Origin of the sequence: Pseudosulfitobacter sp. SM2401 (assembly GCF_042932805.1) — a bacterium.
Taxonomy (GTDB): Bacteria; Pseudomonadota; Alphaproteobacteria; order Rhodobacterales; family Rhodobacteraceae; genus Ascidiaceihabitans.
Window position 1 is genome coordinate 392,598 of record NZ_CP170633.1, and the last position, 56,279, is coordinate 448,876.

Genomic DNA, 56,279 nt, shown 5'->3' on the forward strand with positions numbered 1-56,279 from the left:
CGGAGGTCAGTTTGCCTGCTTCTTCCAGAATGGCGGACGTGAAATCAGCCTCTAGTTCGTCATATCCGGGGATCGTGCTTTCGGTGATTTTCAAAACGTCGTGCAGGACAAATTGAAGGTCTTTTGTGGGGGCTGTGTAACGTGGCATTATGCGATCTCCGGTTTCGTAGTGTCGGTTTCAGGGGCCGTTTATTCGGCGGCTTTTTTTGGCTGACTCATCGAAGCGAGCATTTTTTCGCCCCACTTCATCTGGTTTTTTAGATCGGCGATTGCCTCATCCAGCGCATCGCGCTGACCTTGCATATCGGCCAAACGGTCGCGGGCCACATCATAGGCGCGCGCGAATTGGGTTTGCTGTTGATCCCCAAGATTATAGAGGTCCAGCAACTGGCGAATTTCTTCGAGCGAAAAGCCAAAGCGCTTGCCGCGCAAGATTAGCTTTAGGCGGCCACGGTCACTTTTGGTGAACAGGCGCTTTTGACCCTCGCGGATCGGGAACAGCAATTCTTTTGCTTCATAAAAACGCAAAGTGCGCGGCGTGACGTCATACGCCTCGCACATTTCGCGGATTGTTAAAGTTTTCTCTGTCATCTTCATCACTCACATCTTGGCTTTCATGTTTCTCGCATACCAAGAAACATGGGTGCCTAAAGAGGTGATACAATGCAGTCCTAGGTTTACGTAAGTCGTACGCTACGTCACTTTCAAAGTTGACGTAGGGTTTGGCTGCGTAAAGCTCTGAAAGTGCAGGGAAAATAGCGTTTACCCTGCAAATACGGGGAAAAAACCGTATTTTGCGTCGAATCCGGCGTTTGCCTGTTGAATGGTGCGATGCAGGGCTTTGTGCTGGCTGGCGCGGCCCAGAGGTCGGCTATTTCAGGCCAAGCTCTTTGGCGACATTCGCGCGCAAATCAGTCAGCTCTGTGTAGGCCTCTTCAAGCTGGACGCGCTGTTCAGCGAGTTCCTTGATCTGCCCGTCCGCCATGCCGATCCACGTCTGCATTTGCGCTTCGGTGCCTTCGTTTTCATAGATCAGCAACCATTGGCGAATATCTTCCAGCTGAAAGCCAAACCGGCGCCCACGCATAATCAGTTTCATCCGCGCACGTTCGCGCGCCCCGTAAAAGCGGGATCGACCTTCACGGTCGGGCTGCAACAATTCGATATACTCGTAATAACGTAAGGTCCTCGGGGTGACCTCAAACGCGGCACACATTTCCTTAAAGGACAGACGATCTTCGGTCATGGCATGGCTCCTGAACGGCAGGTTATGCGCGACATGAACGAAGCGCAACCAGTGCTCTTGCCCTTTTCGTGGCTTACTGCTCAATAGACGTTAGGTAGCAAAGAGGGTGACATGGCTGACGAGACTGCAAAGCGCGCCGCCAAACAAGCGCAGATGGCGCGCCAATTCATGGAAGCCATCCCGCATGCACGCGATTTAGGGATGGTGCTGACCGAACTGGACGCCGGTGTTGCAACAATCACAATGCCTTACGATGAACGTCTGATCGGTGACCCTGATACCGGCGTGATGCATGGGGGTGCTGTATCTGCATTGATGGACAGCTGTTGCGGGGCTGCGGTGATGTGTCATCCGTCAAATCCCGGCGGCACTGCGACCATTGATTTGCGCATTGACTACATGCGTGCGGCGACGCCGGGCCAAGGGCTTAGCACCACCGCGACTTGTTATCACATCACGCGATCGGTGGCGTTTGTGCGGGCGACGGCCTGTGACGAAGATACAGGAAATCCGGTTGCGATGGCCACCGGCACATTCACAGTCGAGGGCACAAGATGAGCCGTTCCCGCCCCGAACCCGTTCAAATCGTAAAGCAACGCCGCGATGATGCGCTGGCCGCTTTGGTCGCCCGCGTGCCCTACATTCAATATCTCGGCGTCAGCTTTGATCGACGCGGCGATGAGCTGACTGGCGTTCTCGGGTTCCAGGACAAGCTGATCGGCAATCCGCTGTTGCCCGCGATCCATGGCGGTGTGACGGCGGCGTTTCTAGAAATCACCTCGGTCATCACGCTCAGCTGGACGTCGCAGTGGGACGCGCTGGAGGCCGGTGATCCAGAGGGCGATGCGCCCCAGATGCGGCTGCCTAAGACGATTGATTTTACCGTCGATTACCTGCGCTCTGGCTTGCCGCGCGATGCGTATGCGCGGGCGCGGATCACGCGCGCTGGTCGTCGCTATGCCTCTGTGCACGTCGAGGGCTGGCAAGACAATCGATCGAAACTGTTCGCGCAAGCCACGGGTCATTTTTTGATGCCGCAGCCACGTCGCCCCGATGATCAGTGAAGCCCCACAACCTTTGACCCATCGGCGTGTGCTGAAAATCGCGCTGCCAATCGTCTTGTCCAATGCAACCGTGCCAATCTTGGGCGCGGTCGACGTTGGCGTCGTTGGGCAATTGGGCGAGGCAGCGCCCATCGGTGCCGTGGCAATGGGCGCGATCATCCTGACGACAGTCTACTGGATTTTCGGTTTTCTGCGCATGGGCACCGTCGGTTTGGTTGGGCAGGCGGCAGGGGCGGGCGACACCGCTGAAGTGTCGACGATCCTCACACGCGCCTTGATCATCGGCGGCGTCGCAGGTGTCGCGCTGATCGTATTGCAACCGCTGATCTTTATGGCGGCATTTGCCTTGTCGCCCGCCTCGGACGAAGTTGAGGCGCTCGCGCGCACCTATCTGGCAATCCGTATTTGGACAGCGCCTGCTGCCATCGCGATCTATGCGCTGACCGGCTGGTTGGTCGCGATGGAACGCACGACAGGCGTCTTTTGGGTCCAACTGGTGATGAATGGTGCCAATATCTTGCTGGATTTATGGTTTGTTCTGGGCCTGGGTTGGGGCGTCGAAGGTGTCGCGATTGCCACCGTGATCGCAGAGCTTTTGGGCGCAGCACTCGCGCTGTACCTGTGCCGGGATGCGTTCAAATATCCCGAGTGGCGCAATTGGGTGCGGGTGTTTGATCGGGCCAAACTGATCCGCATGGCGTTGTTGAACACGGATATTCTGATCCGCTCCGCGTTGTTGATGACGATCTTTTCGTCGTTTGTGTTCTTGGGCGCGGGCTTCGGCGATGTGACCTTGGCCGCGAACGAAGTGCTGGTGCAATTCATGTACATCACGGCCTACGCGATGGACGGTTTTGCCTTTTCGGCCGAGACATTGATCGCACGGGCCATGGGGCGCAGCGACCGCGCGCGAGTGCGCCGCTCGGCGATTTTGACATCGGGCTGGGGGCTGGTGATTTGCCTCACCACGGCGTTGGGCTTTGCTATTTTTGGGCCTTGGATCATCGACGTGATGACCAAATCACCCGAGGTCCAAGCCGAAGCACGGTTGTATTTGCCGTGGATGGTTGCCGCGCCACTGGTCGGATGGGCCGCGTGGATGCTTGATGGAATTTTCATCGGCGCAACCCAAGGGCGCGACATGCGCAACATGATGATCGTCAGTTTTGTGATCTATTGGGCCGCTGTTTGGGCCTTGCTGCCAATGTTTGGGAATCACGGTCTATGGATGGCATTGCTGACCTCGTTCATCGCGCGCGGCATCACTTTAGGCCTGCGATACCCGGCACTAGAGGCCGCCGCAGACAAAGCCTAAAGCCAGCGCTGCACGTCGGTTCCAACAGCGTCCTTTACCGACGCAAATCCGTCTTTCCCGAGCAATGCATCAAGATCGCGTGCTATCTGGGCGGCAAGCGACAGGCCACCGTAAACAAGTGCGGTGTACAGTTGCACCGCCGACGCGCCAGCGCGAATTTTTGCATAGGCCTGTTCCGCGTTACTGACGCCGCCGACCCCGATCAGAGGGATGTCGGTCAGCTGGCTCATCTTCGCCAAAATGCGGGTGGATTTTTCAAACAGCGGTTGGCCGGACAGCCCGCCTGCTTCGTTTTTATGGGTGCTTTGCAGGCCATCACGATCAAGCGTTGTGTTGGTTGTGATGATCGCAGAAACGCGCGCGTCATTGGCGACTTTGGCGATGTCGGCAAGGTCTTGATCCGTTAAATCAGGGGCGATTTTCAGGAACACTGGCGTTTGACCACGGACCTGCATGACGCCGTCCAGCAACGCTGCGAGCGCCATTGGCCCCTGCAAATCGCGCAGTTTTTCGGTGTTGGGGGAGGACACGTTGACTGTCGCAAAATCCACATGCGGGCCGCAGATTTTCATCACGGTGGCGAAATCGTCCGCCTTGTTTGTACTGGTCTTGTTTGCGCCCAGATTTAGTCCAACGGGAATGCCCGCGCGTCGGGCCTGCAGTCGGGCCTGCAATCGTTTCGCGATGGCGTCCGCCCCTTGGTTGTTAAAGCCAAAGCGGTTGATTGCGGCGCGGTCTTCGGACAATCGAAACAGGCGCGGTTTAGGGTTACCCGGCTGGGCGATAGGCGTTGCGGCCCCAACTTCGATGAACCCGAAACCCGCGCGCGACAGTGGCGCAATCGTTTCGGCGTTCTTGTCGAAACCTGCGGCCAAGCCGATCGGATTTGGCAGTGAAAGACCGGCGATCGAGGTCTGCAAACGCGTCGATGTCACGGGCCCGGGGGCCGAGCCAAGCCCCATTTTCAAGGCACGAATAGCATGGCCATGTGCCGCTTCGGGATCGATTTTTAGCAGCGCCTTGAGGCCAAGCTGTTCGAGCGTCCGCATCATCCGAATGTCGCCCCTTCGGTGGTGCTGGCGTGGCGGATCAGCCGCGAGGTCAGAACTGCGGCTTGGCGATGCACAACCGCTTTTTGATATTCAGCGTCGGTGACCATCGCAAGAAATGCACCGGAATTCGGGTAGTGCACAATGAAACAGGCATCCCATTTTTCGTCCACAGGGCCGATCAACGTGGTTTCAAATGACCCGCGCCAAATGATCGTACCGCCAACTTTTTCAAGGATAGGGCCCGTCTCTGCGCCGTAATTTTGATACGCCTGTGCCCCGGTCAAACCCTTGCCTGCGTGGCCATGATCGTCTGGATACTCAGCAAGATCACGAAACTGCACGAGGTTCAGCATTTCGATCGGCTGATCACGCGGCAAATCTTTGAAAGCGTCAAACTGGGCGCGGGTTGGGTCGTTGTAGGTGTCGTTCATAACAGGCCTGCGGGGAATTCGTGTTTGCCGTTCACCAATGGCAAGGGTTGTGCCCACGCCACGTCGCTTAGTTTCAGCTGGCGGTAAAGATGGGGAAACAGAGCGTCACCGCGCGAGACTTCCCATTTTATGTCATCCCCCAAGGGATCGGTTTCGACGCCTAACAAGAACAAATCGTCCTGACCTGCAAAGTGTTTATCGGCGGTCTCTTGGGCTTGTTCCGCGGTTGAAAAATGCACATAGCCATCGGCCACATCGATCGGCGCACCAGCGGTTTCGCCGGATTTACGCAGCTCGGCCCATTCTGAGGCCCTAAAAATCTTGAATATCATCATAAGGTGGTGATGCCCTTTGCCTAATGCGTGGTCAAGATGCGCATTGTTACCGCTGCGTCATGTTTGGGGCGTAGTGGAAAGGGTGAAAGTGGCTTTGACTCTGAACAGGGGCGGAGTCACAGTGATTTCATAATTTCACAAAACAGGGGGACGCACGATGTTGATGCGTTTGACACACACAGTGGCGGCGCTGGCTTTGACGGCTGGCACAGCGATGGCGGATTATACGCTGACAATTTTGCACACCAACGATTTCCATGCGCGGTTCGAACCGATCAGCAAATATGATTCCGGTTGCGGCGCAGAAGACAACGCCGAGGGCAAATGTTTTGGCGGATCAGCCCGTTTGGTGACGGCGATTGCCGATGCGCGTGCACGTTCGAACAATTCGATCCTTGTGGATGGTGGCGATCAATTCCAAGGCACATTGTTCTACACTTATTACAAAGGCGCGCTGGCCGCCGAAATGATGAACAAGCTGGGCTATGACGGCATGACCGTGGGCAACCACGAATTTGACGATGGCCCAGAGGTTTTGGCCGGTTTCATGTCTGCTGTGAATTTCCCTGTTCTGATGTCGAACGCGGATGTGTCGGGCGAACCGCTGTTGGCGGATAAGCTTGCAAAATCTGCGGTTATTGAACGCGGCGGTGAAAAGATCGGCTTGATCGGTCTGACACCACAAGACACTGACGAATTGGCGTCACCGGGCGACAAAATCACATTCAGCGCACCAGAAGAGGCGGTCGCCGCTGAAGTTGCCAAACTAGAAGCGGCAGGCGTGAACAAGATCATCGTGCTGAGCCACTCTGGCTACAGCGTTGATCAACGGGTCGCAGCCGCCGTGTCGGGCATTGATGTGATCGTCGGCGGTCACTCGAACTCATTGCTCAGCAACACCAACGAACGCGCCGTGGGTGCATACCCAACAATGGTTGGCGACACCGCAATTGTGCAAGCCTACGCTTACGGCAAATTCCTTGGCGAATTGAACGTGACGTTTAATGACGCGGGTGAAATTGTCACCGCCACGGGCGAGCCAATCGTGATCGACGGCTCTGTTGCCGAAGATGCTGACACCGTTGCGCGCATTGCCGAAGCAGCGGCACCGCTGGATGAAATCCGCAACAAAGTTGTCGCAGAAGCGGCCACTGAAATTGGTGGTGATCGTTCTGTTTGCCGCGCAATGGAATGTTCCATGGGATCGTTGATTGCGGATGCAATGTTGGACCGCGTAAAGGACCAAGGCATTGAAATTGCGATCCAAAACGGTGGCGGTATTCGTGCGTCGATTGATGCAGGACCCATCACCATGGGCGAAGTCCTGACGGTTCTACCGTTCCAGAATACCCTCAGCACGTTTCAAGTTGACGGTAAAACTCTGATTGCGGCATTGGAAAATGGCGTGAGCCAACTGGAAGAGGGCGCAGGTCGTTTCCCGCAAGTTGCTGGCATGACCTACGCGATTGACCCGGCCGCCGCAGCTGGTGCACGCATCAGCGATGTCATGGTGGGCGGTGCCCCGATTGACATGGCCAAGGTCTACGGCGTCGTGTCCAACAACTATGTGCGCAACGGCGGCGATGGCTACAAAATGTTCAAGGGTGCTGCAAACGCTTATGACTTTGGTCCAGATCTGGCTGACGTCACGGCTGAATTTCTGGCCGCCAAAGGTCCGTTCACTCCTTACACGGATGGCCGTATTACAGTGAAATAACGCCACAAGCGTTGTGAAATTGACGCTCCGCTTGGTGACAGGCGGGGCGTTTTTTGTTTATGTGAGGGCAGGGGGGCTGATCATGCTGGCACTTGGTGAAAAGGCCAACTTACGACGATTGCGCCCTGCTGATTTGGTGCCTTTCCAAACGTATCGCGCTGATCCAGACGTCGCCCGTTATCAAGGGTGGACCGCTATGGATGACGCTGAAGCGTGCAATTTTCTGGCCGTAATGCAGCAAATAGATTTGCCCAAGATCGGCGGGTGGTGCCAAATCGGGATTGCAGATGCGGTGAGTGATATCTTGATCGGCGACGTCGGTGTGCACATCGCCCAAGATCAAAGCGAAGCCGAGCTGGGCATCACGATGGCGCGCGCCGCACAGGGTAAATCGCAAGGCTTTGAGGCGGTTGGGCTGATTGTGGATTGGGTGTTTGCCCAATCACGCGCCGCCAAAATCAACGCGATTACAGATGAACGCAATACCGGCGCGCAGGCGCTTTTGATACGTTTGGGCTGGCCATTTGTTACGACATTGGGTCCTGATGTCGAAATCGTTGGTCGAACAGAACACGTGTTTGAATATGCCCGACCAAATGGCCCGTAAATTCTGCACAATTTGCGGGCTTGGCGCCGCGTGCGCATCAGGATTTCATTGATCCATGTGCGGACGATTTTCCATCACCTTGCCCAACGACGCGATGGCGCAACTGTTTGCCGCGCAACCGGGCAATGATTTGCCGGATGTTCCGAATTTTAACGTCTGTCCCACGACACAAGTGCATGTTGTTACCTCGCAAGACGGTGTGCGTCGTCTTGGTGCGATGCGGTGGGGATTTATCCCCAGTTGGTACAAAAAGCCAAACGATGGGCCGCTGCTGATCAATGCGCGTTCTGAAACGATTGCCGAAAAACCGGCCTTTCGCCATGCGTGTCGTGAACGCCGTTGCGTGATGATCGCCAGCGGATTCTACGAGTGGACAAAAGACAGCGAAGGGACGCGCTACCCTTGGTACATCACGCGTCAAGACGGTGCGCCGTTGATTTTTGCGGCGATTTGGCAGCATTGGGATGCAGGCGACGACGCACTGCGCACTTGCGCGTGTGTAACGACGGGGGCCAATGCGGCCATGTCAGCCATCCACCACCGGATGCCGGTGATTCTGGAACCTGATCAGGTCGGTTTGTGGTTGGGTGAACAAGGCAAAGGCGCAGCACCTTTGATGAGGGCCGCCTCTGAGAAGACCCTGCAGTGGCACCGTGTGGACCGCGCGGTGAATTCAAATCGGGCCAGTGGCGCAGAACTGATTACGCCGATGATCGAGCCTCGCGAATGAACCGGAAAAGCCACCCAAACTTAACAGTCTGGGTGGCAAATCTGTCGTGTACGCGCCGTGCGAACACTTACTTCAAAGGTGCGGATCCAAACTTCAAAATACCGGTCACCACAGGATCGCCATTTTCGTCAACGACACCTTCGTGGTAAAATGAGCGGGTCATGTCTTGGGACACGCCGACGCTGGCTTCTTCGAAGACGGCCAGATTGCCCGTGCTCCATCCGCCATCTTCGGAGATGACGGTGATCGACCCTTCGGTTTCATTTACAAACCGCAAAGTATCGCCAGCGGTTACATAAGATGTGTCCGGAAAATATGCGTCAGGCAAAATCAAAATGACGTGTTCCGCCGCATTGACGGGTGTCGAAAGGAAAGAAACCGCTAAAGCGGCCATAAGTGTAGTCTTGCGCAGCATTTCATTGCTCCTGTGTGTCTCGGCCCCACCCGTTAAACATTGAATTGTCGATACTTTGGGATTTGGGCGCAAATGCGGCGGTGTTGCGACGCAGGCTGGGCAATTAACCGGTTTGCGTACCAAGCCAGCTGCGAAATGCCTTGAGGGGCGCGCCTTCGGTACGATCTTGGGGCCAGACCAGATAATAGGTGCCGATGCTGTCGTTGGTGTGGCGTGCCGCGCGGGCAAGCTGGCGGTTGTTCAGATAGGGCTCTGCGACAAATGTCGGCAACAAGGCGACACCCAGACCGTGCATCGCGGCTTGGGCCATGGTTGAAAACTGGTCAAAAATCATCCCCGGAGGCACGTCTTGTGTCACACCGTGGTCCTTGAACCAACGCGCCCAACCGCGCGGACGTGTGTCCAGATGCAAAAGCGGATGATCGAGAATGTCTTTTGCGTCCTGTGCAGGTTCCGGCAACATTTCGGGGGCACACACAGGTACAACGGTTTCTGACATCAATGCCATGTGAAAAGCCCCAACCCAGTCTGTGCGTCCAAAATGGATCGCCGCATCGAACCGCGTGGTGCGGAAATCAAAAGGCGACAGACGTGTCGACAGGTTCACTGTGATCTCTGGATGGGTTGCCGCAAAATCCGACAGGCGCGGTGCCAGCCAATGCATGCCAAAAGCGGGCAAAATAGCGAGGTTCAGCGTGCCGCCTTCGGGGTTGGCGCGGGCATGCACAGAGGCCGAGGCCAATTGCGACAGGATCGTGCGCACCTTGTCGGCGTAGTCTTTGCCAACGGGCGTTAGATACAACAGACGCCCCTCGCGGCGCATCAACTGCACGTCCAACTGTTCTTCAAGGGTTTTGATCTGGCGACTGATGGCGCTTTGGCTCAGCGACAATTCGGCCCCTGCGGCTGTTGCCGTGCCCAAACGCGCGGCCGCTTCGAACGCGATCAGGGCGGACGTCGACGGCAGAAAACGGCGCGGCGCGATCATCGATGCGTTTTCCTCATGCATTACAGGCTAAACCAGCGTTAGAGGTTCAGGATGATTTGTGCAATGTTTGTTGAAATATTGGATTCGCAAAAGGACGCACATCATGAACGCAGAAGCTCCGGTTCTTAAAGCCAAAGATCAACCCGATTTGGGCAGCTTTGAATGGTCCGACCCTTTTCGCCTAAGCGGGCAATTGTCCGAAGATGAACGGATGATCCAATCTTCGGCGGCGGCCTATGCGGCTGAAAAATTGGCCCCTCGTGTGATCAAGGCGTTTGCAGAAGAAGAAACCGATCCATCGATCTTTGCGGAAATGGGCGAAATGGGCCTGTTGGGTGTCACACTGCCCGAAGAATACGGCGGCCTTGGTGGATCTTACGTCAGCTACGGTCTGGTGGCGCGCGAAGTCGAGCGGATCGACAGCGGATACCGGTCGATGATGTCGGTGCAATCGTCCTTGGTGATGTACCCGATCTACGCGTATGGATCCGAAGCTCAGCGTCGCAAATATTTGCCGGGGTTGGCGGCAGGTACATCCATTGGCTGCTTTGGCTTGACCGAACCCGATGCGGGCAGTGACCCTGCGGGAATGAAAACCGTCGCCAAAAAGGTCGATGGCGGGTACGTGATTTCTGGATCCAAAATGTGGATTTCCAACGCGCCGATCGCAGATGTATTCGTGATCTGGGCGAAGTCCGAAGAACACGGCGGCAAAATTCGTGGTTTTGTTTTGGAAAAAGGCATGAAGGGCCTGAGCGCCCCCAAGATCGGCAACAAGCTGTCGTTGCGCGCCTCCATCACCGGCGAAATTGTGATGGAAGGTGTTGAGGTCGGCGAAGACGCGTTGCTGCCAAATGTCCAAGGTCTAAAAGGTCCGTTCGGGTGCCTGAACCGTGCGCGCTACGGGATCGCATGGGGTGCTATGGGGGCCGCAGAGTTCTGCTGGCATGCCGCGCGCCAGTACGGCCTGGATCGCAAACAGTTTAACAAGCCGCTGGCGGGCACGCAGCTGTTTCAAAAGAAATTGGCTGACATGCAAACTGAAATTGCACTCGGCCTACAAGGTGCTTTGCAAGTCGGTCGTTTGCTGGATGCAGCCAATGCAGCGCCTGAGATGATCAGCATCGTAAAGCGTAATAACTGCGGCAAAGCGCTGGATATCGCGCGGATGTCGCGGGATATGCATGGCGGCAACGGTATCAGTGGTGAATTCCAGGTAATGCGTCACATGATGAACTTGGAAACGGTCAACACCTACGAAGGAACGCATGACGTCCACGCCCTGATCTTGGGTCGTGCCCAGACGGGCATCCAAGCATTCTACTGAAAAAGAGGTGCGGGACACCCGCACCTTACCCGCGCCTCTCGATTGTTCTGATTAAAAATACTCAAAGCCCGCCGCAGGCGACTTTCGCTATGATCTTGGTGATCTAACCAATGGCTCGCGCACACCTGCGCGGATCACTTCGGGATCATAGGCTTTGCGTGCAAACACCTCGTGAACCATCGGCGCGAAATTTTCGATCGAGAGTGTGTCGTAGTCAGGATCAAAGCTACTTTGATCCCAACGTTCGCAAAATTGAGCACAATCATCAAAATAGATGTTGCCCGCAAACTTATCCCTTTTGTTCGCGTTTCCGCCAACGTGATGACCGTAATAAATCATCTGGAAATCGCCGTGGGTTTGCACACACCAGCTGCATTGCTCCCTCACAAACGGGCGCAAGATCGCCGCCGCATATTCGTCGTGATTGTACGGGGCGTAGATGTCGCCAATGTCATGCAGCAGGGTGGACACAACCCAGTCAATATCCGCACCATCACGCCATGCGCGTGTGGCGGATTGCAGGGAATGCCCAAGGCGTGTGACTTTGTAGCCAGACAACCCTTCGTCCAGATCAACGAGCGCCGACAACAGTCGGTCTGCCGTGCCTTTGGTAAACGCGACTTCGTGGCGGGTGAGGAATTCGTATTCCTCCTTAGTGCCGTCCTTCATCTGGGTGAATTCGACTTGGTCCATCATGTCTTGTCCTGCTTTTGAAATGACGTTTGGTACGATCAGACTAGCCTGATCTGCGCGGCGGGGTTGGTCAAGTGCGTCGCTGTTTTATCGCGAACCGCCATTTTGCGTCCTAACACCGACATGACGCAGTGTTGTGACGCAAACCCGCTGGACAAGGCCGTTTCGACCGCTAGTGTCCTGATCAATCAATGACCGTCAGAAAGGACATGTTCCATGGATAAATTTGGTAAAAGCCAGTCGGTGAAACGGGTCGAAGATGTCCGCTTTTTGACGGGTGAAGGGCGCTATGTCGATGATATCGCGCCGCAGGCGTCGTTGCACGGGTTTGTCTTCCGCTCTCCTGTTGCGCACGGCATCATTACAAAACTGGATGTGTCTGACGCGCGGCAAGCGGATGGTGTCCTTGCGGTTTTGACCGTGGATGATCTAGAAGCTGCCGGAATGAACATCGCGATGCGCGCCACTGTTGTGGACAACCGTGATGGCACCAAGGGGGCAGCATCCTTCCGTCCGATCTTGGCCAAAGATCGCGTGCGCTTTGTGGGCGAACCGCTGGCATTTGTGGTTGCAGACACGCTGGCACAAGCGTGTGATGCAGCCGAGCTGATCGAGTTTGACTACGATGAATTGCCCGCCAAAATGGATATGATCGCGGGCGGCGAAACCGTCCATCCCGAGGCCCCGAACAATGTCGCGTTTGACTGGGGCATGGGCGATGAGGCCGCGACCAACGCCGCGTTCGAGGCCGCAGCGCATGTAGTGTCGCTGGATGTTGGCGACAACCGCATTATCGTTAATTCGATGGAGCCACGCGGGACCTACGCCTATTGGGAAGCAGGTCGTTTGCATGTTGCCATCAACGGTCAAGGCGTCTGGGCGCATAAGGATCAGATGGTCGCGGCCTTTGGTCTAGAGGCCGAAAATGTGCATGTGACCAACCCCGACACCGGTGGCGGTTTTGGCATGAAATCCATGGGTTATCCCGAACCGTTCTGTGCTGCTTTGGCCGCGAAACTACTGGACCGCCCCGTGCGTTGGATGTCAGAGCGGACCGAAGCGATGCTGTCTGACAATGCGGGCCGTGATCTGACGTCTTTGGCTGAGTTGGCGTTCGACGAAAACCACAAGATCACCGCCTACCGTGTGCATACGGATTGCAATCTGGGTGCGTACAATTCCCAATTCGGACAACCCATCCAGACTTTGCTGTTCAGTCGCGTTTTGATGGGCGTCTATGATGTGCAGACCACGTACCTGCATGTGAATGGCTATTTCACCAACACCACCCAGGTTGATGCCTATCGCGGCGCTGGGCGTCCCGAGGCGATCTATGTGCTGGAACGCGTGATGGATCGTGCGGCCCGTGAATTGGGCGTTGATCCGTGGGAATTGCGCCGCAAGAATTTCATCAAGCCAGAGCAGTTCCCCTACAAGGCGGCGACCGGCGAAACCTATGACGTGGGTGACTTTGATCTGCTGTTGGGCCGCGCTGCTGAAATCATTGATGCGGACGGGTTCAAAGCCCGCCGTGCCGCGGATGAGGCAAAGGGGCTGCTGCGCGGGCAAGGCTTGTGCTACTATATCGAAAGCATCTTGGGTGACCCGTCCGAGACCGCAAAAGTTGTCTTTAACGCGGACGGGACCGTGCACATTCTGGTCGGCACGCAGTCGAACGGGCAGGGGCATGAAACGGTGTACGCCAAGTTCCTTAGCGATCAGACGGGCATTCCGGCGGACAAAATCTTTGTCATCCAAGGCGACAGCGATTTGATCGCCAAAGGCGGCGGCACCGGCGGGTCGCGCTCCGTGACCACGCAAAACAATGCCACGCTTGCGACCGTGACAAAGATGGTCGAGGTGTTCAGCGCCTTCCTTTCCGATGAAATGGGTGTGCCCGCAACAGAGATATCTTTTGACGATGAGCGGTTCCGCGCGGATGGGTCAAACCTGACACCAACAATGCTGGAAGTCGCCGAAATGGCGCGCCAAGCTGGGCGTGACGATTTATTAGTTCACCAAGAAACCGCAACTTTGCCTGCGCGCAGCTTTCCAAATGGTTGTCATGTTACAGAGGTTGTTGTCGATCCGGACACAGGCACGATCACAACGGACCTGTATATCGTAGTAGACGATTTTGGTAATCTTATCAGCCCTGTAATGGCCGAGGGCCAAGTGCATGGCGGCGTCGTTCAAGGCATCGGGCAAGCTATTACAGAGCATGTTGTGTACGATGAAGACGGCCAATTGCTCACGGCATCGTTCATGGACTACGCCTTGCCACGGGCGGACGACGTACCCAATATTAACTTTACCTCGGTACCTGTTCCGTCAACGGCCAACATCATGGGGATGAAAGGCTGTGGCGAGGCAGGCACCGTTGGTGCACTGGCAGCCGTCGCAAATGCGGTGCAAGATGCATTATGGGATCGCGGTGTTCGCCAAGCGGACATGCCATTCACGCCGCACAGAGTATGGGAAATGTTAAAGGATGCCCCTATCGCAGCTGAATAAACGGATTGCCGGATGGCTTCAGAACCGCTTTGGGCGGGATGTTCCTGAGGTTGCGCCGCTAACGCGCGGACCGACAATTCACGTGATCATTTTGGACGGAACAATGTCGGTGCTGTCGCAAGGGTGTGAAACCAATGCGGGTCTGACTTTTAAACTGCTGTCCGAAATGGGCGGCGATGTATCGGTGTATTACGAGGCAGGCCTACAGTGGTCGCATTGGCGCAAGGCCGGCGACGTGTTGATGGGGCGCGGGATCAACCGCCAAATCCGACGTGCTTATGGCTATCTGTCCTCGCGGTACCGCCCCGGGGACAGTGTGTTTTTGATGGGGTATTCGCGTGGAGCTTATGCTGTGCGGTCGTTGGCGGGGATCATTGATCGCGTCGGGTTACTGCGCGCCAGTCACGCGACCGAACGCAATATTCGTGACGTTTACCGCCATTATGAATGTGCCCCTGACGGCGAAATAGCGCAACGCTACGCCGATATTCACTGTCACCGCCGCGTCGAGATCGAAATGATCGGCGTCTGGGATACGGTGAAATCGCTCGGGTTGAACGCGCCGTTTTTATGGCGGTTCAGCGCGCCACGTCACGCGTTTCATGACCATCAACTGGGCAAGTCGGTCAAACACGGCTTTCACGCTTTGGCCCGTCACGAGACCCGCGTCGCCTATTCACCAGTGATGTGGGACAGCAACCCTGAATGGCCGGGCAAGCTGGAACAGATGTGGTTTCGCGGCGCGCACGGCGATGTCGGTGGGCATCTGGGTGACTTTATGCAAGCGCGTCCGTTGTCGAATATTCCGCTGGTCTGGATGCTGGAAAAGGCCGAAGGCTGCGGATTGCCGCTTCCTGACGCGTGGAAAGATCGTTTTCCGCAAGATTCCAAAGCACCGGCAAGCGGAACATGGCGTGGATTCGGCAAATGGTTTATCACCCGAAAGGCGCGCAAAGTCGGGTTGGACCCGTCAGAGCGTATTCATCCGTCGGTACGTGAAGGACTTGGTAATCGCACACCCTGGGCTTGGCCGGGGATGCGCCAGGCACTGCGGCGTTAGCGGATTTTCATGATAATACAGGTGGTCGATCCGGTGGCATACAGCTTGCCATCATCTACGCCACGAATTTCACCGGTGGCCACGCCGGTCGAACGCCCTGCGTGATTCACGTCACCGATGCAGTCAATCATCATACCCAGCGGGATCGAACGCAGGATGTTAATCTTGTATTCCAGCGTCGTGTAGACGGAACCGCGTGGTACTTTGGTCATGACCGCGCAGGCCATCGCGCTGTCCAACAATGTGCCGTACCAACCGCCGTGCACAGTGCCCATCGGGTTGGTGGTTTTGAATTCGGGCGCGCCGCGAAACACTGCACGCCCGTCGGAAATTTCATGCAAAGTATACCCAAGCGTTTCGCCGATTGGCGGGGCAGGATGGCGTCCCTCCAGAATGCCTTGCATGAATTCCAGACCTGACATCGACAGAACGTCATCAGAGGATAAAAGGTCGTCAGCGGATTGGGCGTATCTGGGCATGAAAAAGCCTTGTGAACAGGTTGTTGTCCAAGGCTAGATAGCTGTGTGGATCAGGACAAGCGTTACGCGACGTTGCGGATACTGGCGGTTTGGGTCACGCCCAGTGCATGGCACACATCGCGTGTCAGGTCGGGGCGGTTCAGCGTATAAAAATGCAAATTTTCAACACCTTCACAGACCAACGTGTCACATAGTTCCGTGCAATGGGCGATTGCCAGCAGGTCTTGGCGGTTGTCACGCAGAGCCGTTTCAAACATCTGCGCAACCTCGTCAGGAATGATCGCGCCACATTTTGCAGAAAACGCACGCGCGCTTTTCCAGTTGGTGACAGGCAAAATACCCGGCGTGATTGGCGCTGTGATCCCGGCATCCGCACAGGCATCGCGAAAGCGCAAAAAGGTTTCAGCCTCAAAGAAGAACTGAGTTAACGCTTCGCTTGCGCCGGCGTCTATTTTCGCCTTAAGCCAGTCAACGTTTTGCTGCGTGCTGGTGGCGTCGGGGTGAACATCGGGGTAGGCACCGACGCGGATCGTGAAATTGCCGCGCGCTGCGAGGGCTGAGATTAGCTCGCAACTGTTTTGAAACCCGTCTTTGTGGGCGCTGAACGTTGTTGCGCCGTCGACGGGATCGCCACGCAGCGCAACGATGTCAGTGATGCCAGCCTTTGCAAACCGGTCCGCCGTTTTCATCACCTGCGCCTTGGATGCCCCAACGCAAGTCAGATGCGCTGCAACTTTTAAACCAGAGGTGCGTCGCAACGTTTCGGCCGCATCATGCGTCAAATCCTGAGCCGACCCACCGGCGCCATAAGTCACCGAAAAGAACCGTGGATCCAGAGGGGCCAATGCCTGCGCTGTGTCCCAAAGTCGAAAAGACGCGTCGATAGATTTTGGTGGGAACACTTCGAATGAAACAGCTGGCGTTGTCATGGGTTGATCCTTTTTGGGTTAGCCTCTTGTGACACAGACACGTTCATGAGACAAATTCATAACTTTCAACATAAACATGAGTTCCGTATGCATATCGAATTTCGCCACCTGCGCACGATCAAGGCAATTCACGAAGCAGGTGGGTTGGCCAAGGCGGCGGATCAGTTGCACATCACGCAAAGTGCGCTGAGCCATCAGGTCAAGGGGTTGGAGGATCAGGCGGGGGTCGAATTGTTTGTACGTCGCTCAAAACCGCTGCGATTGTCGGCTGCGGGCTTGCGGTTGCTGCGGCTGGCCAATCAGGTTCTGCCGCAGATCGAGGCAACGCTAAACGAGTTCACCGGCCTGCGTGACGGCAGCTCGGGTCGGATGCACATCGCGATCGAATGTCACGCTTGTTTTGAATGGTTGTTTCCAGTGCTGGAGCGGTTTCGCAAAAACTGGGGTGACGTTGATGTCGATATTCGGCCCGGTCTGGCATTCGATGCATTGCCCGCGCTGATGAAGGAAGATGTCGATCTGGTTGTGTCCTCTGATCCAGAGGAGCTGGCTGGCATCGAATTCATCGAACTCTTTGATTACGCGCCGGTTTTTGTGGCATCCAAGGATCATCCGCTGGCAAACAAGGACTACATTGACGCGACTGACTTTCGCGGCGAAACGCTGATCACCTATCCGGTTGAACGCACCCGTCTGGACGTGTTCAGCGAACTTCTGATCCCTGCCAAAGTCGAACCTGCCGTTGTGCGTCAAGCCGAATTGACGGCCGTCATCCTGCTGCTTGTGGCGTCAAATCGCGGGGTGTCGGTGTTGCCCGATTGGGTCGTGCGCGAGGTCAAATATTCGTCCGATTACATCACGCGCCCGCTGACCAAAGACGGGATCACAAAACGCCTGTATGCAGCGATCCGCAGCGACGAGCGCGACAAACCCTACATGCAGGAATTGATCAAACTAGCGCGGATTGAAGCGCGCAAATTGCAGCAAGCCTAGTCGCCAAGCCCATCAAACAATGGCGTGGACAAATACCGCTCAGCGAAACTGGCAAGGATAACAACGATGTTTTTTCCAGCCATTTCAGGACGCTGACCCAGCTGAATGGCAGCGATCAACGCAGCACCTGATGAAATGCCGACTGGCACGCCTTCAAGCCGGGCAACCTCGCGGGCGGTTGCGAATGCGTCGTCGTTGGTGACGGTGATCACCTCATCGTAGATGCCGGTGTCCAGAATTGCGGGCGCAAAACCCGCACCGATCCCTTGAATTTTATGGGGGCCTGGAGTGCCGCCCGACAAAACGGGGGAATCGCTAGGCTCAACCGCTACGATGTGAATGTCCGGATTTTGGTCTTTCAAATAGCCACCTGCGCCGGTGATCGTGCCACCCGTTCCGATGCCCGAGACAAACACGTCGACCTTGCGGCCGGTGTCATTCCAGATTTCGGGCCCCGTGGTTTTGCGGTGGATCGCCGGATTGGCCGGGTTTTCAAACTGCTGCGGAATGACGGCTCCGTCGATCGATGCGGCCAGTTCTTCGGCCTTGGCAATAGCGCCTTTCATGCCTTTGGCAGTCTCTGTCAGCTCCATTTCTGCCCCGAGGATTGCAAACATTTTGCGCCGCTCGACCGACATGCTTTCGGGCATGGTCAGGATCAATCGATAGCCTTTGGCCGCCGCGGCCAACGCCAGCCCGATGCCGGTGTTGCCTGAGGTCGGCTCGATCAGAGTTGTCTGATCAGGGGTGATTGTGCCGTTCGCCTCCATGGCTTCGACCATGGCGACGCCGATGCGGTCCTTGACCGAGGATGTGGGGTTAAAGAACTCCAACTTGGCGAGCAGGTTCGCGCCAACACCGTGGGCTTTGGCCAGCTTGTCCAACCGCACAAGTGGTGTGTCACCGACAGTTTCAGTGATGTTGCCGTAAATTTTACCGCGTCCGATGTTTGCCATGTCGATGATCCTTTGGTTGCTTGGGGTCAAGTTAGGCAAAATTGGAACGAAATTCCAGCGCGCAGCACATCTGCGCGCTGGAAAAGAACGATTAGATCAATTTGACGATCTGTTTGCCGACATTTTTCCCGGTTAGCAGTCCCATAAAGGCAGATGGTGCGTTTTCGAGACCTTGAGCGATATCTTCGACCACTTTGATGTCGCCGGAAGCAACCTTTGGCCCGATTTCTGCGAGGAATTTTGGAAAATCACCCCAGTGGTTCGAGATGATAAAGCCGTTCACCGACAAAAAGTTCACCAAGATCGGACGCCAGATTTGCGGGGCCGCCATTTGCGCGGCAGCACCCGCACCCAAACCACCAGCATTGTACCAGCTGATCATGCCGCAAACCGGGATGCGGCCGTGTGGCTTCATCAATGGCATCACAGCTTCTAGAACTTTGCCGCCGACGTTTTCAAAATAGATGTCGATGCCACCGCCGCAGGCCTCTTTGAGTGCGGCGCGCAAAGAACGCGCATCCTCATAGGCGCGGTGATCGATGCAGGCGTCAAAGCCAAACACCTCGACGGCCATTTTGCACTTGTCCGCGCCACCCGCGATGCCAACGGTTTTCAGGCCCAGTGATTTGGCGACCTGACCGACCATCGACCCGACAGGGCCGGTGGCAGCGGCCACAACCAGTGTTTCACCAGCTTTTGGGCGGCCGTATTCCATCAGGCCGTACCAGCCGGTGAAACCGGGCATGCCCAAAACGCCCAAAGACGCGGTGATCGGGCCGTTTGCCGGATCAACCTTGCGGCACATCTTTTCGTCGGCAACAGCGTGTGTTGCCCAGCCAAACGGACCAAAGGCAAAATCGCCGGCTTTGAAATGATCGGAATTGGAGGCGATGACTTCGCCAACCGAACCACCCTCCATCGTGCCGCCAATCGGGACGGGGGCGGCATAGCTTTTGCCGTCATCCATACGCCCACGCATGTACGGATCCAGCGACATGTAGTGCACGCGCACTAAAATCTCGCCGGCACCCGGGGTGGGCACGTCTTTGGTTTCCAGTTTGAAATGTTCAGGACCGGGTGCACCCGTTGGGCGGCCCGCAAGCGTGATGTGTTGCATTTGATCTGTCATGATGTTCTCCCTCTTTGCGGGCAGCGTGAAGCCTGCGGGTTTGCGTGACAAGCTGTAACGCCCCGTCACAGCCGGCCTTAAGCGCCAATTCGCCACGTCTTTGCCTGCATCCAGCCCCTTGGCAATTCTGGCAAGGGGGCGTATAGCGCGCATCTGACCCACACTCGGAGAATACGCCATGATCGGCAGCGCAAACCTTAACATCATGATCAAAGCCGCCCGCAAAGCTGGCCGTTCCTTGGTCAAAGACTTTCGCGAAGTCGAGAATTTGCAGGTGTCTTCCAAAGGGGCAGGGGATTTTGTGTCCAAAGCGGACCTCTCGGCTGAGAAAATCCTGAAAGAAGAATTGATGGGCGCGCGCACGACTTATGGCTGGTGCGCCGAGGAAAGCCCTGAAGAAGACGGCGCTGACCCGACCCGCCGCTGGATCGTTGACCCGCTGGATGGCACCACCAACTTTTTGCACGGCCTGCCGCATTGGGCAGTGTCGATTGCGCTGGAACACAAAGGCCAGGTTGTTGCGGGCGTTGTGTTTGACGCGGCCAAGGACGAGATGTTCTTTGCCGAAAAAGGTGCCGGCTCCTGGATGAACGACACACGGATGCGCGTATCCGGTCGTCACAAAATGATTGAATCGATCTTTGCGACAGGCATTCCGTTTGCGGGTCGTTCTGATCTGCCTGCGACGTTGACAGACATCGCGAAACTGGCCCCTGTGTGCGCGGGTATCCGGCGCTGGGGCGCTGCGTCACTTGATTTGGCCTACGTTGCCGCAGGCCGGTACGATGGCTACTGGGAACGCCGTCTGAAATCATGGGACATGGCCGCCGGTGTGATCATCGCGCGCGAAGCCGGTGCTTTGGTTGAACCACTTGCCGCAGGTGGTGATTTGCTGGACGGTGGCGAAGTCCTGTGTGCCAATGAGGCGCTATTCGCGCCGCTTGCAAAAATCCTGCGCTAAACCTGCGTCGCTTAAACCGTCAGATTTCGTCGTCATAGACAGAGGATGCGGCATTGCCGTTCTCGTCTGTCCAGACGCGTTGATCATTGTTGCGCAGTAACTTGCGGTTGCGGCCCGGATAAGTGACCGTATCCTCGGACGTGCGGGTGCCGATCAGCAAATATGACGCATCCTGATCAGAGGTGTTTTCCAGGCAATGCCCCACAGGATCGCCAGCTTTGAAACAGGCGGCATCGCCTTGTGTTAGCTCGGTTTTTTTGTCGCCCTGATGCAAGGTGACTTGTCCGCTAAGCATCAAGATCATTTCGTCCTCGTTCGCATGCCAGTGTAACAACGACGACTTTGACCCCTTTGGAAGCGTTTCTATTAACGCGCCAAACTGGGTTAGATTCCCGGCGTCGCTGATCAGCTCGGCAGTATAGGCGCCCAGCAACGGGTGGCTTTCACCATTTTTGATTTTGGCGGTGCCGGCTTTGATAACGGTCAAGATGAGCCCCACGATTGTGAATGATAGGTTGCCAAGATCATTGATCTGATGGGTGATTGATCCCGTCGCGCCACGGGATGGGTTCGAAATCAGGCGGATGTGCGCCGCTGATGCACCCTAAATTTACACCACACAACAGTGGGTTAGATCGCGTTTGATGATGTGTGTAGATGCCACAGGTTTTGCAAAAATAGTGCTGAGCGGTGTGGGTGCCAAAACTGTAGAGGCTCAGATTTTCGGCCCCTTTGGTCACTTTCAAAGTGGCAGAGGTCACGCCGATATTTGCTGCCTGACGGCGCTTGCAAAACGAACAATTGCAGCGCCCGGCGTCGTCAAATCCGGCAGGGGCGTCGCCAGTTAATTCTACCGCGCCGCAGTGGCAGGTGGCTGTGATTTTCATCGTGTGACCTTTGGGATGCGACTGAGGTCATATTTGGCCTCAGGGTGGGGCGGATGGTAATCGTTCGCACGCCAAAATCGTGTCCCACCGCGCTTTAGCCAAACAGGTACCGCCAAGGCAATCCCTGCGACAAACCCACCGGCATGCGCCCAATACGCGACTCCGCCGGTTTCCGGATCAGCGCCCAAACCTCCAAAGAATTGCATGGCAAACCAGACCATCAGCATGATCCACGCGGGGATCGGGAAGATGCGGAAAAACACGATCAGGATCAGTAGAATGTCGATCTTTGCCTTGGGGTAGAGCAACAAATACCCGCCCATCACGCCCGCAATAGCGCCAGAGGCACCAACGGTCGGCACGCCCGATTGGGTGGCAGACACGTAATGTATCAGCCCCGCTGCGATACCTGAAACGAGGTAAAACAAAAGGTAGGGAATATGCCCCATCTCGTCTTCGATGTTGTCGCCAAATATCCACAAAAACAGTATGTTACCGGCCAAGTGCATCCAGCCGCCGTGCAAAAACATCGACGAGAAAAACGTGTAATACCCCTCGCCAAAAGTGATGCGGGCAGGGATCATCCCCCATTCGAAATAGACCGCATTCACGGTCGAAACATCCGCCATCCCGTAGGACAGAAAGATCAGAATGTTTGCAGCCATAAGCGCATAAGTGACGTATGGCGTGCGTCCGGACGGGTTGTGATCGCGAATTGGTAACATGCCCCTACGCTGTCTGTTTGCGCGGGCATGGTCAAGTGGGGGTTACTGCGATTGCCCCACTTCACCAAGCAATGCAGCGTTCCCGCCTGACGCCGTTGTGTCGATGCAAATGTGACGCTCAGACAGGGCATGACCAGCATCCGGTTGGCCCGTGATCAGGGGTACAATCGCGCCATTGCGTTGCGCCAAAGCCTGATCAATAGCCTGCGCGGTTTGCGCATCCCCCCACCAGATCACACCGCCATAATCGGGTGCGTTGACCAGCGTTGTTGGAGCAATCTGCCCTTTGGCAAGAACCGCGTGGCCGCCCAAGGCCTCGACCGCTTTGGCCTGCGCCGCTGCTGCATCTGCGCCCGGACCCATGCACAAAATCGCATTGCTTTGATGTGTGCTTAGCCGGTTGGATTCGCCCGTCGGACCAGGCAGCGAGATTTCGTGCAGTGTTTTGGTTTCATGCGTCGCATCTGGCAGCGCGTTTTGCGCGTCGTCCCATTTTCCTGCCGCCCCTGCGGATTTCGGCACGCGGAAACGCAGTAAATAGTCCGGCCCACCTGCTTTTGGTCCCGTACCAGATAGCCTATTCCCACCAAACGGTTGACTGCCGACAATCGCGCCAATTTGGTTTCGGTTAACGTAAATGTTGCCAGCGCCAATGCGGTCAGACACATGCTGGACGCGGTCGTCGATGCGGGTGTGTAAACCAAAGGTCAGGCCGTAGCCGGTGGCGTTGATGTCATCGATTACCTGATCCAATTCACCGCTTTTGAAGGTCGCGATGTGCAGGACAGGGCCAAAGATTTCTTCCTTCATTTGTGCAATCCCGTCGACCTGGATCAAGGTTGGCGCGATGAATGTCCCGTCTTTCGGGCTTGGCAATTCGTGCAAAACACGGGCACGGTTTGCGTCGATGTGAGCGGCGATTTTAGCGTGGGCCGCGGCGTCAATAACGGGACCAACGTCGGTTGAAATATCCCAGGGTGCGCCGACCTCCAGCGCGTCCATTGCGCCTTTGAGCATCTCGATAAAGTGGTCTTTGATGTCCTCTTGGACGTACAGGCAACGCAAGGCAGAACACCGCTGACCTGCGGATTGAAACGCGCTCTCGACGATTGCGGCGATGGCCTGTTCGGGCAAGGCCGTGCTGTCGACGATCATGGCGTTCAGGCCGCCGGTTTCTGCGATCAGTGGCGTTGCAGGCGCGTGTGTTGCCAGCGCGCTGCGGATTTTTAACGCGGTGCCTGTCGATCCGGTAAAGGCCACGACATTCAGCGCGTTTTGGGCGGTCAACGCCGCGCCGACGTCGCCGCCGCCGGGCAACAATTGCAACACCTCGCGCGGCACACCGGCCTCGTGCAGCAATTGCACCGCGCGGAATGCCATCAAGGGGGTTTGTTCTGCGGGTTTGGACAGGACCGCGTTGCCCTGCGCCAAAGCGGCGGCCATTTGGCCTGAATAGATTGCCAGCGGAAAGTTCCATGGCGAGATGCACAAGGCAATGCCTGCGGCGGCGTCATCTGTCGCTTGAGCGGCATAGTAGCGCATAAAATCAACGGCTTCACGTAGTTCTGCGACGCAATCAAGTAGGGTTTTACCGGCCTCACGCGTCAGCAAGGCAAAGAGTTCACCATAGTTTTCTTCGTATAAATCCGCGGCCTTGTTCAGAATGCGCGCCCGATCTGATTGCGGAACATCCCAAAGCTTGGCCGCTTTGACCGCGTTTGCGACATCATCCATCGACGCGTTGTGCACCGCGCCAACGGTGTCGCTGTGATCCGCTGGGTTGCGCAGCGTTGTCTTTGGCGACGGGTTTGCCGTTACGGCCAGCAAAGGTGACGCCACCCATTGATGCGTCGCGAACGGCGCGCGGGCTGCGTCAATTGTGGTTAATGTCTGGGCGTGTCCAAGGTCAAATCCCTTGGAATTTGGACGTTCGGGCAAATACAAATCGGTGCCCTTGGCAATCTGTGGGGCAGGATTGGCCAACATCTCGAATGGATCAGCGGCGACAATTTCGGGGGCCACGTCTTCGTCGACGATTTGGTTCACAAAGCTAGAGTTGGCGCCGTTTTCCAACAAACGCCGCACCAGATAGGCCAGCAAATCACGGTGCGCGCCGACAGGCGCATAGATGCGGCAGCGGGTTGTGTTGGCCTTCATGACCATCACGTGCAGCGCCTCGCCCATGCCGTGCAAGCGCTGGAATTCGTAGGGTTGATCATCGGCTATGTGCAGGATCGCAGCAACCGTGTGGGCGTTGTGTGTGGCAAATTGCGGATAAATCCGGTCAGTCATGCCAAGCAGTTTACGAGCGTTGGAAATATAGCTGACATCGGTCTGTGCTTTTTGGGTAAAGACCGGAAATTCGTCCATGCCAAGGGTTTGCGCCAGCTTGATTTCAGTGTCCCAGTAGGCACCTTTGACAAGTCGCACCATGATTTTGCGGTCGTGGGTTTTGGCCATAGCGTAAAGCGTGTCGATGACGGTGCCTGCGCGAGGGCCATAGGCCTGCACAACCACACCAAAACCGTCCCAACCGGCCAGCGCGGGTTCCGACAGGACCTCGTTGATCACGTCCAGCGACAGGGCGAGGCGGTTCGCCTCTTCGGCGTCAACATTCAGGCCCATGCCTGCGGATTTTGCGAGCAACGCAAGCGAGCGCAGGCGCGGCGTCAGGTTGCGAATGACGTCGTCGCGTTTGGCCAATTCGTAGCGGGGGTAGAGGGCGGATAGTTTGACTGAAATGCCCGGATTTTCGCGGACGTCATCAGAATGGCAGGCTGTGGCGATGGCAGAAATCGCGCGCGAATAGCTGAGGTGGTAGCGCTTTGCATCGCGTTCTGTGCGCGCGGCCTCGCCCAGCATGTCGTAGGAATAGGTGAAGCCTTTGGCCTCCATTCCTGCCGCGCGTTTCATGGCACTGTTGATGTCTTCGCCCAGCACGAACTGTCGGCCCATTTCTTTCATGGCGCGACTGACGGCTGCGCGAATGACGGGCTCGCCCACACGTTTTAGCGCACCGTGTAAGTGACGGGCAGGGCCGGGGGCGTCGTCGTCCAGCACGCGGCCTGTCAACATCAACGCCCAGGTCGAGGCATTCACCAAAGAGGACGCGGATTTGCCCAAGTGCTTGCCCCAATCGGAGGGGGCGATCTTGTCTTCGATCAGCGCGTCAATGGTGTCTGCATCGGGTACGCGAAGCAACGCCTCGGCCAGACACATCAGCGCGACGCCTTCGTCGGTGGACAGGCCATATTCGGCAAGGAACACTTCCATCAGGCCAGGTGCGGCCGAGGTGCGAATGCTGTGGACCAGCTCAGCGGCGGCCTTGCTGATTTGGGCGCGGTCATCTGCGGACAAACCAGCCTGGGCCACAAGCTTGGCGATGATGGGCGCGTGATCCGCGTAGGTATCAGCGTCGATTGCGTCGAGGAAAGCGTTTGAAGTGAATTGGGTCATGATCATACCTTTGCGTTTGTTCCAGTATACTGGTAATAGCTCAGGACGTTTCGCTAATTTTTGGTTAAACTGTAGGTCAAAAAGTTATAAAGGTAGCAAATCACATGATTTTTGAACAATCTGGTTTGGATCGTTTTGACGCAGCGATTCTAGAGGTTTTGGCAGAGGATGGGCGGATCAGCGTGACGGATCTGGCGGGGCGCATCGGCCTGTCCAAATCCCCGACCCAAGCGCGGTTGCGACGTTTGGAAAGTTCAGGCGTGATTTTAGGGTACCGCGCAATGCTGGATCCGATCCGGTTGGGGCTGGATCACGTGGCATTCGTCGAAGTCAAATTGAACGACACCCGAGAGGCGGCGTTGCGCGCGTTTAACATCGCCGTGGCCAAGGTGCCGGAAATCGAGCAAGCCCACATGATTGCAAGCAGTTTTGACTATTTGCTAAAGGTGCGCACACGGGACATGGCCCGTTATCGTGCCTTCCTCGGAGAGACGATTTCAACGCTTCCGCACGTTGCCTCGACCTCGACCTATGTCGCGATGGAAGCGGTGAAAGAGACCGTTTTGGCGGAATCTTCTTGACCTAGGGCCGGATCGGGCCAACTTTCGTCTCATGCGTATTTTAATTGCCCTTTCTTTAGTGGCGGGGCCTGCGATGGCCCAAAGCACCACGAACATTTGCCCTGAACCTGCGGATCATTCCGCGGAACTGGACAGCTTGATCAGCGCTGCCCGTGATGCCAAAAACGAAGGCGTTGGCCGCGATGTGTCCGGAAAAATGTGGGAAGTGTGGCTGCGCGCCCCGAATGATCAAGCCCAAGAGGTGCTGGACCGCGGAATGCAACGCCGCAACAGCTATGATTTTGCCGGCGCTTTTAAAGACTTCGATAAATTGGCCGAATATTGCCCGACCTACGCCGAAGGGTTCAATCAACGGGCCTACATCCAGTATCTTCAGGGTAACTACGAGGGGGCATTGGTCGATCTTGACGCCGCTTTGGTGCTGTTGCCCAATCATGTGGCGGCGCAGTCCGGACGTGCGTTAACCTTGATGCAGCTGGGCAATCTGGATGCTGCCCGGGTGCAAATGCTTGAGGCATTGGAAAACAACCCGTGGCTGTCAGAGCGCGCATTGGTCGCAAAAGACGCGCCTTTGGGTCCAAAGGGCGAAGATATCTAACGAACCCTCTTGAGGGTGCCTAGCACTTTGCCTAGACACGTGGCTAAGGCCCCGTGCGGGCGTGATGGAATGGTAGACATACCAGACTTAAAATCTGTTGGGCCTTGTGCCCGTGTGGGTTCGAGTCCCACCGCCCGCACCATTTTTCCAAAACACCACGACTGCGCGCGAAGGCGTGAAAATTCTATCAGAGTATCTGATCATCGCGAGGTTGACCCGACCTGCCCTCAGGTGTCGATCGGCGGATTTTAGACAGGGTTTTGCAGTATTCTGCTGGTTCCAGGTTTCGCCCGAGTTTCGAATTGGTCGCGTGATCCCATTGGTTCGCCAGCCGTCTTGCCACTGTGCCAATATCTCATTCCGCGGATTGTGACATGCGGGTTCAAATCACTGTTTTCGGATCCATCTGCTGGCAATGCTTGCCAGCGGGGTGGTCGAGTTTTGCGAAAGAAAGAAAATACATGGAAGAAGATGACGTAGTCATTTCGGATAACAATGCGTACCTGATGGCGATGAGCGAAGGCAGCCGGATCGAAATCCACGCTGCTGACCGCGAAAAAGAAAGCTGGACCGAGCTGAGTGAAACGGCCGAAGCTGGCAGCAACGCGCTGAAAGTGACCGAGGCGACCGGATGGCAAGTTGGCGATCTAATCGCTATCGCCTCTACATCCGATGAATGGACCGAGTCCGAAGAATTCACCGTTTTGGATATTTCCGATGACGGCATGACCATCACGCTCGACAGCGAATTGACCTACAGCCACCAAGGCGAAACGGTGCTACGAAAACGGCCTGACCGGCGAAGACGCGCTGGAATGGGACGTTGAAATCCGCGCCGAAGTTGCGCTGTTGTCCCGAAATGTGACGATCCAAGGCGACGAAGACAGCGTCGATGCCGGCTATGGCGCACACACAATGGTCATGGACGGGGCCGAGCAATACATTGAAGGTGCTGAATATTACCGCGTCGGCCAAGTCGACGAACTGGGGCGTTACCCCGATCCACTGGCACATGCTGGGCGACGCAGAAGGGCAATACGTAGAAGGCGTGTCGGTCCACGATTCTTACCAAAAAGGTTCGACCATCCACGGGACCTCGAACATCCGCTACGAGGACAACGTCATCTACAACACGTCGGCCACGGCGTGTTTTTTGAGGACGGCAACCAGATTATCAACAACCTTGTGTTCAACACAATGGAATCTGAAACCGGCTTGCCGATTGCAACCGACGCAGAAAATGCCTCCAGCTATTGGATCGAAAACCCCAACAACGTGTTCATCGGTAACCACGCTGCCGGGTCTGAAAGCAACGGGTTCTGGATCATTCCCGCAGAAACGCCGCACGGGGATTCTGCAACCACGGATGTGGGCGATGCGGGCTTGCTCAGTGATCTGATCTTTATCGACAACGTCGGGCATTCGGCAGGCGAAGACGGCGACGAAGGTTCTGGGGGTACCGGCAAAATTTTGGGCATTGATGGTCAGGTGACCGACGATCTGGAATTTCGGCAAACAACCCTCGAGGCGGATTTTGCATCCATTGACGGATTTACGGCCTACGGTGACGAGGTCTGTTCCCTGACCCATGAAATGGTGTTTACGGACCTTGCGGTGATCGACGGTTCCTTTTTCGCAAGGCACGAGAATTACATCAAAAATGCAGTGTTTGATGGTACCACGGTGTCGTTGTATCGAGATGGCGGCAATCAGTATTCGGACGTCTATGCGACTGACGGGACACGGTTGCTTCACGGTGATAGCGACCATTTGAACACGGCAAATGCGTTTGACAACTTTACCATGGATGACGGCAGTTATCTGATCTTTTTCGATGATCTGGATGAGCAACAGGTCACGCTTGATCTGGATGGATCGCTGACCGGAATTGAGGGGCGTTCATCACGCCCGACGGCGAAGGGGCGCTGTTCAAGGCGTCACCTGATGCGGTTCAGATCGACGGAATTGCGGGCTATGTCAGCGAAAATACCATCGGTGCGACCGAAATCACGGCGCTGGACACGACCGGAACCGTCCGCGTTGTCCGCTCTGACGGCGAGGAAATCACCGACCTGCCGACATCGGTAGATCAATGGACTTCGGGCGACGGGCAATCGGACGCAAACTACGAGATTTTCACCTCGACAGGACTGGAACAGGACCTTTCCTATCTTCTCGATTTTGAGGACCTGCCCGAAGAATTGACCCTTAACCTGACCGGTGTTCGGACGGGCGAAAGCGCGGTCTACGAAGTGCCGGGCATTGCTGGCGATTTCACGGCGACGGATGGCGGCACCGAGGTTTTCAGCTATGACGCGTTGCTGAGCAGCGACACGTCGGCCTATTTTGATGACACAGACAGCGGCAGCGGTGTCATCCGTGTGGTCGCGGGCGACGCGGAAATTGACGAAGACCGTCCGGTCACCGATCTGCTGGCCGAGTACCGCGCCAGTGCGTCGATCACGCCGGGGATCACGGGCGACAACAACACCGTCGCCCATGGGTATTGTCTACCGATCTGCTCGACGCTGTAGAGGCCCAACCTGCCGCCACCATCGCGGACGCTGCTGCAGCACTTGAGGCCGAAGATGCTGCTGGCAACAGCGATTACGCGTTGGTGCGCTACGACTCCACGCCCGACACCACCGTGGTGACGGATGCGATGGCGCGGTGGTCTGATGCGTCAACCTGGGACACAGGGGTGCCCGGTGCCGACGACATCATCGTGATTGGCGAAGGCGAAACTGTCGTGTTTGACGAAACCACCACCGTCAAAGGCATCATCGTGAATGGCGGCGAGTTGATCATCGAAGACGGTGTCGACCTTACGCTTGGTTTGTGGTCGGATTACGTGCTGGTGATGAACGGCGGACTGTTTCAGGCTTGCACCGAAGACGATCCGCTGGACATTGATTTCACCCTCACACTTGAGGGGGATGATCCCGATTTCGACCTCGAGGTCAGCAGCATTCTGCGTGGTGAAGTCGACAATACAGTCAACGCCATGTCGACAGCGCTGATTGCTGACAGCGATGCCTCGGAAGAAACGGTTGTGTCTGACGATGTCGTTGCTGAGGAGGTTGCTGCGGTTGCAGAGACATCCAGCGACATCGAGACAACGGCGATTGATGATACGTCGGATGCCGACACGTTCCTGATGTACACTCAAGACAGCGAAACCAGCAGCTTTGATGACGCGGTTGATCAGGTCAAAATCGGCCTGCTGGATGCCTTCCAAAGCGTGGAAGATAACGTCGTTGATCTGGCGGCTTACGTCGCTGAGCTTAGCGGCAACGACTTTTCCGCGAACAGCTTTGTGTCTTAGTCGAAGACGCGTTGTTTGGCTGACTTTTGATGTTTCATCGTTGAAAAATAGGCCTTGGCATTTGGGATCATCCCGGTGCCAAGGCTGATCTTGTAAGTTTGACAAGGCATAGGCGTCTGTCGCCCTTACTCAGCGATGTCTTCGGCCCATAATTCTGGCTTTTCGTCGATAAACCGCTGCATCAATGCGATGCAATCAGCGTCATCGGCAATGATAACTTCGACCCCTTTGGAGCGCAGGAATTCTTCGTTGCCGCCAAAGTTCGTGTTTTCGCCGATCACCACGCGCGGAATGCCGAATTGGATGATCGTGCCGGTGCACATCATGCAAGGGCTGAGTGAGGTGTACAGGGTGGTGTCGCGGTAGGTCTTTTGACGGCCCGCTTTGCGCAATGCATCCATTTCGCCGTGTGCAATCGGATCGCCTTTTTGCACACGTTGGTTGCGTCCTTGCGCCACCACTTGGCCGCCTCGTGCGAGAACGGAACCGATGGGGCAGCCGCCTTCATCAAATCCGGCCTTGGCTTCATCGTAGGCAATGCGCAGCATCGTTGTGTCATCAGTGTTCATGTTTTTGGGTCCTGTAGAATGGGGCGGTCGTAGTACGGTAGCGTTTCAACTGTCGGCTGCCAAATGCCATCGCGTTGCAGGCTGTCCATGTGATCGGCGATGTCATCCAAGGTGGCAAACCAGACGTTCTTGTCCGCCCGCGTCTTGGCGATCCATGCCTCGACCAGTTTCCAGCGTGCAAGCCGGCCTGTCAGGAACGGGTGGATGATCAGCATGAAAAAGCCGCCGGCATCGTATTGCGCCTCGAATTCCTCCCAAAAGCCGGCCAACCCCTGCGAGGGCGAACGCACCGGCATCATGTAGCCGATTTCGTCAAAATGGGCAAAGGGTGGCCAATCGTCCGTGCCCCAATGTACGGGCATTTCATACAGCGATCCGGCGGTGGTTTTTAGCTGATACGGGATGTCATTCGCCATCATCGAACTGTCGTAGCGCATCCCGTGTTCTACCATTAAATCAACGACTTCTTGGGTGATGTTGTAGACCGGCGCGCGGTAGCCACGGGGTTTTTGCCCGCAGATGCGTTGATGGACATCCAAGGTCCGCTCGAACCATTCGCGTTGCTGGCCGCGGGTTTTGATCGGGTCTTCGTGCAGGTAGCCGTGATGGCCAATTTCGTGGCCATCTTTCAGGATTGCCTCAACGACGTTAGGATAGGTTTCCAGACACCAGCCGGGAATGAAAAACGACTGTTTTAATTCCAATCGGCGATAAGTATCGAGGATGCGGGGTAGGGCGACCATTGGCCCGTACCGACCCATTGAAATGGGGTAAAGGCGATCATGGCTGTCTTCGGGTTTGGCAATGTGGATCAGGCTGTCGGCATCCATGTCAAAGGTGATCGCAACTGCGCATTTGGCACCGTTCGGCCATGGAATAGGGTTACGGATCATTGCGTTAGCTTTGATTGAGCACGTGGGCACTTTGCGTGTCCCACGACAGCCAAATCGCGTCGCCACCTTTTAGATCAAAGCTCGAAAGCTCGCGCTCTTGCATTTGCACCTTAAACTCGTGGCCTTGCGCGTCTTCAAGAAACAGCGTGACCATCGATCCGACGAATTCCTCGGAAATCAGTTTGCATTGCACCGTGTTGTCACCGGTTGGCTGGTCCAACGCGATGTGCACCAAATCAGCCGAGATGACAAAACTGGCGTTTTCGCCGTCTTTCAGGGCGACCTCATTTACGGGTACGGTAAAATCGCCAGACGGCGTCGTGATGCGTGCGCTTGTCCTTGAAATCGTGGCAACTGTACCCGACAAGATGTTGTTTCGGCCCACAAATTCCGCAACGAATTGGTTTGCAGGCGCACGGTAAATGTCTTTGGGGGTGCCGATTTGAGCAATCTCGCCTTCGCCCATGATCACGACACGATCGGCCATTGCAAAGGCTTCGGATTGCGAATGGGTGACGTAGACGAACGTAATCCCCAATTCGCGTTGCAGATCGGTCAGGACGGCCTGCATGCGGATCACCAGATGCGCATCAAGCGCTGACAGCGGCTCATCCAGCAGCAAAATTTGCGGCTCCATCACCAAGGATCGCGCCAGCGCGACACGCTGTTTTTGACCACCAGACAGGGTTGAAATATCGCGGTCAGCGAAGTCCAGAATGCCCATCTTGTCCAACCACTTTAACGCGCGTTGTTTGCGTTCGGTTTTGTCGACGCCGCGCATTTTCAAGCCGAATTCGACGTTCTCACGTGCACTTAGAAACGGGAACAAGGCGAGCGATTGCCAAACCAGCGGCGTGTCACGTTCGTGCGGGCGTACGTCGTTCATCACCTGACCGCCGAGGCGAATTTCGCCGCTGGTGGGGGTTTCTAACCCTGCAAGCATGCGCAAAGTTGTGGTTTTACCGCAGCCCGACGGCCCCATGATTGCCAAAAATTCACCTTCGCGAATTTCGAAATCCAGCTCTTTGACGGCGACGAATTTATCGAAGTGTTTTTGAACTTTGTCAAATATTACAAGTGGTTCGCTCATGGTCGGGTACTTTTCATTTGGCGGCTGACAAAGAAGATTTGCGCAAGCACGACGAGGGTCATTGAGATGAGGAACACGAATGTGCCGATGGCGTTGACCTGTGGGTCGATGTTGCCTTGCACGATTTCCAGAATGATCACGGGCAGCGTTTTGTTCAGGCCCGAGACGAACCAGGACACCGCAAATTCATCGAATGATACGGCCGCCGTCAGGAACAGGCCCGAATAGATTGCCGGCATGCAAAACGGGATGATCACATGGCGCATCGTGGCCCATTCAGAGCCACCAAGGTTCCACGCCGCCGCCTCTAGATCGGGATCCATCTGGTTCAGACGCAGACGGATCACGGCCATTGCAAATGGCGCCGTAAGCACAGAGTGGGCGATGATAATCGAATAGATTTGCCCCGACATCCCGATCTTGGAAAACCACGCCAGCATCGCTAAGGCCATGATAATCAAAGGAATGGTTGGCGGCAGCAGGATCAGCGCGAGGTACGGACCTTTGAAACGGAAATTATAGCGATAATCAGAGTAGGCGGTGCAAAACCCCAGGAAGGTCGCGATTACAGCCGTTGATGTCGAAACGATCAGACTGTTTAGCGCAGCCTCCCAAACGTCAGGATCAGCAAAGATTTTAGCGTACCATTGGGTCGTGAAACTGCCCAGCGGGATCGTCGGAAACCGTTGCGAGTTGAACGAGAAAATCAGACTAAAGATGATCGGCGCAAACACAAACGCAAAGATCAGCGCCACATAGATGCCGAGGATCACATTCAGGGTGCGGTTGGCCTTCATTTCGCGCCCTTCCGTTTGCGATAGGCCAGCGCGATGCCACCGAATGCGATCGCAAACAGCGTGCCCATCATCATGATCGCAACCACGGCGGCGCGGGGCCATTGTTGGCCTGACTTTGTGGTGTCCAGGATCAGGATTGGTAGCGTCGGTTCTTGGGATCCGCCCAGATAAAACGGGGCCACAAAATCGCCAAACGACAGGATAAAACAAAAGATCGCAGCGATGATCAGGCCGGTTTTTGACAGCGGGATGATGACTTGCCAAATGGTTGCCAATGGTTTGCAGCCAAGGTTGCGCGCCGCCTCGATCAAGGTCTTGTCGATGTTGGCCATCGTTACCGTTTGCAAAATTACCACCAGCGGCAACGTCAGCGTCATGTACCCGACCAGCGTGCCGAAATTGGTGTTCAGCATCGTGTAAGGGCCAAGCCCAATATTGCCCAACAGCGCGTTCAAAACTCCGCTTTCCGACAGGATCACAAACCATGAAAACGTGCGCACCAGATAGCTGGTGAAGAACGGGATGATCAGCAGGAAGATCGCCCAGCGACGCGTCGCCTCGCTTGCCCGGAAGGCCAGTGCAAAGGCCGCAGGAAAGGCGATGCACATGGCGCAGACCGTAGAGACGGCCGCGATGAAAACCGTGTACCAATAGCTGTCCCAGAAATATCCACGCGACAGCATTTTGGTCCAGTTGACGAACTCGAATGCCTCGGTCATTCGATAGTTTTTAACCAGGAAAAATGACATCGCGACCATGAACAAGACCGGTCCGACAAAGAACACGAATTGCCAGACAATGATCGGCAGGCGCCACGTCAGCGCGTATAAGTTGATGTTTCGGCCAGATTTGTTGGGCATGAAATCGCTGAGGTCCTTTGTGCAAACGGGCGACCAAAAACCGCCCGTTTGGATGTTCTAAACCGATCAGGCGTTTTTGTATTCCGACCAGAAATCGTTCCAGTCTTCTAGCGATTGCTGCTGTGGGATATCGCGGTAATGGATGCGCCCGTCGTTGATCAACGCGATCGGATCGTTGGCCATGCCCTCGATCTGATGCGAACGTTTTGCTTCTTTCGGATCGGCTTCGATCAAGGCAGCACGCCCGCCTTTGGTGACGCAGAACCCCGGATAAGCGGCCATTTGCGCCGATTTCACCTGACCGGCAGGGGACAGCATGTACTGGATAAAGTTCTTTACCAAATCAGCCTTTTCACTGCCTTTGCCGACCGAATAGCTTTCGGTGAACTGGATGCCACCCTCTTTGGGGATGGTCGATGCCACGGGCGCGCCGTCTTTTTCCAGAACGCCGGTGATCCAGTCGCCGATGCCGACCATTGCTTGCATTTCGCCGTTTTTCAGACCGTTGAATGTGCCGCCGTAATCAAAGAATCCACCAACCTGTTTGCGCAGTCCAAGCGTGGTGTCCTGCACCGCGCCCCATTTGTCATCATCGATGTCCCAAAGATTTGCGCCATTGCCGTTGTACAGGCTCATCATGCCCAGCGTCGGCAGGTGCCAATCAAAGTGGCCGACCTTGCCTTCGAGTTCCGGCTTCCAGAAGCAAGAATAGCTTTGCGCCTCTTCTTCGGTGACGGAATTTTTGTTGTAAGACACGCCCAAATGCCCGCCACGCACCATCATCGAATAGAGCTTGCCGTCAGACCAGTGGCCGGGAAACTGCGTGAAATCTTCGTGCAGCATGTCGTCCAGCGGATAATCGGCAGCCTCCAGCGGCTCGATGTAACCGGCAAGGTTCAGTTGCTGCACAAATTCGGCATCCGACAGAATAATGTCGTAGGTGCCGGGGGGGGACTGTGCGATCAGCGCTAGCATGTTGTCGCCGCCAGCGTAATATTTGGGGACGAATTTGACATTGTTGGCGGCCTCGTATTCGGCAACCACGTCGGCCTCGCCGTGACCGTACCACGCCAGCATGTTGATTTCTGTCGTCGCGGCCCACGCACGGCTCACAAAGGGCATAGTAAGTGCCGCGGCACCGCCCACTCTTAACAGATGGCGACGCGTCGGTTTTCCCAGAATGTCTGTATGCGGCGATTTGATCATTTTCATCTCCCAGATGTTGGCCCCTGACTTAAAGGCAGAGCATTTTTTGGCGTTTCTGAATCATTGGTTTCAGCACCTATTAGTTTGAAAGCTATTGCAAGAGGCACCTTATGGGAAATTTATCGTTCGTATGCTTTCATAACGGTTTCTTATGTAAGTGCCTGTTTAAGCGTCGCTTCGATTTCATTCACGATGTGATGCCCGCTCTGATCCAAACGGGTTTGTCGGTAAAACAGACCGATATGGAGGGGGTCTAGTTCGGGCAAACCGGTGTCTGGTGACAGCCTTTGCAGCGCTGACAACATGGTCGGTCCGGTCAGGCACGACACCCCCAATCCGTCCAACACAGCCTGCTGAATACTTGCGATGCCGGGGCTGGAAAATGCAATTCGCCAACGCCGCTTTGCGTGCTTTAGCGCCTCGGTCATCCGGTCCCGATAGATGCACCCGTAGGGGTGGGCGATAAGCGGCAATTCTTCTGCGTCCCGAAAGGTCAGGCCTTTTGCCGCCACCCAAACCGGTTTTTCCAGCCAGCTTCGGTGCAAGAATTGCTGATCCCCACCGGGATACAAACCGACAGCAATATCAAGTTCGTCTTTGCGCAAAGCGTCAATTAAATTCCGTGACAGGTCGCAGCGGATTTCCGTTTTGATGTTCGGATTTTGCTGCACAATCCCCGTCAAACAAGTCTGCAACATGCGCACGCCGTAATCGACAGGTAGCCCGATCCGCAGGGTGCTGTCCTTGGTGTCGCGATCAAATTGACTGACCGCGAGATCATTCAGGCGCAGGATCTGGCGCGCATGGCCGATCAAGGTCTCGCCCCGTTCCGTCAGCGAAACGCCGCGCCCTTTTCGCAAGACCAAAGGTTGCCCGACCAAGTCCTCGAGGCGTTTCATTTGCAGGCTGATGGCGGGCTGTGTGCGCCCCAGCAACATGGCGGCATGGGTGTAACTTTCGACTTCGATCACGGTGACGAAGGTGCGCAAAAGCTCTGTCGGTAAATTTAGCTGGACCACATTGCTTCCATTATCATTCCATATCTCTTCATTAGGAGTATAAATTTTTGTTATCTGAAAATCTAACCTAATCTGCAGTCATGAACAGAAATGACTTCCACAAATTGTTTAAGACGCCCGGGCCTGTCGTGTTGCCGGTCATTCATGTGCTCGACAGCGCGCGGACTCGCCAAAATGTCGAAACCTTGCTTGAGGCAGGTGCACAGGGGTGTTTCCTGATCAACCACGACTTTGCGCCAGAGCAGTTTCTGCCGATCATTCGTGACACGCGGGCCGCATTCCCATCGCTTTGGATGGCGGTGAACTTTCTGGCGGTCACGGGAAAGGACGCGTTTCCTATTCTTGGCCAGCTGCAATCCGAGGGCTGTCAGGTCGATGCCTACTGGGCCGATGACGCATGCATCGACGAGGACGGCGCGAACAGTGAGGCCAAGGCCATCGCGCAGGCCCGCATCGACACCGGCTGGGACGGGCTGTATTTTGGCGGAACCGCATTCAAAAAACAGCGCGAAGTTGACCCAAGCCGCTACGGCGATGCGGCCCGCGAATCCTGCCCGTTCATGGACGTGATCACCACATCCGGCGTTGCAACGGGCCAGGAAGCCGACCTTGGAAAAATCGAAACATTTCGCGCGGCCATCGGGGATCGCCCCATGGCGCTTGCCTCGGGGATTTCGCCGGAAAACGCGCAGGCCTACGCGGATGTCGACTGTTTCATGGTCGCAACCGGTATCAATAAACCGGATAACTTTTACGACATTGATGCGGGTCGCTTGGCCGAATTGATGTCTATCACACGCACTTTAGCCAAAGGAATTCCATCATGACCACAGCAAACAAAGGCCCGCGCGATGATCGTTGGTACCTGAACATTATGGCTCCGAACACGAAGGGCGATAAATTTGCATGGCTTGATCCGACGTCCATCTACATCAACGCCGAGGCGTTTAACGACTTGCTGGATGATCTGCTGGAGGATTTGAAAGACGTCGAATGTGACGTCGTCGCGGGGCTTGATGCGATGGGTTTTGTTTTGGGTGCGGCCATCGCGGCGCGTTGCGGAGTTGGTTTCTTGCCGATCCGCAAGGCCGGTAAACTGTGTGTTGATACGGATAAAGTGTCGTTTGGAAACTATTCGGGTCGCACGCAGGACATGGAAATGCGTCTGCCTGCGTTTGCCCCGGGCACGCGTGTTTTGCTGGTTGATCAATGGGTTGAAACGGGCGGTACGATGGATGGCTCAGTTCGTCTGGTCGAACGTCAAAAAGGTGTCGTCGCCGGCATGGTTGCTGTCGCCATCGAAGAAAACGAACGCACCAACGGGTACCGCGCGACCTATCCTTGCGTGTCGGCCGTTGTTCCAGGATCGCGTTGGCAAACCGAATGCAACAGCCAGACTTTGTCCAGCTTTGATACCTACAATCCAGAGTCTGCATTTCCGCAAACCAAACGATAGCCGCAATCCTAAGGTGCAGGCGCTCTGGGCTTTAATGTCTTTCCAGGATCGCGCGTCTGCACACTTTTGGTCGTTTTTTGTGCCAAATTAGCTGCTCTGCTCGTGCCTAGATGGCAGGCGGCCCTGCTGGGCAGTCAATGAAATACCCCCAACCGCCATTCGCCAGTTTCTTGGCAACTTCGGTTGATTGCCCTTGGGCCATGACATTGCCGCCTGCATCCTTAATGCTCCAGTTGGCTTGCAACAGGGCTGTGTCGCCGTTGATCGTTTCGCTGGTCACGCTCGATTCCAAAATCGGGCGCAAAGGAATGAAATCCTGAAAGGCAGCCCGCGCGCCATCGAGACCCAAAGCAGGGGGCGCACCGGCAGGGAAAAAGATCTGACATTCAGGGTGAAACATCGACACGACCCCCTCAAGATCCCCATCCCTCAGGTACCCGGCAACACAGGTCGCGATGTCGCTTGGCTTTGCGGCGATTTTCATGCTCATTCGTTCATTCCTTTGACCAAGCGTTGTTGTCCATGTCGATGACCATTTTCCATGACCCATCCGCGTGGCGACGGTAGCCTAGCAGCAAACGACCTGAACCGCCGCTCTTTTGGCCGTCCTTTTTTGACGTCACTTCGACGGTGAAATGGCCCATAACGACGGCAAAATCGCCATAGATTGCCAAATGCTCTGTGGTGAAGCCCGATTTGAACGTCGCGGCAGCAATGCGCGGCGCGTATTTGTCGCGGATGTGGTCCGGTCCGATCGCGGTGGGCGTCTTTTCGTTGGCGGTGATACACTCGGGGTCGCACGTGTCGAGCATGCCTTGCAAATCACCTGCATCGAGGCTGGTAAGCCATTTTTCGACAACGGCTTGGACGTCAATTTTGTCTTGGTCAGTCATGGTACAACCTTTCAGAGGTGGTGTTGATTTGAATGCGGCGTGGGGCTGTGCGGGGATGCATCGTGAAAGATCCAACGCAGGGTTGTGGCTTGTGGCGTGAACCGCACTTGCGTCACGTCGATCTGTAGAAGGCGAAGCGCCTTTGGGTATTTTGCGATCTCAACCGGATCGTCGATCAGACGCGTAATACCGTTCAGATGCGTTGTGTCGCCGGTTTGAAAATCGATGAACAGCAGTGCGGCGGTAGGGTTCAGTTGCAGATTGCCAAACGTATTGAACAGGTTGTTGCCGAAATAATCCGGCAAGGTCAGCGTGTTGCCATCAACCTTTACAAAACCAGGCAGACCACTGCGCGTTGACATGTCTGCGCCGTCGTATTGGGCACCAGTGCCGCCATCGAAAAAGCTCGCGATCAGGAACATGTCGGCCGCGCGGACCGTTTTGCGGTTTTGATCGCTCAGGGCGTTTCGGGTTTGCGGCGGTGCTGGGTTCAAGTGCGAATAGGGCTGGGTAAGGGTCCTGACATTTGTGTATTTCGGGCAATTTCCATAACTTTGCGTGACGCGAATATCGATGTGATCCGATGTCACCGACGCGATGCGTCCATGCATCCGGTTGCGCCTGCGATTTGACATATCAATGCCAACAACACCGATCATGGCTCCGGGTTTCAAGTCGCCCAAATGCGCCAAAACATCCGAAGAAATCGCGCCGATGCGCAGGGTTTGCGTGTCCGGTGTGTTTAGGAACCCCTTCGCGCCAGAGATCATCGTGGCCCGCAACGTTCCGGCGGGATCAACGGCGCTGACAAACAGATATTCCAAACCAGCGTAGAATTCCCGGTGCTGGTCAATCAGATGATCTTTCATCAAAACCTTGCTGAACTGCTCTGTGCGTTCACGGCTGCCGACCTGCTGCTGAAGCCGGGCCTCGCCGGTGTGGTAAAATTCTGACTGTAGGTCGGTCATTGGAACGCTCCTAAGGCATCATTGTCCGTCCTCTTTAACTAGGTGAAGTTGTTCGTTAGGATTACCCGTGAATGGGCGAACACTTTGATCGGAAAACCGTACAATGCAGCGCAACCAACTCAGCGACATGTCAATCTTTGTCGAGGTCGCGCGGGCCAACGGATTTCGCGCAGCGGCAGACAATCTGAAACTGGGGGCAGGGTCGGTAAGTGAGGCCGTACAACGGTTCGAAGACCGATTGGGTGTGCGATTGTTCGACCGCACCACGCGCAAGATTGCCCTGACGGCGATTGGTCAAAAACTGTACGACCGCAGCCTGCCAGCGATCCAAGATCTTGAAAATGCCGTGCGTGATCTAAACGAAACCCGAGGCACGATCAGCGGCACGCTAAAGCTAAGCGCCCCGCGCAGCAGCGGTCCGTTTTTTCTGGACAAGCTGCTGTGTGAATACGCCGCCAAATACCCCGCTGTCGAAATCGAGATTATTTACGATGACCGCAAAGTTGATCTGGTGACCTCTGGTGTTGACGCTGCTGTTCGCTTTGAGCACCTGTTGGAAAAAGACACTCATGCAGCGCCTATCGGGCCGGATCAAAAGATCTGCATTGTCGCGGCCCCTACGTACCTAGAGCGCAAAGGCGTGCCGCAATCCCCGGATGAATTGGTGAATTACGACGGCATATTTTTTGCCTTTGGTGATGCCAGTCAGGTGGTGCCCTGGAGCTTTCAGGGAGCAGAAGGCCCATATTCAGTCAGACCGATACGCCGGATTGTGGTCAACGACATCAACGCCATGTTGCAATATGCGCGGGCAGGGATGGGCCTGGCCTACACGTATGCTGAATCAGCAGAACCGTTTACGAAAGTCGGCGACCTGATAACTGTTCTGGACGGACAAATCCCAAACCAGCCGCGCCATACGATCAATTACCTAAGCAAACGGCACATGCCGCCGCGGCTGCGTGCGTTTATCGATCTGGCAAAGCGGATGACTTAGGAGATCTTCTGGCCAGCAATCTTGCGACTGACGTTGAATACGGAATGCGACATTTATTGCGCAATCGAATTGGCTACTGCTCTGGCATGACTTGCCATCCGCGACCCGCTGCGATCTGCAACGTGATCCACGTATTGGCTAAATCTTGGACCGAGGCGGCAAGCGACAATTGGGCGTCGGCATTGGAACGCTCGGCGTCCAATAGATCCAACAGAGAAATTGTTCCGGCCTGATAGGTCGATGTCGACAGTTCAAGCACGCGATTGTAGGAACCGACAGCCGCGCGGCGGGCTTCGGTTTCGCGTTGCAAGCGCAGGTAACCGGTCTGCGCGGTCTGTACCTCTTGGATCGCGGTTAGAACGGTGCTGCGCCACGTCAATTCTGCTTGTTTTGCGACCGATATTTGCTGATCTCGAACTGCGCGCAACGCGGTTTGGTTCAGGATGGGCAAGGACAGCGTCGGGCCAAAGCTCCAGCTTGATGGATCAGAGGCCGTCACCGAGCCGTCCAGATCTAGCGAGGGGTACAAATCGGCGGTTGCCACCCCGACGGCGGCAGTGGCGGCGGCGAGATCGCGTTCTGCTGAAATCACATCCGGCCGATTGCGCAGAACGTCGGCAGGAACACCCGCAGCCGCGCTGCCCTTTGGTCGTGGCTGTGGTGAGCCGCGTTCTAACGCCTTGGTAATCGGGCCCGCAGGTTCGCCCAAGAGGGTCGCAATCCCGTAGGTGGCCGCATAAAATCCAGTCTCCAGGGCGGGCAAATTGGCCAGTGCCTCGTTCAGCAGCGCCTCAGCGTTTGCATAATCCAGCTCTGACACAACGCCCAATTCCTGTTGCTGACGTGTCAGCGTTACGGTTTCGCGTCGTGTTGCAATGCTTTGGCGGGTCAGCGCGATGGCCTCTTGGTAATAACGAGCATCGATGTAGTTGCCGACCAGTGACGCGAGCAGTGCCAATTGTGCCGTGCCCACATCTGAAACTGCGCCGTCCAATTCGGCCGCGGCCTGTTCTTGATCACGGCGCGCACCACCAAAGATGTCAAAGACATAGTTTGCTGCCAAAGTTCCGCTGTTGGCCGTCGATGAACTGTTGCTGCCTGTTCCGCTCTTGGTTGATGACACCGACCCGGTGCCGCTGACTTGCGAGGCCTGTCCCGTGGCGCGCAATGCGGCGGCGGCCTGATTGATCCGTTCGTTTGCGGTGCGCACATCCAGGTTTTGTGCCCGACCACGCGCCACCAGTTGATTAAGCTGGCTATCGCCGAAATTCAGCCACCACTGATCGGCGGCCATTTGACCTTTGCTGAGCGCGTCACCATCGACAAACCGCACTGGCGTGTCGATGGCAGGCGTTTGATAATCCGGGCCGACGGCGGCGCACCCTGTCATGAGCAGCGTCAGGATCAGGGCCGTGGATGTGGCGTTTTTCAAACTGTAACCTCTTGTACAAACATGGTGGGTAGATGTGTTGGTGATCAGATCAAGCTGCCAATTCAGCCTCTAATTTTTGCATTTCTTCGGCTTGTGGATTGGAAAATCCAGCGAGTAATTTGTACACAACCGGTGTCACAAACAGTGTCGCGATGGTCGCAAGACCCAAGCCCCCGACGATCACCCAACCTAGCGAGACACGCGCCTCAGCGCCCGCGCCAGTGGACAGAACCAGCGGCACGCCGCCCAGCACCGTGGACACCATCGTCATCATGACCGGACGCAGCCGTCGCAATGCGGCCTGTTCTGCAGCGTCGCTGACCGACATCCCTTGGTCGCGCAACTGGTTGGCAAATTCGACAATCAGGATGCCGTTTTTGGCCATGATCCCGACCAGCAGCACCAGACCGATCTGGCTGTAGACATTCAGGCTGATGCCGGTGAACGCCAATGCAAAAACCGCGCATGCGAGCCCAAGCGGGACTGTCCCCACAATGATCAAACTGCTTAGGAAGCTTTCGAATTGGGCGGCCAGAACCAGTATGACGATCACGATGGCAAAGCCAAACACGATGCCAAGGCCGCTGGATGTTTCATCCAAAGTTGCCGCTTCTGACAAGGGGATTACCCCGGAACCCGGCGGCAAAAGCGGGGCCGCCGCAGCTTGCAATCGTTCGATCCCATCACGCAAAGCCAGCGTGTCTGACAGCTCGGCGGTGATCACAATGGCGCGCAATTGTTCTTCGCGATCTAGCGATGGGGCCACGGCCTGTTCCTGGATCGACACAATAGATGACAACGGCACGATCCGGTCGTCCGACGCCATCAAAAAGATGTTTTCAAGGTCGGTCGGATCATCAACTGGATTGGAGGTCGAAATCAGTTTGACCGGAATGGCGTCGCCGTCAACAAAGACATCGCCGACTTCGTCACCATCCAGAAAGGCCTGCATTGCGCTCGATAGATCCGAAATCGCAATGCCCAGATCGTCAGCGCGTTCGCGATCAATAGAGATCATGATCTGCGGCTGTGTGGTTTCATACGACAGCTGGATGCGGCCCATCTCCTGATCTTTTTCCAGTTCGGTTTTTAGCGCATTCGCCGCCTCTGAAAGATCGGCGTAATTCGTGCCGGTTATGGCCATGCGCAGCCCTTCTCCGCCGCCCCTGATCCCAAGTGAATTGGGCTGGATCACAAAGGCGCGCACGCCGTTTACACCTGAAATCAGCCGATTCATTTCGGCGACAATCTCGGCTTGGCCACGGTCGCGTTCATTCCACGGTGCAAGGGTCATGACCATGAAACCTTCGTTACTGCCACCGCGTCCGGCGATGGAAAAGATGTATTCGACCTCACCTGCGTCGCGAAACGGCTGCAAAAGCGTTTCGATCTGAAGCTGCTGAGTTTCGGTGTACGCAAGGCTGACGCCCTCGGGCGCGTTGATGCGCAACAACGCAAGGGCGCGATCTTCGGGCGGGGTCAGTTCTTCGTCGAGGGTGCCGTAGGTCACAAAGGCAACGCTTGCGAACAAAAACGCGATTGTTAGCACGACAACCGGTGCGGCAAGGGAGGCACGCAACAGACCGGCATACAGACGGCTGGCCATGGTTCCAAAACGTGTGATGAACCCGATCGATTGATCGGTGCTGCCGTTCGGTTTGCTGGACAACAATCGCGAGGCCAGCATCGGGCAAAGCGACAGTGCAACAAACGACGAAATGGTCACTGCCATGGCAAGCACGTAGCCGAATTCGCGAAACAACCCGCCTGATGTGCCAGGCAAAAACGACAGCGGCACAAAGACCGCCGCCAACGTGGCGGTGGTGGTGATGACCGCAAAAAACACCTCGCGGGTGCCGCGCACCGCAGCCGCCCGCACAGGCACCCCGGCATCGCGTTTGTTGACGATGTTTTCCAAAACAACAATTGCGTCATCAACCACCATGCCGGTCGCCAAGACCAGCGCCAGCAAGGTGATGATGTTGATGGAAAAACCGGCCAGCCAAATGCCGCCAATGGTGCCGACCAAGGCCACAGGCAGGGTCAACGCGGGGATCAGTGTCGCGCGGACATTCAGCAAAAAGATGTAGATCACACCGACCACGATCGCGATGGCAAGGCCCATTGACTTGAGCACTTCGGTGATTGCGCCGTTGATGAATGTCGCATCGTCGCTGGTCACATCGATGTTAACGCCGTCGGGCAGGATGTCGCGCATGCCCTCGACAACAGCGTGCACATCTTCTGAAATGCTAAGCGTGTTGGACCCCGCTTGCCGGATGATGCCCAGCCCAAGCCCGGTTTTTCCGTTGGCCCGCAGCGCGGATGTGCCTGCATCCGGGCCCAGACTGACAACCGCAATGTCGCCCAATCTGACATTATCGGTGATGATCAGCCGCTCGAATTCTTCAGTCGTTTTCAGGCCCGCCGTTGCGCGCACGGTGAAATCCTGCGCGCTGCTTTCGAGCGACCCGGCAGGCACGTCGAGGGCCACATCATCCAGAGCAGTTGTGAGATCGGCAACCGTCAAGCCGCGCGTGGCAAGCTGGTTTTGGTCGATGTCGATCAGAAACATGCGTTCGCGGTCGCCAAATGTTTCGACATCGGCAACCCCTTGGACGGCGGCAAATTTGTCTACAATTTCGTCATCGACAAAATCGGTCAACACGTCGATTTCCATGGTCTCGGACGTCACAGCAAGGCGCATGATCGGTTCTGAGTCTGCGTCCGCTTTGATCACCGTCGGGTCGTCATCGATGTCATCAGGAAGGTCGCCGGTGATCCGGCTGATTTCGTCGCGCATGTCGGAGGCTGCGACATCCAGATCGGTGCTGGTCGAGAATTCTACAGTGACCTGACTTGCTTCGTACGAAGAGGACGACGACATCGATTTGACGCCGGACACTTGGGCCGCGGCGGATTCCACGACCGTGGTGATTTCCTGATCCATCGTTTCAGAGGACGCACCGGTGTAGGAGGTCGAGATCGTGATCGTGGGGCTGTCGACTTCGGGCAACTCGCGGATCGCGACACCGGAAATTGCGGCCAACCCGCCGACGAGGATCAGCAGATTGACGACAATTGCTAGAACCGGACGGCGCACAAACAGCGCAGTCATGTCTGACATATTGGCAGCCGAAGGGGAGGACGGGGCGATGGCAGTGCGCTGTGACATCACGTCAGCCTTCTATTTCCGAGGGGGCGACCTGGATTGGTGCGGCACGCGCGTCATCTGCGTCCACGACATCGTCGTTTGGCGCGCCGGCATCTTCGACTGTCACGGCGGCACCATCACGCACGTTGAGGACGCCTTCGGTGATCACCAACGCGCCTTCGGTAATGTCTGCCTCAAGCAACACAGCATCTGCGTTGCGCTGCACAATGCGCGCGGGGGTGCGTTGGGCCGCCCCGTCGGAAATCATCCAGACATAGGACCCGTCAGCGTCCCATTGCACAGCAAGAGGCGGCACCGCGGGGTAGGTTTCGCCGTCAAACGACATTGAAATTGCAAATGACATTCCCGGGCGCAACACATCGTCAGGATTGTCGATCAAGGCCCGCACCTGCAGTGTCCTGCTATCGGTTTCCACCCGGCTGCCAGTTGCGCTGACTTTGCCTGCGAAATTTTGACCCGGTAGTGCCAGCGGCGAGGCTTTGACGGATTGTCCGATCGCCACTGTGCCAACAAGCCGTTCTGGTACCCAAAAATCCACAACAACCTGTGTGCGGTCATCGATCAGCGCGATCTCGGTTTCTGCGGTCACGTAATCGCCAATTTCGACCGGAACGATCCCGACAACACCGTCGATGAGGGCAACAATTGAGCGTTGTTCCAGCGCGACCTCTGCTTCGCGCAGCGCGAGGGCTGCGTCATCCTGAGCAGCGCGCAGTGTATCCAGTTCGATCTGCGAGGCAGCGTTAGATTGGCTCAGACCTTCGTAGCGGGCGTATTCGGCTTGCGCCGATTTAAGCGCGACAGCCGCACGATCCCGCGTGATTTCTTCGGTGTCCGCGTTCATCTGGGCAAGCAAATCACCGGCCTGAACCAGATCACCGGATTGGATGGCAACCTGCCTGAGCACCCCAGCCTCAAGCGGGACAACGGACACGGACCTAAGCGCTTCGCTAGATCCGACCGCCTGCACTTTGGTGCTGATTGCGCCCGTGAACACCGATGCCGTTGTGACAACCGCGGCGCGTGGCCCACCGCCACCGCGCGCGGCACCCGCAGGCCCTGTTGCATCCGCGTCATCGCGTTTTGCGATCATGGTCAGAAGGGGTTGCGGGACGCCCAAGCTGTCCAGAACAGTGTGGGACACCGGATAATAACGGGCCGCAGCAATCGTGGCGCAGGCCACCAAAACAAGCGTCAGTCCAATTTGTCGTTTCAGGTTCATCGTTGCATCCGTTGACTAGCGCTATGGACAGCCGCGTGTGTGGCGGCCTAATTTAAACATCGGTGATCCAAAGCCGTCAGGCGTCCTCGCTCGGAGTTTTTCCTCACGCTTTGGTACGATTGTTTTACGCTGCAGCGCCGCATTACCGTCGCAAATTATTTTGGATGCGCTGTTTCTTGCGAGTCGACCTATCAACTGTGCGAAACTTTATGCGCGCGCTTTCCAATCAAAGATGCAAAGTTTACGATCATGCCACGCGTCTTGTTGATCCAATGAACAGCAGAAATTGCGTCGATTGATTTTAAAGTGGGTGGTGTTCTGTGTTGGATAAAAAACTATGACAGTGCCTGCGATATTTGTGCTGGGCATGCACCGTTCAGGCACGTCGGCCTTGTCGCGGGTGCTTGGTCTGACGGGATTTGGGCAAGCTGCAAATTTGATGGCCCCGAACCGCTACAATCCGTCGGGGTATTGGGAACCAAAGCCTGTTGTCGTTCTGAATGACGCGTATCTTTGGGATATGCAGCGGTTCTGGGCCGATCCAAAGCCCTTTGACATCACCGATGATCCGCAGCGCTACCAGCGTGCAGTCACGGATGCGCAAGCGGTTCTGGAACAGCAGTTTGATCAAACAAACGGCTTTGTGGTGAAGGACCCGCGTGCGTCCCTGACGTTTCCGGCATGGCACGAAGCGGCGCTTCGGGTTGGTGCAAAACCTGTGGTTCTGATCGCGCTGCGCAATCCGGTCAGCGTGTGTCGCTCGCTTGATGCCCGCGACGGCATCGATATGGATCACGCAGAAATGTTGTGGGCCAATTACACGCTTGGTGCTGAAAAATGGTCCCGTGATGTGCCGCGCGCCGTCGTGCGATACGAGGATATGTTGCGCGACTGGCAAGGTACAATTCAGGCGGCTTTTGCGCGTATTGGTCTGCCAGTGCCGGACCTGACTGCACCGCAAATTGCGTCTGTCGATGCATTTTTGGACCCAACGCTAAACCACGGCGAAGCCAGCAACACTGATCTATCTGCACAATCTCAGATATCTCAGGGCACCAAGAACCTGTACACGTGTCTGAGCCAGCCCGGCGGTCTGGAACGACTGGAGGATCTTGATGAAATCCAATCAGAATGGACCACATTCTGGACGCAAGAAAGCCCGGACGGTGGCCCGTCGACCTACGTGAAACGCTTTCCCGATTGGCATCTAAAGGCAAGTGAGCAAGCATTGGCGTCTGGTGATCTTGTTGGGGCATTTGCCGCCTGTCATGCGGCAATTGATTTGGCCCCCAACCTTGCACAGTGTCATTTTCAACTGGCAAAATTGCACTTTGATCAGGGCCAATTCCAAGATGCGCTAGACCCGATCTGCAAAGCGATCGAGGTCAACAGTAACCGCATACATTTCCACATGTTGCACGCGCGCATTTTGAACCAGTTGGATCGGCCAAAAGAGGCGTTAGACCCAATCGCACGCGCATTGGTGTGCAATCCGAACTGGCCTGCCGCGTATTTCTTGCGAGGGACCTTTCTGCTAAAACTTGACCGGCGCGAAGACGCAGCAGAGGCATTAGAACGTGCCATCGCATTGGATCCGAACAAAGCACAGTATCACAAGGCTTTGGCGCGCGCGCAAAAGCCACTGATCAGCAAAGCCGGCGAAGCGCGTCAAGAAAAGATCGCACAGGGGCGACGGCATTTGCGGGACAAAGATTGGCGTGCGGCCCATGATGTCTTTGCCGAGCTGGCTTTGAAAAAAGATGTGCACGTGATGATCCTGCGAAATTTGCTGACCACGCAACTGCGCCTTGGGATTGTTCAGGGGTCGATTGCGACGCTGGAACGGATTGTGGAACGTGATTCGACATCGCCCGACTATTTGTTCTTGCTTGGAAAACAGCGCAGTTTGGCCGCGGATTGGGCAGGGGCCACGCAGGCGCGCACTGCGGGGCTCGACAATGGGTTGGTCGCGATAGAGCAGTTTTTGAACATGCCGGAGCAGCGCGACGAGCCACCCAATCGCGACGTGACACAAGCGCTGTTTGCTTGGCAAAGTGCGGGGTACTGGTACGATCAACTGCGCGCGCTGAGCGATCAAAACAGTGGCGCGCTTTGGCCGCTTGGTCCACGTCGCCCAACACTGGAAAAACCTGAGATCGCAAGAATTCAAGATGCGAACCGACCAGAATTATCGGTGATGATGCCCGTCTATAGTGTCCAAAACACAGCTTGGTTGCGCCAAGCGATCGACAGCGTTTTGGGCCAAACCAGCGGTCTGGATGTCGAGGTTGTGGTGGTCGATGATGCGTCGGCAAACGATGCGGCGCGGGACGTTGTGGCACAATTTGGCAGCCGCGTGAAATACACCCGCAACACGGTGCAACTGGGGTTGTTGCAAAACCACAATCAGTGCCTGAAACAAGCGCGTGGCGAATTTATCCACATTTTGCATCAAGATGACTGGGTTCAAGACGGGTTCTATGACGCTTTGCTGACGCCGTTGCGGGCTGATCCAAACCTAGCCATGGCATTTTGCACCGCGCGCATCGTGGACACAAACGACAAACGCCTGCGACGCCGCGCGCAGTTAAGGGATAGTGCCGGCGTGATGGATAACTGGCTTGGGCAGATTGTGCACGGGCAATTAATCAATTTTCCGACCGTTATAGCCCGACGCAGCGCCTACGAGCAGGTGGGTGGTTTCACGCCAAGTCTGACCTTTGCGTTTGACTGGGAAATGTGGGCGCGGCTGGCAACTGCTGGTGACGTTTGGCACGATCCGGGCGAATATGCTGTGTACCGGAACCATTCGGCCTCTGCGACGCAACTGTTCACCGTGCTCGAGCGGATGATTGATACATTTCAAACGGTTGCGGTCTTGTTGCCGTTGTTGCCAGAGCATCAAGCCGATCAAATCGGACGGCATGCGCTGCACCGGGTTTTGCTGAACGGGTGGCAGCAATTGGCCAAGATGCCGTTGGGGGCAGAGGGGCTGGAGGACATGATCGATTTCCTGCACAAGGGCAGTTCTAGCGGCACTGATGCGGCCAAGATTATAGCGTTGTTTGACGCGGCGTAGAACAGGTTTGCCGATCGACCAATTCGATCTCGCAACTGGTGCGGGTGGTGTCTTTTGATTGTTGCACAATGGACTGCGCCAATTGCTCACCGGCCAAATGACCGATGCGTCGGGCGGGCAGGCGCACTGTGGTCAAGGCGGGCTCCATTTCCTTGGACCCTTTGAAATCACCAATTCCGATGATGGAAATGTCATGGGGCACACGCAGCCCGCATTGCCGCGCAGCATACAACGCACCAACCGCCAAAACGTCATTGCCGCACAAAATCGCGGTCAGGGCGGGCGCATTGTTCAGCATTTCTGTCACCACCCGTTTTGCGTCTGAAATCGAGTATAACGTTTCGATGCTCGCCCCGTCAGGGGTTTGCACGCCTGCGGTTTCAAGCACCGATTGCGCCCCGGTCAAACGGTCACGTGCGCGGTCGTTGTCCTTGGTCGGGGGAAACACCAAAGCGACTTTGCGGTGGCCCAGATCAACAACATGCTGCGCGGCAATTGCGCCGGCTTGTCGGTTGTCGGCCCCAACGCACGGCAACACAGATTGCGCATCGTAATTCCAAACGGTGATTGCGGGAATTCCTTGGCGCTTAACCAGATTGTAAGTCTCGTCCGAGTGGTCCAACCCGATCAGCGCAACCCCGTCAACGCGGTGTTCCAAAAACTTGCGCAGGACGCTGTATTCCCGTTCCAGATTGTATCCGTGCGAGGCGACTAGAATGGTAAACCCATGCCCTTCGACCGCATCGGAAAACGCTTGGATGACTTCGGCAAAGATCGCGTGATCGATCGTGGGCACCACCAATCCAATGGTTCCTGACCGGATGCCATGCATGGTTTGTGCCGCCCGATTGCGGATATAGCCAAGCTTGCGCACAGCTGTGTCGATCTTTTTCCGAGTCGCAGGTTTCACCAGTTCAGGATGATTAAAGCTGCGCGACACAGTTGAAATAGATACCCGTGCGGCCTTTGCGACGGCAACGATATCTGCATTTTTTGAATTAATTTCAGACACCTACCGGCACCAATCGGGTAATTTATGAAAACATTTGCAAAACTATTTTCATCGCCTAACCTTCAATGTCAAGGATGCCTGTAATGGGCTTCTTCGGGTTGGGAGGCCTCGCTTGGATTTTCTGTTCTACTTTGGTGATGTCTTTACGCCGTTCAATTTCGGGCTGCTCATTCTGGGCACCGTGTTTGGTCTGATCTTTGGGGCGACCCCGGGATTGTCGCCAACTATGACCGTGGCTTTGGCGATCCCGTTTACGTTTAAACTTGAACCGGCAGCGGGCCTGATTTTGCTTGGGGCGCTGTATACGTCAACTGTTGCAGGTGGTGCCGTCAGTGCGATTTTGCTGCGCATTCCGGGGGCCCCTGCGAATATCGCCACGACCCTAGATGGCAACGCGATGGCGAAAAAGGGCGAGGGCGCAAAGGCGCTACAATTGTCGTTCCTCGCGTCCTTGGTTGGTGGCCTCTTCGGGGTCTTTTTGCTGATCACTTTGACCAAGCCGCTGTCCGAATGGGCGTTAATCTTTGGCCCGTCTGAACTGTTCTGGCTGGCGATCTTGGGCGTTACGATTATCGGCAGCCTGGATAGTAAATCCTTGGTCAAAGGTTTGCTGTCCGGCTGCATCGGAATGTGGTTGGCAACGATCGGATTTGACGACATGCTGGGCGCGCAACGTTTTGTGTTCCACCCCGCATTGGGCGGCGGCATCAACATCATCGCGGCGTTGATCGGTCTGTTTGCAATTCCACAAGTCATCGCGATGTTCGCAGGGGGTCGCATTGATTCCGCCGCCGAGGTCATCAAAGTTCAAAAACACAAAGTTACCGACGCCGTCAAAGAGCTTTGGAACCGGAAACGCGCGGCAGGGATCGGCACCATTGTCGGATCGATCATCGGTTTGATCCCCGGCGTTGGCGGGCAGATTGCAGGGCTTGTGGCCTACGATCAGGCCAAGAAGTTCTCGTCTGAAAAGGACAAATTCGGCACCGGCCATTCCGAAGGTGTCATCGCCGCCGAGGCCGCCAACAATGCGATGGTTGGCCCGTCGTTGGTACCTTTGTTGACGCTGTCCATCCCGGGTTCGCCCACGGCGGCAGTGTTGTTGGGTGGTTTGCTGATCCACGGTATTTTCCCCGGCCCGGACTTGTTTATCAACCACGCGGATGTGGCGTGGACGTTCATCAATTCGATGCTGATCGGGCAGATTTTGATGTGTGTGTTTGGCATCTTTGTCGCCGGGCTGGCCGCGAAGGTCGCACAAGTCCCCAAGCACGTTATGGCCGCAATCGTTTTGGCGCTGGCCGTGTTCGGCAGCTATTCGGTGCAATCGAGCATGGGCGACGTCTATGTCATGGCGACCCTCGGTGTGATGATGTATTTCCTTGAGCGGTTTGGCTTTTCCGCAGCCCCGTTGGTGTTGGGCCTGATCCTTGGTCCGATTGCCGAAGAAAACTTTGCGATTGGATCGATGATTGCCAATGCATCGGACGGATTGGCACCGTATTTCCTGACTGGCCGTCTGAACCTAATTTTGATCGCGATGGTGATTGCATCAATCGTCTACTCGGGCTGGATGGAAGTACGCTCGCGCCGCTACACCTCCAAAGAGGAGATCATGCAATGAGCGATATTTCCTTGCCCCGCATCCAACATATTGCGGCCTCCGGTGTCGTCGCGGCAGTTGGCGTTTGGGTCACTTACGTCAGCTTTACGCAGCAGCCAGCCCAAGCGTTCCTGTTTCCGCGCCTGATCGCGACGGTTTTTGTAATCCTCGCGCTGTGGACTTTTATCAAAGCCTGCCTCGGCTGGAGCAAAGTCGGCAGCGGGCTAAGCGCACGCGATTGCAAACGGCTGGCCGTCGGGCTGATCATCGCCTGCATTTATATCTTTTGGATGGCCAAGGGGCTGGGGTTTTACACGGCCACAGCAATCGCCTTTTTTGTCCTGCTGTCGATCTATGATCCGGCCCCGCATACCGCGCTTAAATCGTGGGTCAAACGCATTGCCATCACCGCGTGTTTCATCGCTGTGATGTACGGTCTCTTCGCAAAACTTCTAACTGTGTACACACCGCGAGAGATTTTCTTCTGAACCGCAACAGCGGCAGATCTTAACTTTCCTAGGGAGGAACAAACGATGAAGAAACTACTAGCAGGGGCCGCAATCGGTCTTATGGGTCTGACGACTGCTGCGGCAGCTGATGGCCACGCAAACTATCCTGATCGCCCGGTTATGATGGTTGTCAGCTATGGCGCCGGTGGTGCCACCGATTTCCAAGCGCGCATCGTCACGATGACCGCCGGAAACGAGGACGCACTGGGCATGCCGGTTGCGATCCTGAACAAGCCGGGGGCCGGTGGCCGTGTCGGTTGGAACTGGTTTGCAACCCAAGCCGACGCTGATGGTTACACGTTGTCTGCCTACAACGTCCCACACTTTATCGCGCAATCGATCAAAGGAGGCGTTGAATATTCGACGTCCAGTTTTGAACCGATCGCCAACTGGGGCGCTGACCCTGCGGTGTTTGTTGTCGCTGCCGACAGTGACATGAATTCGATGGCTGATGTTGTTGCCTTTGCTAAGGAAAACCCGGGCAAGCTGACGTTCTCTGGTGCGGGCCTGTTTGTAGGTCACCACATTGCGGCGCTGCAAATCGAAAAAGCAGCTGGCGTGAAAATGGCCTACATTCCGACCAAAGGTGGCGGTGCTGCCGCGATGAAGGCTGTGATCGCTGGCGACGTTATGGGCGGTGTAAACAACCTGTCTGACGCTTTCCGCGCGGCTGCTGCGGGTTCTGTCAAAATCCTTGGTGTCGCTGATCTGGAACGCTCAGAGTTCCTGCCAGACGTGCCAACGATGATGGAACAGGGGCTGGAAGTCGACAACGCGTCCGTCAACTTCCGCGGCATCATGGTGCCAAAAGGCACGCCGCAGGGTGTGATCGACAAGCTGGCCGAAACCGTGCCTGCAATGTTCGAAAACGCCCGTGTGCAAAAGCGCATGAAGGCAGGCGGATCACCGATGCACGTGATGAACCGTGCCGAGGTTCAGGCGATGTGGGCAGCACGCGAAGCAACTTTGAAAGAGTTGCTGGCGGGTCTGTAAAGACACCCCTTTTAACACGCAGCAGGGCGGCTTATGTCCGCCCTGTCACCCCCAAAAGGATATCCTCCATGACCCTCCAAAGCGATATTGACGAGGTTGAAGCGATCGTTGCGTCTGCCCGCGCCGCCCAAACCGCCTACGAGGCGAATGGGTCGCAAATACGTTATGACCGCGCAGCCCAAGCGGCCGCATGGGCGATCATGGAACCAACCCGCAACCGTACTCTGGCCGAACTGGCTGTCGAGACAACGGGATTGGGCAACGTGCCTGACAAGATCACCAAAAATCACCGAAAAACGTTGGGTTTGATGCGGGATTTGGCAACGGCAAAAACCTACGGCGTGGTGTCTGACAACGCCGACACCGGCATCACCGAAATCGCGCGCCCAGTTGGGGTTGTGGGGGCGGTTGTGCCCTCGACAAACCCGGCAGCGACACCCGCTAACAACATCATCAACGCTTTGAAATGCGGCAACGCGATTGTGCTGTCGCCGTCGCCCAAAGGTGTGCCGTCGTGCGAGCGCTTGTTGGAATACATCTACGCCGAATTCGATAAAATCGGCGAAGACAAAGCACTGGTGCAAATGGTGCAAGGGCGCGGGTCCAAGGAAAAAACCCAACGTTTGTTGGAGATTTCGGACGTGATTGTGGTGACCGGATCGCAAAACAATGTCAAACGGGCCTACACATCCGGCACACCTGCCTTGGCCGTGGGTGCAGGCAACGTCACCGTGATTGTGGATGAAACCGCTGATCTGGACGCGGCTGCGCAAAAGATTACAGCCTCCAAAACCTTTGACAACGCGACGTCTTGTTCGTCAGAAAATGCGATTGTTGTGGTCGATGCGGTCTATGATGATTTTGTGGCAGCGATGGCGCGGGCAGGCGGGGCGCTCATCAAAGATGAGGGCCCAATTGTCGCCAAACTGTGGCCGGACGGGCATCTGAACCGTTCCGTTATTGCCCAAGATGCGGACAAGATGATCGCGGCCTTGGGGATGCAAGGTGACGTGCCAGCGGACACCAAATTTCTGGCGGTTGAAACAACAGGTGTTGGCCCTGATCATCCGCTGTCTGGCGAAAAACTAAGCCGTGTTGCGGCGTTCTACCGTGCTACCGATTTTGAGGCCGCACTGGACCGGGTGGACCAAATTATGGCGTATCAGGGGGCGGGGCATTCGGTTGGGCTTCACTCGATGGACGATGCGCGCGCGCTTCAGATCGGGATGCGGATCCCGACGTGCCGTGTGATCGTGAACCAAGCGCACACCTTTGCTACGGGCGGGTCCTTTAACAACGGCATGCCGTTTTCTTTGTCGATGGGATGTGGGTCTTGGGGTGGTAATTCGATCGATGACAATGTGCATTGGAAGCACTTTATGCAGACCACCAAAATTGTCCGTGAAATCCCTGTGCGCGAGCCAAAAGTCGAGGATATCTTTTCTGATTACTGGGCTGCTGCGGGTCAATGAAGCTGGAGCTGGATCACCCCCCCAAAGGCACGGCGCGCGATTGGCTGGATCACCGTGCGGACACGGGTGGCATAGCGTTTCAATTTTGCGAGGACGGCACGTCGCTCAGTTGGGCTGATTTGCGCAGCGAGGCGGCAGGTCTTGCGGCGATGCTGACCGGCAAAGGGATCGCCAAGGGCGAAAGCGTTGCGATCTTGTGCCCCAATGGGCGTGCGGGTGTCTTGGCGACATACGGGGCGCTTTACGGCGGGTTTCGCGCAACAATGATCAACCTCGCGGCGGGACCGGATGCCGTGGCCTACGCGCTGGACCATTCCGAGGCACGGTTTGCGTTCGTGGACGAAAGTGCGCATGGTCTGTTTGATCAGGCGAATGTAGGGAATATCGAGAAGTTAGAGTGGGTTGTGGGGAAGGCACCACTGTATCCCTTGCAGGCCAGTGATCATGCTTTGCTGATGTACACGTCTGGCACAACGGGGCGGCCCAAGGGCGTGGTGCATACCCATGCCAGCTTGCTCGCG

At 56.0% G+C, this 56,279-nt stretch carries 57 protein-coding genes and 1 tRNA gene (2 of these 58 cut by a window edge); 27 read left to right on the forward strand and 31 right to left on the reverse strand.

All coding sequences use genetic code 11. The annotated features are described in order from the left end of the window. The 3 genes from ACFIO0_RS02015 to ACFIO0_RS02025 form a co-directional block, all read right to left on the reverse strand. Nucleotides 1–148, reverse strand: partial view of an acyl-CoA dehydrogenase C-terminal domain-containing protein gene (locus tag ACFIO0_RS02015; RefSeq protein ID WP_390913102.1) — the beginning only. It extends 1,634 nt beyond the left edge of the window; only the first 148 of its 1,782 coding nucleotides appear in the window; the start codon lies at nt 146–148; its stop codon lies off the left edge, out of view. Nucleotides 149–189: 41 nt separating this feature from the next. Next, complete coding sequence (locus ACFIO0_RS02020; protein ID WP_390913104.1) at nt 190–591, reverse strand: MerR family transcriptional regulator; 402 nt, start codon at nt 589–591, stop codon at nt 190–192. Between the two features lie 280 nt (nt 592–871). After that, nucleotides 872–1,246 carry a MerR family DNA-binding protein gene (locus ACFIO0_RS02025; protein ID WP_390913106.1) on the reverse strand — a complete coding sequence of 125 codons (375 nt, stop codon included), beginning with the start codon at nt 1,244–1,246 and terminating at the stop codon, nt 872–874. Nucleotides 1,247–1,357: 111 nt separating this feature from the next. Here ACFIO0_RS02025 and ACFIO0_RS02030 point away from each other — a divergent pair, with 111 nt between their 5' ends. The 3 genes from ACFIO0_RS02030 to ACFIO0_RS02040 are packed head-to-tail and all read left to right on the forward strand — an operon-like array spanning nt 1,358 to nt 3,625. Then, a complete protein-coding gene (locus ACFIO0_RS02030; RefSeq protein ID WP_390913108.1) occupies nt 1,358–1,804 on the forward strand; it encodes a hotdog fold thioesterase in 447 nt (148 codons plus the stop codon). Beyond that, nucleotides 1,801–2,310: a hotdog domain-containing protein gene (locus tag ACFIO0_RS02035; protein WP_390913110.1), complete on the forward strand. Its 510-nt coding sequence runs from the start codon at nt 1,801–1,803 to the stop codon at nt 2,308–2,310. Before ACFIO0_RS02030 ends, ACFIO0_RS02035 begins: the two co-directional genes overlap by 4 nt. Then, on the forward strand, nt 2,300–3,625 hold the full coding sequence (locus ACFIO0_RS02040) for an MATE family efflux transporter (RefSeq protein WP_390913112.1): 1,326 nt from the start codon (nt 2,300–2,302) through the stop codon (nt 3,623–3,625). Before ACFIO0_RS02035 ends, ACFIO0_RS02040 begins: the two co-directional genes overlap by 11 nt. Here the strand turns inward: ACFIO0_RS02040 and ACFIO0_RS02045 are convergent. From ACFIO0_RS02045 to ACFIO0_RS02055, 3 genes are read right to left on the reverse strand one after another with little or no spacing between them, the layout of a single operon-like run. Continuing rightward, complete coding sequence (locus ACFIO0_RS02045) at nt 3,622–4,677, reverse strand: quinone-dependent dihydroorotate dehydrogenase (RefSeq protein ID WP_390913114.1); 1,056 nt, start codon at nt 4,675–4,677, stop codon at nt 3,622–3,624. The genes ACFIO0_RS02040 and ACFIO0_RS02045 overlap by 4 nt on opposite strands. After that, nucleotides 4,674–5,108: a DUF1330 domain-containing protein gene (locus tag ACFIO0_RS02050; RefSeq protein WP_390913116.1), complete on the reverse strand. Its 435-nt coding sequence runs from the start codon at nt 5,106–5,108 to the stop codon at nt 4,674–4,676. The genes ACFIO0_RS02045 and ACFIO0_RS02050 overlap by 4 nt, the downstream gene beginning before the upstream one ends. Further along, entirely contained in the window at nt 5,105–5,443 is a 339-nt protein-coding gene (locus ACFIO0_RS02055; RefSeq protein WP_390913118.1) for a DUF952 domain-containing protein, read from the reverse strand. Before ACFIO0_RS02055 ends, ACFIO0_RS02050 begins: the two co-directional genes overlap by 4 nt. 157 nt (nt 5,444–5,600) lie before the next feature. Here ACFIO0_RS02055 and ACFIO0_RS02060 point away from each other — a divergent pair, with 157 nt between their 5' ends. The 3 genes from ACFIO0_RS02060 to ACFIO0_RS02070 all read left to right on the forward strand — a co-directional run bounded on the left by ACFIO0_RS02060 (nt 5,601) and on the right by ACFIO0_RS02070 (nt 8,497). Further along, entirely contained in the window at nt 5,601–7,160 is a 1,560-nt protein-coding gene (locus ACFIO0_RS02060; RefSeq protein WP_390913120.1) for a 5'-nucleotidase C-terminal domain-containing protein, read from the forward strand. A gap of 82 nt (nt 7,161–7,242) precedes the next feature. Further along, nucleotides 7,243–7,767, forward strand: a complete 525-nt coding sequence (locus tag ACFIO0_RS02065; RefSeq protein ID WP_390913122.1) for a GNAT family N-acetyltransferase — start codon at nt 7,243–7,245, stop codon at nt 7,765–7,767. Between the two features lie 55 nt (nt 7,768–7,822). Continuing rightward, on the forward strand, nt 7,823–8,497 hold the full coding sequence (locus tag ACFIO0_RS02070) for an SOS response-associated peptidase family protein (RefSeq protein WP_390913124.1): 675 nt from the start codon (nt 7,823–7,825) through the stop codon (nt 8,495–8,497). A gap of 67 nt (nt 8,498–8,564) precedes the next feature. Here ACFIO0_RS02070 and ACFIO0_RS02075 read toward each other — a convergent pair whose 3' ends face one another. Then, complete coding sequence (locus ACFIO0_RS02075) at nt 8,565–8,912, reverse strand: hypothetical protein (RefSeq protein WP_390913126.1); 348 nt, start codon at nt 8,910–8,912, stop codon at nt 8,565–8,567. A gap of 103 nt (nt 8,913–9,015) precedes the next feature. Next, entirely contained in the window at nt 9,016–9,900 is an 885-nt protein-coding gene (locus ACFIO0_RS02080) for a LysR substrate-binding domain-containing protein (protein WP_390915274.1), read from the reverse strand. 103 nt (nt 9,901–10,003) lie between these two features. Here ACFIO0_RS02080 and ACFIO0_RS02085 point away from each other — a divergent pair, with 103 nt between their 5' ends. Further along, complete coding sequence (locus tag ACFIO0_RS02085; protein WP_390913128.1) at nt 10,004–11,227, forward strand: acyl-CoA dehydrogenase family protein; 1,224 nt, start codon at nt 10,004–10,006, stop codon at nt 11,225–11,227. 87 nt (nt 11,228–11,314) lie between these two features. Here ACFIO0_RS02085 and ACFIO0_RS02090 read toward each other — a convergent pair whose 3' ends face one another. Then, nucleotides 11,315–11,920: an HD domain-containing protein gene (locus tag ACFIO0_RS02090; RefSeq protein ID WP_390915275.1), complete on the reverse strand. Its 606-nt coding sequence runs from the start codon at nt 11,918–11,920 to the stop codon at nt 11,315–11,317. Between the two features lie 216 nt (nt 11,921–12,136). On the opposite strand from ACFIO0_RS02090, the gene ACFIO0_RS02095 reads away from it, so the two are divergent. Both ACFIO0_RS02095 and ACFIO0_RS02100 read left to right on the forward strand, forming a co-directional pair. Then, nucleotides 12,137–14,434, forward strand: coding sequence for a molybdopterin cofactor-binding domain-containing protein (locus ACFIO0_RS02095; protein WP_390913130.1), 2,298 nt, complete (start codon nt 12,137–12,139; stop codon nt 14,432–14,434). After that, nucleotides 14,412–15,494: a phospholipase effector Tle1 domain-containing protein gene (locus ACFIO0_RS02100; RefSeq protein ID WP_390913132.1), complete on the forward strand. Its 1,083-nt coding sequence runs from the start codon at nt 14,412–14,414 to the stop codon at nt 15,492–15,494. Before ACFIO0_RS02095 ends, ACFIO0_RS02100 begins: the two co-directional genes overlap by 23 nt. Here the strand turns inward: ACFIO0_RS02100 and ACFIO0_RS02105 are convergent. Together ACFIO0_RS02105 and metF are read right to left on the reverse strand one after the other, a co-directional pair. After that, a complete protein-coding gene (locus ACFIO0_RS02105) occupies nt 15,491–15,973 on the reverse strand; it encodes a hotdog fold thioesterase (RefSeq protein ID WP_390913134.1) in 483 nt (160 codons plus the stop codon). The two genes, ACFIO0_RS02100 and ACFIO0_RS02105, sit on opposite strands and share 4 nt — an antisense overlap. Before the next feature lie 62 nt (nt 15,974–16,035). Next, a complete protein-coding gene (gene metF / locus ACFIO0_RS02110; RefSeq protein WP_390913136.1) occupies nt 16,036–16,902 on the reverse strand; it encodes a methylenetetrahydrofolate reductase [NAD(P)H] in 867 nt (288 codons plus the stop codon). Between the two features lie 87 nt (nt 16,903–16,989). Here metF and ACFIO0_RS02115 point away from each other — a divergent pair, with 87 nt between their 5' ends. Next, on the forward strand, nt 16,990–17,895 hold the full coding sequence (locus tag ACFIO0_RS02115; protein WP_390913138.1) for a LysR substrate-binding domain-containing protein: 906 nt from the start codon (nt 16,990–16,992) through the stop codon (nt 17,893–17,895). On the opposite strand, the gene cysK is transcribed toward ACFIO0_RS02115, so the two are convergent. Both cysK and ACFIO0_RS02125 read right to left on the reverse strand, forming a co-directional pair. Further along, nucleotides 17,892–18,851 (reverse strand): cysteine synthase A, encoded by a 960-nt coding sequence (gene cysK / locus ACFIO0_RS02120; RefSeq protein ID WP_390913140.1) that lies wholly within the window; start codon nt 18,849–18,851, stop codon nt 17,892–17,894. The genes ACFIO0_RS02115 and cysK overlap by 4 nt on opposite strands. A 91-nt stretch (nt 18,852–18,942) precedes the next feature. Further along, entirely contained in the window at nt 18,943–19,980 is a 1,038-nt protein-coding gene (locus ACFIO0_RS02125; RefSeq protein ID WP_390913142.1) for a zinc-binding dehydrogenase, read from the reverse strand. Between the two features lie 178 nt (nt 19,981–20,158). Here ACFIO0_RS02125 and ACFIO0_RS02130 point away from each other — a divergent pair, with 178 nt between their 5' ends. Then, nucleotides 20,159–20,941 (forward strand): inositol monophosphatase family protein, encoded by a 783-nt coding sequence (locus ACFIO0_RS02130; RefSeq protein ID WP_390913144.1) that lies wholly within the window; start codon nt 20,159–20,161, stop codon nt 20,939–20,941. A 19-nt stretch (nt 20,942–20,960) separates the two neighbouring features. On the opposite strand, the gene ACFIO0_RS02135 is transcribed toward ACFIO0_RS02130, so the two are convergent. Genes ACFIO0_RS02135 through putA form a run of 4 tightly spaced genes read right to left on the reverse strand, consistent with a single transcriptional unit; the run spans nt 20,961 to nt 26,009 of the window. Then, nucleotides 20,961–21,428 (reverse strand): cupin domain-containing protein, encoded by a 468-nt coding sequence (locus ACFIO0_RS02135; protein ID WP_390913146.1) that lies wholly within the window; start codon nt 21,426–21,428, stop codon nt 20,961–20,963. Nucleotides 21,429–21,465: 37 nt separating this feature from the next. Then, nucleotides 21,466–21,828, reverse strand: a complete 363-nt coding sequence (locus ACFIO0_RS02140; protein ID WP_390913148.1) for a GFA family protein — start codon at nt 21,826–21,828, stop codon at nt 21,466–21,468. Further along, nucleotides 21,825–22,553, reverse strand: coding sequence for a rhomboid family intramembrane serine protease (locus ACFIO0_RS02145; RefSeq protein WP_390913150.1), 729 nt, complete (start codon nt 22,551–22,553; stop codon nt 21,825–21,827). The genes ACFIO0_RS02140 and ACFIO0_RS02145 overlap by 4 nt, the downstream gene beginning before the upstream one ends. A 42-nt stretch (nt 22,554–22,595) precedes the next feature. Then, nucleotides 22,596–26,009 (reverse strand): bifunctional proline dehydrogenase/L-glutamate gamma-semialdehyde dehydrogenase PutA, encoded by a 3,414-nt coding sequence (gene putA / locus ACFIO0_RS02150; protein ID WP_390913152.1) that lies wholly within the window; start codon nt 26,007–26,009, stop codon nt 22,596–22,598. 104 nt (nt 26,010–26,113) lie between these two features. Between putA and ACFIO0_RS02155 the strand changes: the two genes are divergently transcribed. The 7 genes from ACFIO0_RS02155 to ACFIO0_RS02185 all read left to right on the forward strand — a co-directional run bounded on the left by ACFIO0_RS02155 (nt 26,114) and on the right by ACFIO0_RS02185 (nt 30,513). Then, on the forward strand, nt 26,114–26,590 hold the full coding sequence (locus tag ACFIO0_RS02155; protein WP_390913154.1) for an Lrp/AsnC ligand binding domain-containing protein: 477 nt from the start codon (nt 26,114–26,116) through the stop codon (nt 26,588–26,590). 31 nt (nt 26,591–26,621) lie between these two features. After that, nucleotides 26,622–27,188: a tetratricopeptide repeat protein gene (locus ACFIO0_RS02160; protein ID WP_390913156.1), complete on the forward strand. Its 567-nt coding sequence runs from the start codon at nt 26,622–26,624 to the stop codon at nt 27,186–27,188. Between the two features lie 55 nt (nt 27,189–27,243). Then, nucleotides 27,244–27,330, forward strand: a tRNA-Leu gene (locus ACFIO0_RS02165). Between the two features lie 319 nt (nt 27,331–27,649). Then, entirely contained in the window at nt 27,650–28,015 is a 366-nt protein-coding gene (locus ACFIO0_RS02170) for a hypothetical protein (RefSeq protein WP_390913157.1), read from the forward strand. A 22-nt stretch (nt 28,016–28,037) separates the two neighbouring features. Beyond that, nucleotides 28,038–29,276, forward strand: a complete 1,239-nt coding sequence (locus ACFIO0_RS02175) for a hypothetical protein (RefSeq protein ID WP_390913159.1) — start codon at nt 28,038–28,040, stop codon at nt 29,274–29,276. Between the two features lie 113 nt (nt 29,277–29,389). After that, on the forward strand, nt 29,390–29,722 hold the full coding sequence (locus ACFIO0_RS02180) for a hypothetical protein (protein ID WP_390913161.1): 333 nt from the start codon (nt 29,390–29,392) through the stop codon (nt 29,720–29,722). Then, nucleotides 29,695–30,513, forward strand: coding sequence for a G8 domain-containing protein (locus tag ACFIO0_RS02185; protein ID WP_390913163.1), 819 nt, complete (start codon nt 29,695–29,697; stop codon nt 30,511–30,513). The genes ACFIO0_RS02180 and ACFIO0_RS02185 overlap by 28 nt, the downstream gene beginning before the upstream one ends. Nucleotides 30,514–30,638: 125 nt before the next feature. Here ACFIO0_RS02185 and ACFIO0_RS02190 read toward each other — a convergent pair whose 3' ends face one another. The 7 genes from ACFIO0_RS02190 to ACFIO0_RS02220 all read right to left on the reverse strand — a co-directional run bounded on the left by ACFIO0_RS02190 (nt 30,639) and on the right by ACFIO0_RS02220 (nt 36,947). Further along, on the reverse strand, nt 30,639–31,082 hold the full coding sequence (locus ACFIO0_RS02190) for a deaminase (RefSeq protein WP_390913165.1): 444 nt from the start codon (nt 31,080–31,082) through the stop codon (nt 30,639–30,641). Continuing rightward, nucleotides 31,079–31,975: a polysaccharide deacetylase family protein gene (locus tag ACFIO0_RS02195; RefSeq protein ID WP_390913167.1), complete on the reverse strand. Its 897-nt coding sequence runs from the start codon at nt 31,973–31,975 to the stop codon at nt 31,079–31,081. Before ACFIO0_RS02195 ends, ACFIO0_RS02190 begins: the two co-directional genes overlap by 4 nt. A gap of 4 nt (nt 31,976–31,979) precedes the next feature. After that, on the reverse strand, nt 31,980–33,065 hold the full coding sequence (locus ACFIO0_RS02200) for an ATP-binding cassette domain-containing protein (protein WP_390913168.1): 1,086 nt from the start codon (nt 33,063–33,065) through the stop codon (nt 31,980–31,982). Beyond that, nucleotides 33,062–33,862 carry an ABC transporter permease subunit gene (locus ACFIO0_RS02205; protein WP_390913169.1) on the reverse strand — a complete coding sequence of 267 codons (801 nt, stop codon included), beginning with the start codon at nt 33,860–33,862 and terminating at the stop codon, nt 33,062–33,064. The genes ACFIO0_RS02200 and ACFIO0_RS02205 overlap by 4 nt, the downstream gene beginning before the upstream one ends. Beyond that, nucleotides 33,859–34,722, reverse strand: a complete 864-nt coding sequence (locus ACFIO0_RS02210) for an ABC transporter permease subunit (RefSeq protein WP_390913170.1) — start codon at nt 34,720–34,722, stop codon at nt 33,859–33,861. Before ACFIO0_RS02210 ends, ACFIO0_RS02205 begins: the two co-directional genes overlap by 4 nt. A 66-nt stretch (nt 34,723–34,788) precedes the next feature. Next, nucleotides 34,789–35,928 carry an extracellular solute-binding protein gene (locus ACFIO0_RS02215; RefSeq protein ID WP_390913172.1) on the reverse strand — a complete coding sequence of 380 codons (1,140 nt, stop codon included), beginning with the start codon at nt 35,926–35,928 and terminating at the stop codon, nt 34,789–34,791. A gap of 149 nt (nt 35,929–36,077) precedes the next feature. Then, nucleotides 36,078–36,947 (reverse strand): LysR substrate-binding domain-containing protein, encoded by an 870-nt coding sequence (locus ACFIO0_RS02220; protein WP_390913174.1) that lies wholly within the window; start codon nt 36,945–36,947, stop codon nt 36,078–36,080. Between the two features lie 104 nt (nt 36,948–37,051). On the opposite strand from ACFIO0_RS02220, the gene ACFIO0_RS02225 reads away from it, so the two are divergent. Beyond that, nucleotides 37,052–37,774: an adenine phosphoribosyltransferase gene (locus tag ACFIO0_RS02225; protein ID WP_390913176.1), complete on the forward strand. Its 723-nt coding sequence runs from the start codon at nt 37,052–37,054 to the stop codon at nt 37,772–37,774. Further along, nucleotides 37,771–38,403: a phosphoribosyltransferase family protein gene (locus ACFIO0_RS02230; RefSeq protein ID WP_390913178.1), complete on the forward strand. Its 633-nt coding sequence runs from the start codon at nt 37,771–37,773 to the stop codon at nt 38,401–38,403. Before ACFIO0_RS02225 ends, ACFIO0_RS02230 begins: the two co-directional genes overlap by 4 nt. A gap of 106 nt (nt 38,404–38,509) precedes the next feature. Here ACFIO0_RS02230 and ACFIO0_RS02235 read toward each other — a convergent pair whose 3' ends face one another. Genes ACFIO0_RS02235 through ACFIO0_RS02245 form a run of 3 tightly spaced genes read right to left on the reverse strand, consistent with a single transcriptional unit; the run spans nt 38,510 to nt 40,264 of the window. After that, on the reverse strand, nt 38,510–38,893 hold the full coding sequence (locus ACFIO0_RS02235; protein WP_390913180.1) for a nuclear transport factor 2 family protein: 384 nt from the start codon (nt 38,891–38,893) through the stop codon (nt 38,510–38,512). Between the two features lie 4 nt (nt 38,894–38,897). Further along, complete coding sequence (locus tag ACFIO0_RS02240; RefSeq protein ID WP_390913182.1) at nt 38,898–39,296, reverse strand: DUF4440 domain-containing protein; 399 nt, start codon at nt 39,294–39,296, stop codon at nt 38,898–38,900. 11 nt (nt 39,297–39,307) lie between these two features. Beyond that, on the reverse strand, nt 39,308–40,264 hold the full coding sequence (locus tag ACFIO0_RS02245) for a pyridoxamine 5'-phosphate oxidase family protein (protein WP_390913184.1): 957 nt from the start codon (nt 40,262–40,264) through the stop codon (nt 39,308–39,310). A gap of 103 nt (nt 40,265–40,367) precedes the next feature. Between ACFIO0_RS02245 and ACFIO0_RS02250 the strand changes: the two genes are divergently transcribed. Next, nucleotides 40,368–41,261 (forward strand): LysR substrate-binding domain-containing protein, encoded by an 894-nt coding sequence (locus ACFIO0_RS02250; protein ID WP_390913186.1) that lies wholly within the window; start codon nt 40,368–40,370, stop codon nt 41,259–41,261. A 73-nt stretch (nt 41,262–41,334) separates the two neighbouring features. Here ACFIO0_RS02250 and ACFIO0_RS02255 read toward each other — a convergent pair whose 3' ends face one another. Genes ACFIO0_RS02255 through ACFIO0_RS02265 form a run of 3 tightly spaced genes read right to left on the reverse strand, consistent with a single transcriptional unit; the run spans nt 41,335 to nt 47,090 of the window. Then, the gene (locus tag ACFIO0_RS02255) at nt 41,335–42,693 is read right to left on the reverse strand and encodes an efflux transporter outer membrane subunit (RefSeq protein ID WP_390913188.1); all 1,359 of its coding nucleotides are present in this window, start codon (nt 42,691–42,693) and stop codon (nt 41,335–41,337) included. 49 nt (nt 42,694–42,742) lie between these two features. Next, nucleotides 42,743–45,868: an efflux RND transporter permease subunit gene (locus ACFIO0_RS02260; protein ID WP_390913190.1), complete on the reverse strand. Its 3,126-nt coding sequence runs from the start codon at nt 45,866–45,868 to the stop codon at nt 42,743–42,745. Between the two features lie 4 nt (nt 45,869–45,872). Further along, on the reverse strand, nt 45,873–47,090 hold the full coding sequence (locus ACFIO0_RS02265; protein ID WP_390913192.1) for an efflux RND transporter periplasmic adaptor subunit: 1,218 nt from the start codon (nt 47,088–47,090) through the stop codon (nt 45,873–45,875). A 337-nt stretch (nt 47,091–47,427) separates the two neighbouring features. Here ACFIO0_RS02265 and ACFIO0_RS02270 point away from each other — a divergent pair, with 337 nt between their 5' ends. Then, nucleotides 47,428–50,169 (forward strand): glycosyltransferase, encoded by a 2,742-nt coding sequence (locus ACFIO0_RS02270; protein ID WP_390913194.1) that lies wholly within the window; start codon nt 47,428–47,430, stop codon nt 50,167–50,169. Here ACFIO0_RS02270 and ACFIO0_RS02275 read toward each other — a convergent pair. Beyond that, a complete protein-coding gene (locus ACFIO0_RS02275) occupies nt 50,144–51,181 on the reverse strand; it encodes a substrate-binding domain-containing protein (protein ID WP_390913196.1) in 1,038 nt (345 codons plus the stop codon). The genes ACFIO0_RS02270 and ACFIO0_RS02275 overlap by 26 nt on opposite strands. Nucleotides 51,182–51,293: 112 nt before the next feature. Between ACFIO0_RS02275 and ACFIO0_RS02280 the strand changes: the two genes are divergently transcribed. The 5 genes in view from ACFIO0_RS02280 to ACFIO0_RS02300 are tightly spaced (at most 45 nt apart) and all read left to right on the forward strand, a layout consistent with a single transcriptional unit that may run on beyond the window. Beyond that, nucleotides 51,294–52,805 (forward strand): tripartite tricarboxylate transporter permease, encoded by a 1,512-nt coding sequence (locus ACFIO0_RS02280; RefSeq protein ID WP_390913198.1) that lies wholly within the window; start codon nt 51,294–51,296, stop codon nt 52,803–52,805. After that, nucleotides 52,802–53,272 carry a tripartite tricarboxylate transporter TctB family protein gene (locus ACFIO0_RS02285; RefSeq protein ID WP_390913200.1) on the forward strand — a complete coding sequence of 157 codons (471 nt, stop codon included), beginning with the start codon at nt 52,802–52,804 and terminating at the stop codon, nt 53,270–53,272. The genes ACFIO0_RS02280 and ACFIO0_RS02285 overlap by 4 nt, the downstream gene beginning before the upstream one ends. Nucleotides 53,273–53,317: 45 nt before the next feature. Continuing rightward, the gene (locus tag ACFIO0_RS02290) at nt 53,318–54,286 is read left to right on the forward strand and encodes a tripartite tricarboxylate transporter substrate-binding protein (RefSeq protein ID WP_390913202.1); all 969 of its coding nucleotides are present in this window, start codon (nt 53,318–53,320) and stop codon (nt 54,284–54,286) included. Beyond that, a complete protein-coding gene (gene sauS / locus ACFIO0_RS02295) occupies nt 54,238–55,758 on the forward strand; it encodes an acylating sulfoacetaldehyde dehydrogenase (RefSeq protein WP_390913204.1) in 1,521 nt (506 codons plus the stop codon). The genes ACFIO0_RS02290 and sauS overlap by 49 nt, the downstream gene beginning before the upstream one ends. After that, nucleotides 55,755–56,279, forward strand: the 5' end (the start) of a protein-coding gene (locus ACFIO0_RS02300; RefSeq protein ID WP_390913206.1) for an AMP-binding protein. It continues 960 nt past the right edge of the window; the window shows 525 of its 1,485 coding nt (coding positions 1–525); the start codon lies at nt 55,755–55,757; its stop codon lies beyond the right edge, outside the window. Before sauS ends, ACFIO0_RS02300 begins: the two co-directional genes overlap by 4 nt.

Coding starts and splice junctions, on each gene's coding strand:
- ACFIO0_RS02020 (WP_390913104.1), bottom strand. CDS start 591: ATGACAGAGAAAACTTTAACAATCCGCGAAATGTGCGAGGCGTATGAC.
- ACFIO0_RS02025 (WP_390913106.1), bottom strand. CDS start 1,246: ATGACCGAAGATCGTCTGTCCTTTAAGGAAATGTGTGCCGCGTTTGAG.
- ACFIO0_RS02030 (WP_390913108.1), top strand. CDS start 1,358: ATGGCTGACGAGACTGCAAAGCGCGCCGCCAAACAAGCGCAGATGGCG.
- ACFIO0_RS02035 (WP_390913110.1), top strand. CDS start 1,801: ATGAGCCGTTCCCGCCCCGAACCCGTTCAAATCGTAAAGCAACGCCGC.
- ACFIO0_RS02040 (WP_390913112.1), top strand. CDS start 2,300: ATGATCAGTGAAGCCCCACAACCTTTGACCCATCGGCGTGTGCTGAAA.
- ACFIO0_RS02045 (WP_390913114.1), bottom strand. CDS start 4,677: ATGATGCGGACGCTCGAACAGCTTGGCCTCAAGGCGCTGCTAAAAATC.
- ACFIO0_RS02050 (WP_390913116.1), bottom strand. CDS start 5,108: ATGAACGACACCTACAACGACCCAACCCGCGCCCAGTTTGACGCTTTC.
- ACFIO0_RS02055 (WP_390913118.1), bottom strand. CDS start 5,443: ATGATGATATTCAAGATTTTTAGGGCCTCAGAATGGGCCGAGCTGCGT.
- ACFIO0_RS02060 (WP_390913120.1), top strand. CDS start 5,601: ATGTTGATGCGTTTGACACACACAGTGGCGGCGCTGGCTTTGACGGCT.
- ACFIO0_RS02065 (WP_390913122.1), top strand. CDS start 7,243: ATGCTGGCACTTGGTGAAAAGGCCAACTTACGACGATTGCGCCCTGCT.
- ACFIO0_RS02070 (WP_390913124.1), top strand. CDS start 7,823: ATGTGCGGACGATTTTCCATCACCTTGCCCAACGACGCGATGGCGCAA.
- ACFIO0_RS02075 (WP_390913126.1), bottom strand. CDS start 8,912: ATGCTGCGCAAGACTACACTTATGGCCGCTTTAGCGGTTTCTTTCCTT.
- ACFIO0_RS02080 (WP_390915274.1), bottom strand. CDS start 9,900: ATGATCGCGCCGCGCCGTTTTCTGCCGTCGACGTCCGCCCTGATCGCG.
- ACFIO0_RS02085 (WP_390913128.1), top strand. CDS start 10,004: ATGAACGCAGAAGCTCCGGTTCTTAAAGCCAAAGATCAACCCGATTTG.
- ACFIO0_RS02090 (WP_390915275.1), bottom strand. CDS start 11,920: ATGGACCAAGTCGAATTCACCCAGATGAAGGACGGCACTAAGGAGGAA.
- ACFIO0_RS02095 (WP_390913130.1), top strand. CDS start 12,137: ATGGATAAATTTGGTAAAAGCCAGTCGGTGAAACGGGTCGAAGATGTC.
- ACFIO0_RS02100 (WP_390913132.1), top strand. CDS start 14,412: ATGCCCCTATCGCAGCTGAATAAACGGATTGCCGGATGGCTTCAGAAC.
- ACFIO0_RS02105 (WP_390913134.1), bottom strand. CDS start 15,973: ATGCCCAGATACGCCCAATCCGCTGACGACCTTTTATCCTCTGATGAC.
- metF (WP_390913136.1), bottom strand. CDS start 16,902: ATGACAACGCCAGCTGTTTCATTCGAAGTGTTCCCACCAAAATCTATC.
- ACFIO0_RS02115 (WP_390913138.1), top strand. CDS start 16,990: ATGCATATCGAATTTCGCCACCTGCGCACGATCAAGGCAATTCACGAA.
- cysK (WP_390913140.1), bottom strand. CDS start 18,851: ATGGCAAACATCGGACGCGGTAAAATTTACGGCAACATCACTGAAACT.
- ACFIO0_RS02125 (WP_390913142.1), bottom strand. CDS start 19,980: ATGACAGATCAAATGCAACACATCACGCTTGCGGGCCGCCCAACGGGT.
- ACFIO0_RS02130 (WP_390913144.1), top strand. CDS start 20,159: ATGATCGGCAGCGCAAACCTTAACATCATGATCAAAGCCGCCCGCAAA.
- ACFIO0_RS02140 (WP_390913148.1), bottom strand. CDS start 21,828: ATGAAAATCACAGCCACCTGCCACTGCGGCGCGGTAGAATTAACTGGC.
- ACFIO0_RS02145 (WP_390913150.1), bottom strand. CDS start 22,553: ATGTTACCAATTCGCGATCACAACCCGTCCGGACGCACGCCATACGTC.
- putA (WP_390913152.1), bottom strand. CDS start 26,009: ATGACCCAATTCACTTCAAACGCTTTCCTCGACGCAATCGACGCTGAT.
- ACFIO0_RS02155 (WP_390913154.1), top strand. CDS start 26,114: ATGATTTTTGAACAATCTGGTTTGGATCGTTTTGACGCAGCGATTCTA.
- ACFIO0_RS02160 (WP_390913156.1), top strand. CDS start 26,622: ATGCGTATTTTAATTGCCCTTTCTTTAGTGGCGGGGCCTGCGATGGCC.
- ACFIO0_RS02170 (WP_390913157.1), top strand. CDS start 27,650: ATGGAAGAAGATGACGTAGTCATTTCGGATAACAATGCGTACCTGATG.
- ACFIO0_RS02190 (WP_390913165.1), bottom strand. CDS start 31,082: ATGAACACTGATGACACAACGATGCTGCGCATTGCCTACGATGAAGCC.
- ACFIO0_RS02195 (WP_390913167.1), bottom strand. CDS start 31,975: ATGATCCGTAACCCTATTCCATGGCCGAACGGTGCCAAATGCGCAGTT.
- ACFIO0_RS02200 (WP_390913168.1), bottom strand. CDS start 33,065: ATGAGCGAACCACTTGTAATATTTGACAAAGTTCAAAAACACTTCGAT.
- ACFIO0_RS02205 (WP_390913169.1), bottom strand. CDS start 33,862: ATGAAGGCCAACCGCACCCTGAATGTGATCCTCGGCATCTATGTGGCG.
- ACFIO0_RS02210 (WP_390913170.1), bottom strand. CDS start 34,722: ATGCCCAACAAATCTGGCCGAAACATCAACTTATACGCGCTGACGTGG.
- ACFIO0_RS02215 (WP_390913172.1), bottom strand. CDS start 35,928: ATGATCAAATCGCCGCATACAGACATTCTGGGAAAACCGACGCGTCGC.
- ACFIO0_RS02230 (WP_390913178.1), top strand. CDS start 37,771: ATGACCACAGCAAACAAAGGCCCGCGCGATGATCGTTGGTACCTGAAC.
- ACFIO0_RS02235 (WP_390913180.1), bottom strand. CDS start 38,893: ATGAGCATGAAAATCGCCGCAAAGCCAAGCGACATCGCGACCTGTGTT.
- ACFIO0_RS02240 (WP_390913182.1), bottom strand. CDS start 39,296: ATGACTGACCAAGACAAAATTGACGTCCAAGCCGTTGTCGAAAAATGG.
- ACFIO0_RS02245 (WP_390913184.1), bottom strand. CDS start 40,264: ATGACCGACCTACAGTCAGAATTTTACCACACCGGCGAGGCCCGGCTT.
- ACFIO0_RS02250 (WP_390913186.1), top strand. CDS start 40,368: ATGCAGCGCAACCAACTCAGCGACATGTCAATCTTTGTCGAGGTCGCG.
- ACFIO0_RS02260 (WP_390913190.1), bottom strand. CDS start 45,868: ATGTCACAGCGCACTGCCATCGCCCCGTCCTCCCCTTCGGCTGCCAAT.
- ACFIO0_RS02265 (WP_390913192.1), bottom strand. CDS start 47,090: ATGAACCTGAAACGACAAATTGGACTGACGCTTGTTTTGGTGGCCTGC.
- ACFIO0_RS02270 (WP_390913194.1), top strand. CDS start 47,428: ATGACAGTGCCTGCGATATTTGTGCTGGGCATGCACCGTTCAGGCACG.
- ACFIO0_RS02285 (WP_390913200.1), top strand. CDS start 52,802: ATGAGCGATATTTCCTTGCCCCGCATCCAACATATTGCGGCCTCCGGT.
- ACFIO0_RS02290 (WP_390913202.1), top strand. CDS start 53,318: ATGAAGAAACTACTAGCAGGGGCCGCAATCGGTCTTATGGGTCTGACG.